Here is a 57,671-nt window from a genome sequence, read left to right on the forward strand (position 1 = left end):
AACCGACCGCCGCAGGCCGGGCAGAACCGACGTCGCCGGATCGCGACGTGATCTTCCGCCGGGCGGCTATCCTTCACCTGAGTATCGACATTTCCGCAAAATGGGCAGCGCATTCGCTTTCCCCCGTTCGTTGTCCCGCCTCACGATAGGGTCTGCATGCCCCCCTTATCCACAAGACCTTAGCCTAGCGTCGATCGTTTGGGTAGGAAAAATCTGCCGCCCCCAGATGTCGCGGCAGGCTGTGGCGAATGAGACTCAGCGCAGGAGCGCCATGACCTCGCGACGGTGCGCACGGCTTCGATGTTCGAAAAGGTAAATTCCCTGCCACGTACCGAGCGTCATACGCCCGGAAATGACAGGAATCTGCAAGCTTACGGGTAGAAGCACCGACTTGATATGCGCCGGCATATCGTCCGGGCCCTCATAGGTATGGGTGAGGTAGGACATGCTCGGGTCGGTCGAGGGCGGCACCAGCCGATGAAAGAATTCGGTCAGATCGGTGCGGACCTCCGGATCGGCATTCTCCTGGATCGCGAGGCTCGCCGAGGTGTGGCGGATGAAGAGGGTGAGCAACGCCTCCTCCGCATCGGCCCGCGCGACCCAAGCCGCGACGTCGCGCGTGAACTCGTAAAGACCCGGGCCCGTCGTCGCGATCTCGAACCGATGATGCATCAGCTTTTCGGCGCCGGACGCGCCTCGGACCGATCGGTCGCGACGATCGCGAGGCATTCGGGATTGATGTTCATGATCTTGCGCTCCTTTGCCCAGACGGCGTCTGCCTCGGATGCACTGAGGCCGCGCTTGACCATGGCCTGGGGCTGCGGCGTTCCATCCCCCACCCCAGACACCACCGAATAAGTGCCGCCACCCTCTTCCTGCACGTAGAGGAAACAGGTGCCCGCTTGATCCATGCGCGGCGCGCCCGGTTGCATCGTGCCGACCTGACACGCGGCGAGAACGAGAGGGGTAAGCAGAAGAAGGCGGCTCATGGGGGGCTCCGTCGAAGTTTCATCAAGCCTAGCAACTGCTTGCGTGACGCGAAAGTGGCGATCACCCGACCCTGTCAGCTCAAGGCATGTGCATCAAACCGTTCATGGTGCAGCCCAGCGGCGCGAGGTCGGCTTCGACTGCCGCCTTGTGCGTGTTGTATTCGACGTTATGAGCGTCGATCGCCGCTTGGCTCGGGGCGTGACCGGACTCGCGCTGCGCCTTGGTCTCGGTCTCGAGGCGCGCGGCCTCGGCCTGATGGTCGCTGGCGAAGATCGCCTTGGCCTTTTCCCAATTCTGCGAGATCTCGTCTTGGCTCTCCCCTTCGCAGGTGAAAAGATAGACCAGCTTCGCGGGCTTGTCCGGAATGTAGAATTGCGCGCGCTCGGCCGCATGAGCGGAACCGGCAGCCAGCAGCGCGGTCACGATAAACGTCATGAAGGTTTTCATACGCCCCTCCCCCGGATGACATGAAAACGCCCCCAAAATCGGGGGCGCTTCAAATTGGTTAGGCTTACTGGTCGAGGAACGAGCGCAGCTTGCGCGAGCGGCTCGGATGCTTGAGCTTGCGCAGTGCCTTTGCCTCGATCTGTCGGATACGTTCGCGAGTGACCGAGAACTGCTGGCCCACCTCTTCGAGCGTGTGGTCGGTGTTCATGCCGATGCCGAAGCGCATCCGCAGAACCCGCTCCTCGCGTGGGGTGAGCGAGGCCAGAACCCGCGTCGTCGTTTCCTTCAGGTTCTCCTGAATGGCACTGTCGAGCGGCAGAACGGCGTTCTTGTCCTCGATGAAATCGCCAAGCTGGCTGTCTTCCTCGTCGCCGATCGGCGTCTCGAGGGAGATCGGCTCCTTGGCGATCTTCATCACCTTGCGGACCTTCTCGAGCGGCATCTGCAGCTTGTCGGCCAGTTCCTCCGGCGTCGGCTCGCGGCCGATCTCGTGGAGCATCTGGCGACCGGTGCGGACCAGTTTGTTGATCGTCTCGATCATGTGGACCGGGATACGGATGGTGCGCGCCTGATCCGCGATCGAGCGGGTGATCGCCTGACGGATCCACCACGTCGCATAGGTCGAGAACTTGTAGCCGCGGCGGTATTCGAACTTGTCCACCGCCTTCATCAGGCCGATGTTACCTTCCTGGATCAGGTCGAGGAATTGCAGGCCGCGGTTGGTGTATTTCTTCGCGATCGAGATCACGAGACGAAGGTTCGCCTCGACCATCTCTTTCTTGGCCTGACGGGCTTCTTTCTCGCCCTTCTGGACCTGCTGCACGATACGGCGGAATTCGGAGATATCGACACCGACATACTGACCGACCTGAGCCATCTCGGCGCGCAGCTCTTCGACCTTGTCGGCGGAGCGCTCGAACAGGGCCTGCCATGCGCGGCCCGACTTTGCCTGCATCCGCTCGGACCAGCTCGGGTCGAGCTCGTAGCCGCGATACTCTTCGATGAATTCGCGACGGTTGATGCGAGCCTGATCGGCGAGCTTCACCATTCCGCTGTCGATCGACATGATCTTGCGGTTGATACCGTAGAGCTGGTCGATCAGCGCTTCGATCCGGTTGTTGTGCAGGTGAAGCGAGTTCACCAGTTCGACGATCTCGGAGCGCAGTTTCTGATATGCGGCTTCCTCGGTGACCGAGAAAGAGCCATCCTCGTTCAGCGTCGCCGACATCCGCAGGTCCTGCATCTCGGCAAGCAGCGCGTAATCACCAGCGATCAGCTCGAGCGTCTCGAGAACGCGCGGCTTCAGCGCGGCTTCCATCGCGGCGAGCGACAGGTTCGCGCCTTCATCCTCGTCGTCATCGTCGGACTGGATCGGGTTGCCGTCGGCGTCGAGTTCGGGCTCCGACTTGCCGCTGTCGTCGTCCGATTTCGGCTCGCCCTCGACGGCGGGCCCTTCGATCTCTTCCTCTTCGCCTTCGACTCCTTCGAGCGAATTGCCGAAAGTGGTCTCGAGGTCGATCACGTCGCGCAGGAGAATTTCTTCGTTGAGAAGTTCATCGCGCCAGATCGTGATTGCCTGGAAGGTCAGCGGGCTTTCGCAAAGCCCCGCAATCATCGTGTTGCGGCCAGCCTCGATGCGCTTGGCGATGGCGATTTCGCCCTCGCGGGAGAGCAGCTCGACCGAGCCCATCTCGCGCAGGTACATCCGTACCGGGTCATCGGTGCGATCGAGCGTTTCCGAGGTGGTGGTCGACACCGCGACTTCGCGCGATCCGGACCCGGTCGTCGCGACCTGGCCGCCCTGGCTGCTGCCCTCTTCCTCGTCGGCTTCTTCCGCCTCGATGACGTTGATGCCCATCTCCGAGAGCATCGACATCACATCCTCGATCTGGTCACCGGAGACCTGATCTTGCGGCATCACCTTGTTGAGTTGGTCATAGGTGATGAACCCACGTTCCTTCGCCTCGGCGATCATCCGCTTCACGGCGGCCTGACTCATGTCGAAGGACGTCGCGTCGTCGCTCGGGGTGTCGGATTTATTGTCGTCGATGTCTTTGGCGGCCATGTGGGCTCCTCGGTCAGGGCTTGGTTGTGCTCAAGCTATGACGAAAGCGAATCATATCTCGTCTGTGTATCGAATCGCAGCGGCGAATCACAGGGGCGCGAGGGGCTGTGGACATAAAGTTGATACTGAATGTGTCCGCAACAATTCGCTTTCCCATAATCCGAAGGCCCGCTGCCATCCGGCTCATTGTTTCTTACGCCAGATTTCCCCGTCGATCATGGCCTGAAGCGTCGCGGACAGCGCCGCCTGATCTTCGCCCATATCGGAGGAGTCCTCCAGTTTCGATCTCTCGGCGCGATGGCGCAGCGATGCTGCTTGCGCCAGACGCCATGTCACGCCTTCGTCGGCAAGCCCCGCCAAATCCTCCATAGCGTCGGCGACCTCTTCGCGCACGGCGCGAGCGGCGTTCAGCTTGGCCAATTCCTCGGTCAGGCACATGCGTGCCAGATCGAGGTTCTCGGCGTTGCGAACCGGGGGGGCAGAGCGCAAATGGGGCAGGTTCAACAGCTTTTCAAGGTCAGCCGCCATTTCCGCGTACAGGTTTTTCGCGATTTCCGGGGCGGGTGCGGCCACATGCATAAGCATCCGGTGTCGTAGCCGGTCATGTGTCTCATCGCGCAGTGGAATGGCTTCGAGTTCCGCTTCGAATTCCGCGATCAGGGCCGGATGCGTGACGCAGATGCCGAGGATCATCGCTTCGCGCAGATGCTCTGCCACGTCGTTCGGCGCTGTCGCGAGCAATGAGGAGCGCGTCTCGGGCAAGGCAGGCGGCGGCGCACCGAAACGGCCTTTGCCGCGCTTGCCGCCAGAGCCGAAACCGCCTGGGATAAAACCGCCACGCGAAGGCTGCGCCCCGCCCGGAGAATGTCCCTGTGGACCGCCTTGGGGACCGGTGCCAAACAGCTCCCAACGCAGGCGCTTTATTTCGTCGCCGTAATGGCCCCGGATCGAGGGATCCTGAATGCGCGAAATCGCGGCGCGCAGGCTCTTGTCCAAGGCAGCGCGGCGTTCGGGACTGTCGAAGACCTTGCCCTCGGTCTCGCGCTGCCACAGCAGCGAGACCATCGGCTTTGCCTCGGACAGGATCGTCTCCATCGCCTCGCGCCCCTGCTTGCGGATCACGTCATCCGGGTCGAGCCCCGGCGGCATGATCGCGAAACGCACGCCCTTCCCGGCCTCCAGCAACGGCAGGGCGAGATCGATCACCCGCAGCGCCGCGCGCAGACCGGCCGTATCGCCGTCGAGCGCGATGATCGGCTCGTCATGGATGCGCCACATCAGGCGCAGCTGATCTTCGGTGATCGCGGTGCCCAGCGGCGCGACAGCCCCGCCGAAGCCACCCTCGACCATGGCGATCACATCCATATAGCCTTCGCAGACAACAAGCGGCGCGCCCTTGCCGCAGGCTTCACGCGCAGGGCCGTGGTTATAGAGCGAGCGCCCCTTGTCGAAGAGCGCGGTCTCGGGCGAATTGAGATATTTCGCCGGATCGTTCGGATCCATCGCGCGCCCGCCGAAGGCGATGCAGCGACCGCGCGGATCGCGGATCGGAAAGATGATACGGTTGCGGAAGACGTCGAAGGGCTCGCGCCCCTTCTGGCTCTCCTTCGCGAGGCCGGCGCCCTTGATCAGGTCGTCGGAAATTCCCTTCGCCTTGAGCGCATCGCGCAGCCCCTGCCAACCGGGCGGGGCGAAGCCGATCTCGAAACGGTCGATGGCGGGTTTGTTCAGGCTGCGACCGGCCAGATAGTCGCGCGCGGCGTTTCCGGCCTGCGTGTTCAGGTGAAGGCGGAAATACTTCACCGCCTCTTCCATCACGTTGACCAGCTCAGTACGCAGATCGGCCTTCTCCTGCGCCATCGGATCGCGGGCGGGCATCTGCATCCCGGCCTCGCGGGCGAGAATTTCCACCGCCTCCATGAAGCTGACATTCTCGGTCTCGCGCACGAAGCTCAGCGCGTCGCCCTTCGCGTGGCAGCCGAAGCAGTAGTAATAGCCCTTGCGATCATCGACATGGAACGAGGCCGATTTTTCCTGGTGGAACGGGCATGGCGCCCACATGTCGCCCTTCGCCTGGTTCGACTTGCGCATATCCCAAATGACCTTGCGCCCCACGACCTGAGCGATCGAGGAACGGCTGCGCAATTCGTCGAGAAATCCGGGCGGCAAACTCATGGCCTCTATATTGGCCCCAAGCCCGGCAGAGTCGAGAGGAGGCGCAGAGCTACCCACAGCTTTCGCGCCACTCGCGGCCATGAACTTTGCGTCAGCGAAAGCCGCAGACCGCATAATTCCAGACAGGTTAACCTAGTTTAAACGACTCGGTTCCAAAGACAGGGCTTGCCCTCTCAGGGCCGCGCGATTGACCCACTTTTGGGAAACGGTGGCGCCCCGGAAGTCGCATTTCACAGTTAAAGCACAACAATTCCATGAAGTTAGACAAGGTTTTGCCTTAATTTCGCCGTAGGAATTACGGAGCTTAGTTCGGTGTTTTTTTGCGAGTTTTCTCCGCTGGCGGCGAGGCCAACTGACATGGAGAAGGAGGTCTGGATGAGGGACAAATACGGACAGAACGGCTTGGCACGCCGTATCGAGAACGCGCGCGCTCGAATGGGGCGGTTCGCGCAGGATGAAGATGGAGCGGTCTTCATCTTCAGTCTGCAGGTCCTGATCGTGCTGATGGTCATTGGCGGCATCGCGATCGACTTCGTGCGCCAGGACGAACGCCGTACGCTCATCCAAAGTTCGCTCGACCGAGCCGCTCTCGCGGCAGCCAATCTGGATCAGACGCTCGACCCTGCGCTCGTGGCAAAGGATTACCTTTCCACGAGCGGCCTCGACTATCTCAACATCCAACCCGAAGTCGAAGAGGGCGCGCAGAAGGAATATCGCCGCGTGTCGATGACCGCGCAGGATGACATGCCGACGATCTTCGGCGACCTGATCGGCTTCGGCGTCAAATCCTTCCGCTCGAACACCCACGCGCAAGCCGAGGAATCGATCGGCAATGTCGAGATTTCGATGGTGCTCGACGTGTCAGGTTCGATGGGCCAGACCGATTCCGGCTCCTATTACGGCGTGACGAAAATCGCATCGCTGCGCGATGCCGCGACGAATTTCACGAAGAAGATGTTTGACAACGTGCAACCGCCCGGGGCGCCCGCCGGACGCCTTTCCATCTCGATCGTGCCCTACAACCAGCAGGTCTCTCTCGGCCCCGATCTGGCCTCGGCCTATAATCTTTCGACCGATCACAGCTACAACACCTGCGCCGACGTGCAACTTCAGGGCTTCAACAGCGTGAGCCTGCCGACCTCCGGGTTGCAGCGCACCATGTATGGCTGGAGCTACGATTTCGTCGGCCAGAACATGTATGTCCAGAAGCGCATCAGCGATTCAGGCGAGAACTGCTACGAGCACAGCTACGGCGACATCATGGCATTCGAGGACAACCAGAGCGATATTCTCAACAAGATCTCTTCGCTGCGCGCAGGCGGCGACACCGCGATCGACATCGGGGCCCGCTGGGGCTTTGCGCTGCTCGACCCGTCGGCGAAACCGGCCGCCACGGCGCTGGTCGAGGCTGGAACGATTTCGTCTGACGTGGCCGACCGCCCCCTGCCCTATCCCGCCACCGGGCTGAGCGTCGACGAACGCTCGATGAAGGTGATGATTCTGATGACCGATGGTCAGAACACGCGCTCCTTCTCGACACGGATGCAGTATCGGACCGGCAATTCCGGCCTTTATTCGACGGTGAGTTCGACGTCGTTCAACGATGACTACACGACCATGTCGAAAATGTACTGGTTCTCTCAGGAACGTCAGGATCTGGGCGAAAAGCCTTATTACTCTTTCGCCGATCGCAACTGGTATGCGCCCGAGGAGATCGGCGATACGACCACGAAGTGGGTCTATGGAAGCTATTGCACCACCGACTACTGGGGGCGCGAATCCTGCTCGTATGGCTGGTACCAGGAAAAACAGTTCGTTCACCGCGACCTGAACGCGATCGACTGGCGTACGATCTGGAGCAAGGGGTGGTCGCTCCAATACGTGATTCAGACCTTCCTCCTGCCGCCGCGCCAGCGCCTCGATCCGGAGGAATCCGTGGCGTCGATTTACGATGAGATGGCTATCTCTTCGATGTTCTCGGAGAAGGACAAGAACCTGCACGACGTCTGCAAGGCCGCGAAAGACAAGGAAATCATCGTCTTTACCGTCGCCGTTGATGCTCCCCAGAGCGGCAAGACCGCACTGGCCGACTGCAGCTCCGGCCCGAGCTACCAATACGACGTCGACTCCGCCAATCTCGCGGATGCGTTTTCCTCGATCGCGACGCAGATCTCGACTCTGCGCCTGACCAACTGACCGGGGAACGCAGAGCATGGCATCGAGGCAGAGACATAAGCGAGCTTTCCTGAGGGCGGAGGACGGGGCGGTGACGATCCCCGCCCTGTTATGGATCGTGTTCCTGATCTTCTTCATGTTCGCCGGGATCGAGCTGGGCGTGATCTTCATCAAGCAGACCCTGCTGACCCGCGCGACCGAAGCCACGAGCCGCATCGTCCGTATCGGCAACTACTCCAGCATCGACGAAAAGACGCTGCGCCATGAAATCTGCAAACAGGCAGGCTTCTTCGGCAGCACCTGCATGAATCGGGTTTCCGTCGAGATGTTTCAGGTGGACAAGACCGACTGGACGTCCTCCATCGCCAACCATCCGGTGCGCTGCGAGGATTTCTCGGACGTGACCAAGCCGCCACCTGCCGGCACGCTGGAGGCCGCCATTCCCGATCAACTGATCCTCGTGCGGGTCTGTTTGCGCGAGAAACCGATGATGCTGGAAGACTTCATCGCCCAGGCTTTCCTGAAGGCATCGCCGGTCGGCGCGGATGGCGATTACGCTCTGGTTGCAACGACCGCGATCGTGATCGAACCGGCGGTCGCTTCAACCGCTGGCAGTGGAGGAACCTGAGCGATGCTGATGCCAAAGTTGCGCAATCTGCTCCACCGTTTCCGCAAGGACGAAACCGGCTCCATCCCGATCGAGGGGCTTCTGGCCTTCATCATGCTGTCGGGCTGGCTGATCCTGTCGATCGAAATCTATGACGTATTCAAGATCCGCGGCGCCGCGACCCGGGCCAATGTGACGGTCTCGGACCTGATCTCGCGCGAGCGCGATCCGATCGGCCCCAAATACGTCGCGGGCATCAAGAAAGTGTTCGACTTCACGACCGGCAATAATGACCCGTCGCGCAGCTGGATTCGCGTGACGTTGGTGAGATGCTGGGACGATCCGCTGGATTTGGGCCACACCTGCAACGATCCTGCCGAAGGCAGCGACGCGAAAAAGGTACAGCTGGAAGATTCCTACGCGACCGGGTTGGCGCAAAGCTACACGCAGGAGGCGCTCGACCTGGAAGCGGATCGCATTCCGATCCTCGCCGCGGGCGATCAGGCGTTGATCGTGGAGACCTCCTACGCCTACGACCTGCCGTTCAAGCTGTCCGAGGCCTACAAGGCCTATCTCGCATCGATCGGCAAAGACCCGAGCAAGCATTTCGTGGGCTTCCACGACGCGATCTCGTTCGACAATTTCATCGTAACCCGGCCGCGCGTCGCCCGCCTGACGTGGCTTGACGATCACTGAGGCGCTGCGCGACCGTGGCCCTCAGTGGTGGTCGCGCCAGCGATTGACGATCGGGTAGCGGCGATCCAGCCAGAAGGCCTTGCTCGAGAGACGCGTGCCAGGCGCGGACTGGTGACGCTTCCATTCCGAGATATAGAGCAGATGCTCGACCTTCTTGACGGTGTCGCGATCGTAGCCTTCGGCAACGAGATCGGCGACCGATGCGTCGCCCTCCACCAGTCCTTCGAGAATACCATCCAGTACCGGATAGGGCGGCAGGCTGTCCTCGTCCTTCTGGTCGGGGCGCAGTTCCGCGGAGGGCGGCTTGTCGATGATCGCGCGCGGGATCACCTCGCCCTCGGGGCCCTTCATCCATTCGCGGTGATTGGCGTTGCGCCAGCGGCAGGTCTCGAAGACGCGGGTCTTGTAGAGATCCTTGATCGGATTGTAGCCGCCCGCCATGTCGCCGTAGATCGTCGCATAGCCCACGGCCATCTCGGACTTGTTGCCGGTGGTCAGAAGCATCTCGCCGAACTTGTTCGACAGCGCCATCAGCATCACACCGCGCAGGCGCGACTGGATGTTTTCCTCGGTCACGTCGGGCTGAGTGCCCTCCATCAGATGGGCAAGCGCATCCGAGACCGCATCGCGCGCCCCGTCGATCCGCACCGTGTCGAGGCGCATCCCCTGCCGCGTCGCCAGATCGGCCGCGTGATCGAGCGATCCCTGCGAGGTGTATTCCGAGGGCAGCATCACGCAATGCACGGCCTCCGGCCCCAGCGCGTCCGCTGCGATTGTCGCGACCAGCGCGGAGTCGATCCCGCCCGACAGGCCGAGAACGACCTTGGAGAAGCCCGACTTGCGCAGGTAATCACCGAGGCTTTCGACCATGGCGCGGTAGTCCTGCTCCCATTCCGAGGGCTGCGGATCGTCCCGGCCCGCAACGCAGGCCCAGCCCTCACCGTCACGCTCGAAATCGACATGGTCGATGATCTCGTCGAAAGGCGCGAATTGCGCGGCCAACTGGCCGTGACAGTTCAGCACGAAGCTCGCCCCGTCGAAGACCTGATCGTCCTGTCCGCCGACCGAGTTGAGATAGGCGAGCGGCAGCCCGGTCTCGACCACGCGCGCGACCATGTGGGTCATCCGTACGTCGAGCTTGTTGCGGTGATAGGGCGAACCGTTCGGCACGATCAGGATCTCGGCCCCGGTCTCGGCCAACGTCTCGGCCACATCCGGATGCCACGCATCCTCGCAGATCGGCGTCCCGATGCGCACGCCGTTGATCGCGTAGGGCCCGGAGATCTGGCCGGTATCGTAGATGCGATACTCGTCGAAAATCCCGTGATGCGGCAGATCGTGCTTGAGCATCCGCGCGACCAGCGCGCCGTCTTTCCAGACCCAATAGGCGTTATACTGCCCCTGCTCCGTCCAGTAGGGCCCGCCGATGCCCAGCGCTGGGCCATCGGAAATCCGCGCGCCCAGCGCCTCCATCGCGGCGACCGCGTCGCGCACGAAGGCGGGCTTCGCGATCAGGTCCTGCGTCTGGTAGCCGGTCAGGAACATCTCGGGTAGCACGACCATGTCGGCGCCTGCGCGCTTGCCCTCCTGCCATGCGGCGAAGGCCTTATCGGCATTGGCCTCCAGCGCGCCCACGGTGGGGTTGAGCTGGGCCATGGTGAGGCGGAAACGATCGGCCATAAGCGTCCTCGGGGCTGTTATCGCCCCCTCATTTAGCAGAAAACGATGGGGTGAAAAGGGGATGGCTGCCCTGCATTCGCCGCCCCTTCCCTTACGCGGACCCGACACGACCGCCCTGCCCGCTTGTCAGGCTACCCCCGCGCAATTAACCTTTCCCCAAGCCCGGCAGAGCGCGAATCCACGCGCTCGCGAGACCGGGGCACAGGCAGCACCATCAGGGGGCACCATGGCAGGCGCGCAGCTTCGCATCGCGACATTGGCAGTTCTGATCGGATGCGCCGCGCAGATCGCGCCGGCGCAAGAGGTCATCACCAAGCAATACGACGACGGCGGCCTCTACAAGGGCACCTTCACCGATGGCAAGCAGGACGGCTACGGCAGCTACAAGCTTCCCTCGGGCTACGAATACGAAGGCCAATGGGTGATGGGCGAGATCAAGGGCGAGGGCCGCGCGCGCTTCCCCAACGGCTCGGTCTACGAGGGCCAGTTCGACCACGGCAAACCCAACGGCAAGGGCAAGATCACCTTCGCCGATGGCGGCACCTACGAGGGCGACTGGCTCAACGGTCAGATCACCGGCACCGGCACCGCGCATTACGCCAACGGCTCGGTCTATAAGGGCCAGTTCCGCAACGCGATGCATGACGGCAAGGGCACGCTCGAGAGCGCGAACGGCTATCGCTACGAGGGCGACTGGCTAGGCGGCGTCAAGCAAGGCATGGGCAAGATCACCTATCCCGACGGCTCTACCTACGAGGGCCAGATGGCGCATGGCCAGCGCGACGGCATCGGCACGCTCACAATGGCGGACGGGCTGACCTATGTCGGCGAGTGGAAGGCCGGCCAGATGAACGGCCGCGGCACGCTCACCCAACCCAATGGCGACGTCTATGAAGGCCAGATGGTCAACGGCAAGCGTCACGGGACCGGCAAGGTCACCTATGCCAATGGCGACACTTACGAAGGCGAGTTCCTCCTCGACAAGCGCCACGGCACCGGCACCTTCCACGGCAAGGACGGCTACGTATACACGGGCCAGTGGAAGGAAGGCCGAATCGAAGGTCAGGGCAAGGTGAAATACCCCGACGGCTCGGTCTACGAGGGCAGCTTCAAGAACGACCTGCCCGACGGTCAGGGCAAGATCACCTATCCCGACGGCTCCAGCTACGAGGGCGGCTGGGCGCATGGCGTCATACAGGGCACCGGCACGGCGCGCTACGCGAACGGGCTCGTCTACGAGGGCGAGTTCAAGAACGCGCGCAATGACGGGAAGGGCAAGATGACCTACCCGGACGGCTACAGCTACGAGGGCGATTGGGTGAACGGGCAGCGCGAGGGTCAGGGCGTCGCGCGCTATGCCGACGGCACGACCTACGAGGGCGGTTTCAAGAACGGCCAGCGCGACGGAACCGGCAAGCTGACCATGCCCGACGGGTTCACTTATGAGGGCCAGTGGCGCAACGGTGCGATCGACGGGCAAGGCCGCGCAACCTATGCCAATGGCGACACCTACGAGGGCAGCTTCGCGAATGGCAAGCGCGAGGGGCAAGGCACGATGACCTACGCCTCCGGGAACGTCGCGAGCGGCGAGTGGTCGAATGACAAGCTCCAGGATACCAGCGCGCCTGCGACGCAGCCGACGCCCGATGCCAGTGCCGAGACACCACCAGCCCCGGCGAACGAACCGGACGCGCAATCCGCTCCGTCTGCAAACTGATCCGGACGCGAGACCGGGCCGAGCGCCCTACAAGGCCTCGCCCCTGTCGAGCTTCTCCAGCAGCGCCTCCGCCGTCTTCAGTTTGGCCTCACGGGTCTCTGTCTTCTGCTTGTCCCAGTTGCGATAGACCAGCCCCATGCGCGGATTGCCCTCGAACCGGTCGCGATGCCGGTCGAGGAAATGCCAGTAAAGGCTGTTGAACGGGCAAGCTTTTTCCCCGTCCTTCGCCTTCACGTCATAGGCGCAGCCGCCGCAGTAATCGGACATCTTGTCGATATAGGCGCCCGAGGAAATGTAAGGTTTCGAGGCCACCACTCCGCCATCGGCGAACTGGCTCATCCCCGCCGTGTTCGGCGCCTCCACCCATTCATAGGCGTCGATATAGACGGCGAGATACCAGTCCTGCACTTGGCGCGGGTCGATGCCTGCCAGCAGCGCGAAACTGCCCGTGACCATCAGCCGCTGGATATGATGCGCATAAGCCAGATCGCGGGTCTGCCCGATCGCGGCCTTCATGCAGGCCATCTCCGTCTCGCCCGACCAGTAGAACCACGGCAGATCGCGCTTGTGGTTGAGCGCGTTACGTGAGGTGTAATCCGGCCCTTCGAGGAAATAAATGCCGCGCATGTATTCCCGCCAACCGAGAATCTGCCGGATGAACCCTTCCACCGAATTGATCGGCGCGTCCCCCGCCTTGTACGCCTCTTCCGCGGCCTTGCAGACCTCCAGCGGCGAAAGCAGCCCGAGATTGATGCTCGACGACAGGATCGAGTGATGCAGCAGCCGGTCCTCGGCCAACATCGCATCCTGATAGGTCCCGAAATCGTGCAGATTATGGGCGATGAAATGCTCCAGCGAGCGTTCGGCCTGCGCGCGACTGACCGGCCAGTTGAATTCGTCGAGCGATCCGAAATTATCGGGAAATTCCGCCTCGACCATCTCGAGCACCTCCTGCACGAGCGCATCATTGCGGAAGGTCGGCGCGGGCTCGCGGAACAGGTCGGGCTGGGCGGGCTTGCGGTTCTCCTTGTCAAAATTCCATTCGCCGCCCGCCGGGTCGTCACCTTCCATCAAGAGCCCCGTTTCGCGACGCATCTCGCGGTAGAACCACTCCATCCGGAGCTCCTTGCGCCCCTCGGCCCAGTCCGCGAAGCGCTTTTCAGAGCAGATAAAGCGATCGTCGGGCAGTTGCCGGATCTTGATCGGCGCGCTCTCGAAGGCCTGACGCAAGCGCCATTCGCCGGGGGCGAGTGTGATGACCTCGTCGGCCCCCTCTTCTTCGGCGCGGCGCGCGAATTCGCCAACCAACGAGCCCGCGTTGTCGTCATCGGTCAGCTTGGTGTAGCGGACCTGCCAGCCATCGCGCTCCAACTCGTCGGCGAAGCGGCGCATCGCGGCGAAGGTCAGCGCCAGCTTCTGCTTGTGATGGCCGGTATAGGTCGCTTCCTCGCGCACCTCGGCCATCACGACCACGTCCGCGCTCTTGTCGCCGCAGCGCAAAGCCGCGCCGTCATGGCTCAGCTGATCGCCCAGCACCGCGATCAGCTTAGTCATAGATCATCTTCCGGGTCATGCCGCCATCGACGACCAGCACCTGCCCCGTCACGAAGCCCGCATCAGCGAGGTAGAGCACGGCCTCGGCAATGTCACTCGGCTCACCCACACGGCCCACGGGATGCTGCGCGTGATCCGCTTCGCCCAAGGCCTCGCCGCTCGAATTGATCCAGCCGGGCGCGATCGCGTTGACCCGCACCTCCGGCCCAAGGCTCACCGCCATCGCATGGGTCAGTGATGTAACGCCGCCCTTCGCCGCCGCATAGGCGAAGGTATCGGGCTCGGATTGCAGCGCGCGCGTCGAGGCCATGTTGACCACTGCCCCCTGCCCTTTGCGCAAGGCGGGCAGCGCCTCGCGCGCCATCAGGAACGTCCCGGTCAGATGCGGGTCGATCCACTTGTGCCACGCCTCCAGCGTCAGCTCCTCCAACGGTCCGCATTCGGGATCGGCCGGCCCACCATTGTTCACCAGCAGATCGAGCGTCTCGAACCCGGCCTCGGCGACCGCAGACCGAACATCGTCTTCGCTCCCCAAATCACAGCGGATCGCCTGCAAGCCTTCGCGCGCCTCCAGCGGGCCGATATCCAGATCGAGCGCCGCGACCTGCCAGCCGCGATCCAGCAGCGCCTCGGTGATGGCGCGACCGATGCCGCGCGCGGCGCCGGTGACGATGGCGTTTCGGGTTACCATGGAATCTCCTTGCCTGCGTAGTCGTAAAAGCCGCCCGATTGCGCGGGCGTCAGCGCGCCCAACACATCCAGCAACCGGCGCGCGGCGTCTTCGGGGGCGAGCTTGTCGCGCGGGTAATCGGCGGTAAAGGGGGTGTCTACCGTGCCCGGATGCAGCGCCGCGATCACGAGCTGCTTGTGAGAGCGCCCCAGCTCGATCGCCGCGCCATGCAGCAGCTGGTTCAGGGCCGCTTTCGAGGTCCGATAGCTATACCAACCGCCCAAACCGTTATCGCCGATCGAGCCGACCCGCGCCGAAAGCGCCGCGAACCGTGCGGGCTTGTCCCGGGGCAGAAGGCGGGCTGCATGTTTCAAGACCAGCGCCGGACCCATCGCGTTCACGGCGAACTGGCTCTGCAATTCCTCGGGGGTCAGACGCGACAAGGCCTTTTCCGGCGTACCGAGCGCGCCCGAGGCCACGAAGATCAGATCGACCGGCTCGTCGATCCCGCGCAGCCCCGCCTCGACCGCGCGTTCATCCGTGACATCGAACGCGTCGCGCGACCGCGACAGCCCCGTCACCGCGAAGCCGCGCGCCTCCAGCTCCGCCCGGATCGCCGCGCCGATCCCGCCCGTATCTCCGATCACGATTGCCTGACCTGCCACTGTCGCCTCCGTTATATGCGCCCAAAGGCTACGCGGCCCCGCCTCCAGCGGTTCCTTTTTTGCTTTTCATTTATTACTTGGCGCCTATAGTGCCCCTCATGACACGGGTTAAGCATATTCAACTCACCGCAGCCGGGGCGCTCGCCCAAGGCGCGATGCCCCGTGGTCTCCTTCTTCTTAGCAGCCTCTGAGCGTGCCTTCGGGCGCGAACGCTCAGGGGTAGCCAGCGCCCGGACAACTCCCGAAAGCCACCGCGCAATGCTGGCCTTCGGGCCCAAGTAACGCTAAGAGCCAAGACGAAAGAGACTAGCAGATGGCCCAGACCATGATCGACAAAAACCGCGTTCTGATTTTCGACACGACCCTGCGTGACGGCGAGCAATCGCCGGGTGCGACGATGACCCATGACGAGAAGCTCGAAATCGCCGATCTGCTCGACGAAATGGGCGTGGATATCATCGAGGCCGGCTTCCCGATCGCCTCCGAGGGCGATTTCGAAGCCGTCAGCGATATAGCGAAACGCGCCAAGTTCTCGACCATTTGCGGGCTCGCCCGCGCGAGGCTGCCTGATATCGACCGCTGCTGGGAAGCCGTGCAGTACGCGAAATCGCCGCGCATCCACACTTTCATCGGCACCTCGCCGCTGCACCGCGCGATCCCGAACCTGACGATGGACGAGATGGCCGACGTGATCCACGAGACCGTCAGCCACGCGCGCAACCTGTGCGACAACGTGCAGTGGTCGCCGATGGACGCGACCCGGACCGAGCATGACTATCTCTGCCGCGTCGTCGAAATCGCGATCAAGGCGGGCGCCACCACGATCAACATCCCCGACACGGTGGGCTATACCGCGCCGGTCGAATCCGCCGACCTGATCCGGATGCTGCTCGAGCGCGTGCCGGGCGCCGACGAGATCATCTTCGCGACGCACTGCCACAACGATCTGGGCATGGCGACGGCGAACGCGCTGGCCGCGGTCGATGCAGGCGCGCGCCAGATCGAATGCACGATAAACGGTCTGGGTGAGCGCGCGGGCAACACCGCGCTCGAAGAGGTGGTGATGGCGATGAAGGTTCGTCAGGACATCATGCCCTACCAGACCCATATAGACACGACGAAGATCATGAACATCTCGCGCCGCGTGGCGCAGGTGTCAGGCTTCCCGGTGCAGTTCAACAAGGCGATCGTCGGCAAGAACGCCTTCCTGCACGAAAGCGGCATCCACCAGGATGGCGTGCTGAAGAATGTCGAAACCTTCGAGATCATGAAGCCCGCCGATATCGGCCTCAACGAGGCGAATATCGCGATGGGCAAGCATTCGGGCCGCGCCGCGCTGCGCGCCAAGCTCAAGGATCTCGGCTACGAGCTGGGCGATAACCAGCTCAAGGACGTCTTCGTCCGCTTCAAGGCGCTGGCCGACCGCAAGAAGGAAATCTACGACGAGGACCTGATCGCGCTGATGACCGACAGCGCCGCGAACACCGCCGACGACTACCTGCAGGTCAAATGGCTGCGCGTGGTCTGTGGCTCGGACGGTCAGGAAGCCGAGCTGAAGATGCTCGTCGATGGTGAGGAGAAATCCAGCAAGTGCCAGGGCGACGGCCCGGTCGACGCGGTCTTCAACTGCGTCAAGGAAATCTACCCGACGCAAGCCAAGCTAAAGCTATATCAGGTGCACGCGGTCACCGAAGGCACCGACGCGCAGGCGACCGTTTCGGTGCGCCTCGAGGAAGATGGGCGGATCGGCACCGGGGCCGCGTCGGACACCGACACGATCCTCGCGAGCGTGAAGGCCTATGTCGGCGCACTCAACCGCCTGCGCTTCCGCAGCCAGAAAACCGCGCCCGACGCGGACGTGAAAACGGTGAGCTACAAGCTCTGAGCCCACCGCCAGTTGCACAGCTTTCGGGCAGCCCGAGAACGGCTGCCCGTTTTCATGTCGACCCGGCGCGATTTTCCCGTTTTCAGCACGATTTCGTGACGCATCGTATATCTGCAATTTCAAGCGCATTTCCGCGGGGAAATCCGCCCGAAATGTTGAAAAAGGTCAATCGCTTGGCCTTGCCTCAGCGGATAACCGCAAGGGGGCTTCGCCTACGGCGCAAATCCGCTTCCCCGTAAGGGCCGCTTTGACTATACGAGGCGCGGGCCGTGGCTTGGCGCGAGTCGCGGTATTTCTAAGAAATTTGGGATGGGACAGGCGTAATATGGTTGGTGGGATCTTCTCCTCGGACATGGCGATCGACCTCGGGACGGCGAACACGCTGGTCTATGTCAAAGGCAAAGGGATCGTGCTGAACGAGCCCTCGGTGGTCGCCTATCACGTCAAGGACGGCAAGAAGCAGGTGCTGGCGGTCGGTGAAGACGCCAAGCTGATGCTCGGCCGGACCCCCGGCTCTATCGAGGCGATCCGCCCGATGCGCGACGGCGTCATCGCGGATTTCGACAGCGCCGAGGAAATGATCAAGCATTTCATCCGCAAGGTGCACAAGCGCTCGACCTTCTCGAAGCCGAAGATCATCGTCTGCGTTCCGCATGGCGCCACCCCGGTGGAGAAGCGCGCGATCCGTCAGTCGGTTCTCTCGGCAGGTGCGCGCCGCGCCGGCCTGATTGCAGAGCCGATCGCGGCCGCCATCGGTGCGGGCATGCCGATCACCGACCCCACGGGTTCGATGGTGGTCGATATCGGCGGCGGCACGACCGAGGTCGCGGTCCTTTCGCTGGGCGACATCGTCTATGCGCGCTCGGTGCGCGTGGGCGGCGACCGTATGGACGAGGCGATCATCTCCTACCTGCGCCGCAACCAGAACCTTCTTGTGGGCGAATCCACCGCCGAGCGGATCAAGACCACGATCGGTACCGCGCGGATGCCCGATGACGGGCGCGGGATGAGCCTTCACGTGCGCGGCCGCGACTTGTTGAACGGCGTGCCGAAGGAAACCGAGATCACGCAGGCCCAGGTCGCCGAGGCGCTGTCCGAGCCGGTCCAGTCGATTTGCGACGCGGTGATGCAGGCGCTCGAAACCACCCCGCCGGACCTCGCCGCCGACATCGTCGACCGTGGCGTGATGCTGACGGGGGGCGGTGCGCTTCTGGGCGAACTCGATCTGGCGCTGCGCGAGCAGACCGGCCTTTCGATTTCGATCGCCGACCAGTCGCTCAACTGTGTTGCGCTCGGCACCGGCAAGGCGCTTGAATATGAAAAGCAGCTTCGCCACGTCATTGACTACGACAGCTGAGCCGGGCCCGGGATTGCACCACGCCCGGCCAGTGATCTGACCGGAGACGGATTTGGCCAGAAATCGCGACGATCAGGACTATATCGGACCGCTGCGCCGACTGGGCGTTGCGGTTCTTGTCGTCGTGCTACTGGCTCTCTTCCTGGTCTGGCGCATCGACAGCCCGCGGATGGAGCGGTTCCGCTCTGCCCTCGTGGATCGCTTCGTGCCCAGCTTCGATTGGGTGATGGCCCCGGTCACCAAGCTCACCGACATGGTCGAGGGCTTCCAGTCCTATTCCCGCATCTACGAGCAGAACCAGGAGTTGCGCCGCGAGCTGCAACAGATGAAGGCGTGGAAGGAAGCCGCCGTTCAGCTGGAGCAGCAGAACGCCAAGCTGCTTGCCCAGAACAAGGTGCGGCTCGACCCGAAACTCACCTCTGTGTCGGGGCGTGTGCTGGCCGATAGCGGCTCGCCGTTCCGGAAATCGGTGCTGCTGAATGTCGGCAAGCGCGACGGCATTGTTGATGGCTGGGCCACGATGGATGGGCTGGGCCTCGTGGGGCGAATCTCGGGCGTGGGCTCCTCGACCTCGCGGGTGCTGCTGCTGACCGACGCCTCGAGCCGCATCCCGGTTACGATCCCGGCCTCGGGGCAGAACGCGATCCTTGCGGGCGACAACTCCCCCTACCCGTTCGTGGATTTCCTCGAACATCCCGACCGCGTGCGCCCGGGCGACCGCGTGATCTCCTCGGGCGATGGCGGGGTCTTCCCGGCGGGGCTGCTGGTCGGTCAGGTTTTCCAGGGCCGCGACAAGCGGCTGCGCGTGCGCCTCGCCGCCGATTACGAACGGCTCGATTTCCTGCGCGTGTTGCGCTCGCACCCGGCCGAGCGGATCGAGAACGCGGGCGGGCTGATCGCGCCCGACCCGAAAGTCATCGAACAGGAAGCGGCCGAGAAGGCGCGCGCCGAGGCCGCCGCGGGCGCACTCGAACCCGATGGTGGGTCGGAGGGCGGAAACGGGGGCAGCCAATGATCGACCCCATCACCCGCCGCCGCGTCAGCTACCGCACGCTTTTCGTCGTGATCGGCCTCGTACTGATCTTCGTGCGCCTGATGCCGGTCGACCATTCGCCGGGCGGCCTGCCGGGCCCCGACCTGACCTTGGCGCTGACGCTGGCCTGGGTGCTGCGGCGTCCCGAATACGCCCCGGCCCTGCTGATCGTTCTGGTTTTTCTGCTTGAAGACATCATGTTCTGGCGGCCCATCGGACTTTGGACGCTGATCGTCCTCGGCGCGACCGAATTCCTGCGCCGCCGCGAACAAAGCCTGCGCGATCTGCCCTTCGCGCTGGAATGGGCGTTGGTCGCGGGCGTGCTGCTCGCTATGGTGTCGGTGAAGCGCATCGTCCTGCTTGTCACGATGGTCGATCAGCCAAGCCTCGGGCTGGAGCTGTTCCAGATGCTGGTGACGCTGGCCGCCTATCCGGTGGTTGTGCTGGTGTCGCGCGTGGCCTTCGGCCTGCGCCGCGCGGCGCCGGGCGAGGTCGACGCCTACGGACATCGAATGTGAGGGGGCCCAGAATGAGACGATCCCCGAAAGAGACCGAAGTCAGCACCCGCCGCATCACGCGACGCGGCTTGCTCTTGGGCGGCGCGCAGGCGGCGGTCGTGGCCGTGCTGGCGGCGCGGATGCGCAAGATGCAGCTCGAAGACGCCAAGCAATACCGGCTGCTGGCCGAGGGCAACTCGGTGAAAATCCGGCTGATCCCGCCCGCGCGCGGGCTGATCTTCGACCGCAACGGTGTGCTTCTGGCGGGCAACGAGCAGAATTACCGCGTCACGATCACGCGCGAGGATACAGACGACGTCGATGCGACGCTCGCTGCGCTGCGCCGTCTGATCCCGATTACCGATGGCGATACGAAAGACATCCTGCACGATATCCGCCGCCGCCCGCCGACGACGCCGGTCACGGTGGCCGACCGCCTGACATGGGACGAGTTCTCGCGCGTCGCGGTGAACGGCCCCTCGCTGCCCGGTGTCAGCCCCGATGTCGGCCTGTCGCGCCTCTATCCGCGCCGCGAGGATTTTGGCCATGTGATCGGCTATGTCGGCCCGGTCTCGGATTACGATCTGAGCAAGATGGAAGACCCCGATCCGCTGCTGCTGATCCCGAAATTCCAGCTCGGCAAGACCGGCATCGAGTCGAAAGAGGAAAGCGTTCTACGCGGTCAGGCCGGCCAGCGCCGCGTCGAGGTGAACTCCGCCGGGCGCGAGATGCGCGAACTCTCGCGCGAGCCCGGCAAGCCGGGCGAGAATCTGCAACTGACGCTCGACTATCGACTGCAGAACTACGCGCTGCAGCGGTTGGAGAACGAATCCGCCGCGACCGTGGTGATGGATGTGACCAATGGCGACGTGCTGGCCTGCGCCTCCGCGCCCAGCTTCGATCCCAACCTCTTCGTGCGCGGCATCTCCGTCGCAGATTACCAGCGCCTCACGCAGGACGACCATCGGCCGCTCGCCGACAAGACCGTCCAAGGTCTCTACCCTCCGGGCTCGACCTACAAGATGGTCACCGCACTTGCCGCGCTCGAGGCAGGGCTGGTGACGCCGGAGGAAACCATCTGGTGCCCCGGCTATGTCGAGATCGCGGGCCGCCGCTTCCACTGCTGGAAGGGCGCCGGCCACGGCCATGTGAACATGACCAAGAGCATGGAGCAGTCCTGCGACGTCTATTACTACGAGCTTTCGCAGCGCGTCGGCATCGACAAGATGAGCGACATGGCCAAGCGCCTGGGCGTGGGCGTCCGGCCCGACCTGCCGATGTCCGCGGTGAAAGAGGGCGTGGCCCCGACCAAGGAATGGAAGCAGGAGCGCTACGGCAAGGACTGGCTGATCGGCGACACCGCGAACGCGGCGATCGGTCAGGGCTATGTTCTGGCCTCGCCGATGCATCTCGCGATAATGGCGGCGCGCATCGCCTCGGGTCGGAAGGTAGAGCCGCGCCTGATCCGCGCCCGTGACGGGGTGGAGCAACCGATCCGCGTCACCGACGATCTCGGCGTTGAGAAAGCCTATCTCGACAGCGTGCGCAAAGGCATGACCGCAGTGGTGAACTCCTCGCGCGGCACCGCGCGCGGGTCGCGCATCGCGATGAAGGAATGGAAGATGGCGGGCAAGACCGGCACCTCCCAGGTCCGCAACATCACCAAGGCCGAGCGCGCCCGTGGCGTGATCCGCAACGACCAACTGCCGTGGAACCGCCGCGACCACGCGCTCTTCGTGGCCTTCGCCCCCGTCGACAATCCGCGCTACGCCGTCTCGGTCGTGGTGGAACACGGCTCGGGCGGTTCGACGGCAGCAGCCCCGATCGCGCGCGACGTGTTGCTGTTCGCGCTGGCGGGCGGCCTGCCCCCGGACGATGCCTATCCGTCCTTCGCCCGCGCGAAGGCCAAGGAGCTGAACGAAACGCTCGATCTCGTCGATCCCGACACCGTGCAGAAGCCGCAGGAGCGATCGCGCGCATGAGTTATCTCGAGAGCAACCTCAAGACCGTCCCGGTCGGCTGGCGCAAGATCTTCTACCTGAACTGGCCGCTCGTGATCCTGCTGACGGCGGTCGCCTGCGCCGGCTTCCTGATGCTCTACTCAGTTGCGGGTGGCAATATCCACACCTGGGCCGAACCGCAGATGAAGCGTTTCGCGCTCGGCATGATCGCGATGTTCACCGTGGCCTTCGTTCCAGTATGGTTCTGGCGCAACGTCTCGGCCTTGGCCTATTTCGTGGCGCTTCTGTTGCTGGTTGCGGTGGAATTCTTCGGCGCAATCGGTATGGGCGCGCAGCGCTGGCTGGAGATCGGCCCGCTGCGCATCCAGCCTTCCGAGTTGATGAAGATCACCCTCGTGATGCTCCTCGCCGCCTATTACGATTGGCTGCCTGTCGAGAAGGTCTCGCGGCCGCTCTGGGTCTTCATCCCGGCGGTGATCATTCTCGCGCCCACCTTCCTCGTGCTGGCCCAGCCCGACCTCGGCACCGCTGTCATGCTGGTGCTTGGCGGCGCTTTCGTGATGTTCGCGGCCGGGGTGTCGTTTTGGTATTTCGGCACCGTAATCGCGCTGGTCGTGGGGTTGGTCTTCGGCGTGATGGAAAGCCGGGGCACGGAATACCAGCTACTGCACGACTACCAATACAAGCGCATCGACACCTTCCTCGATCCTGGCTCGGACCCGCTTGGCGCGGGCTACAACATCATGCAGGCGCAGATCGCGCTCGGCTCGGGTGGCTGGTCGGGGCGCGGCTTCATGCAGGGCACGCAATCGCGGCTGAACTTCCTGCCGGAGAAGCACACCGACTTCATCTTCACCACACTCGCCGAGGAGTTCGGCTTCGTCGGCGCCTTCGGCTTGCTGATGCTTTACACCGGGATCATCGGCTTCGCCCTCTATACCGCGATGGCCACGAAGGACCGCTTCGCCTCACTCCTCAGTTTCGGGGTCGCGGGGACGTTCTTCTTCTTCTTCGCGATCAACATGGCGATGGTGATGGGGCTGATGCCCGTCGTGGGCGTGCCCCTGCCACTGGTGAGTTACGGCGGCACCGCGATGATGATCCTGCTTGCCGCCTTCGGGTTGGTGCAAAGCGCCCATATCCATAGACCGAGGCAAAGATGATCCGCGTCCTTTTCGCCGACAAGCCCGAGAACTGGGGCCGTTACGAAACCCCGCTGACCGAGGCGATCGCCGCGACCGGCGTCGAGGCGCAGATCGTGCAGCCCGGCGAGAGCGACCCGGCTCAGATCGACTATGTCGTCTATTCACCGCAAGGCCCGGTGCAGGATTTCACCGCCTATACCGGCGCGAAAGCCGTACTGAATCTCTGGGCCGGGGTGGAGCGTGTCGTGGGCAACGACACCCTGACCCAGCCGCTGTGTCGGATGGTGGATGCGGGGCTGGAGCGCGGCATGGTCGAGTACGTGACCGGCCATGTGCTGCGCTATCACCTCGGAATTGACGCGACACTGGCCCAGCAGGACGGCGTCTGGCGTCATGACGACGGCGTGCCGCCCTTGGCGCGCGACCGCTCGGTGGTGATGCTGGGTTTGGGAGCGTTGGGCAAAGCCTGCGCCGAAGCGCTGGCGGGGCTGGGCTTTGCCGTCACGGGCTGGAGCCGGACGCAGAAGGACATCCCCGGGATAACCTGCCTGAGCGGCGACGATGGGCTAGCGGAGGCGCTGTCGCGCGCCGAGATTCTCGTCTCGATCCTGCCCGACACGCCCGAAACCACCAACCTTCTGAACGCGGACACGCTGGCGCAGATGCCGAAAGGCGCACGGCTCGTCAATCCGGGCCGCGGGACGCTGATCGACGATGACGCGCTGCTAGCGGCGCTGGACCGCGGCCAGATCGGCCACGCGACGCTCGATGTGTTCCGTGTCGAGCCCCTGCCCCCCGAGCACCCCTATTGGGCGCATCCGCAGGTGACGGTGACGCCCCATATCGCCGCCGAGAGCCGGGCCGAGACCGCCTCCGAGGTGATTGCCGAAAATATCCGGAGGGGCGAGGCGGGCGAGCCGTTCCTCTATCTCGTGGATCGCTCGCGCGGCTATTGAGCGCAGGGGGCGCTGCACCGCTCTCGTGCCCTTCGCGTGCGCTTCGGACGTTCGACAGGGCGTCCTTGCTGATCCCGCCTCATCCCCCGGTATATTTACGCCAAGAAGAAGATCAGAGCGCGGGCGCGTCGAGACCGATCTGCTTCGCGAGATTCGCGAGGCGGGTTTCCTTGCCAGACCAGTCGGCGGCGCGCGATGCGAACAGCGTCGCCTGAGACTGGTGGATCAACCCGTCTGAGAGGATCTTCAGGTGGTTCGCGCGCAGCGTCTCACCGCTGGAGGTGATGTCGGCCACGGCCTCGGCAGTGAGGTTCGCGATGGTCCCCTCGGTCGCGCCTTGGCTGTCGACAAGCTGCCAGTCGGCTACGCCTTCGCGGGTCAGGAATTCACGCACCAGCCGGTGATATTTGGTGGCGATCCGCAGGCGGAAGCCGTGGGTGGCGCGGAAGCGGTGGGCGGCGGCGTCGAGGTCTTCGAGGCTGTCCACGTCCGACCAGCAGTCCGGCACCGCAATGATCAGATCAGCATGGCCGAAGCCCATCGGCGCGAGATCGGCGACCTGGCTTTCCCAATCGGCGAGCTTCTCGCGCACGAGATCGGAGCCGGTGACGCCCAGATGGATACGCCCCGCCGCCAGTTCGCGCGGAATCTCTCCGGCCGACAGGAGCACGAGTTGCACGCCGTCCGCCCCTTCGACCGCGCCGGCATATTCACGCTCGGACCCGGTGCGCTTTAGCGTGATGCCGCGCTCCGCGAACCAGTCGAAGGTCTTCTCCATCAGACGCCCTTTGGAGGGCACGCCGAGTTTGATCATGCTTGCGCCTCCAGATCGGCCATCAACCCTGCACGGATCACGCCGCCCACGGCGGGGATTTCGCGCCCCTGCCCCAATTGCCTGGTCAGCGCGTCGTAGCGTCCTCCGGAGGCGACCGGCGGAAGTGCCGGATCGGCGGCGGTGAAGGTAAAGACGAAGCCGTCGTAGTATTCCATGGTCGAGCGACCGTGGCTCGCGTCGAAATTGATCGCAGCGAGGTCGATGCCGCGGGTGGCAAGCGCGTCGAGCCGTTTTTCGAGCCGCGCGATGGCGGGTTCGATCGCTTGGATGCCGAGAGCGCGCAGCGCGGCAGGCGCCTGATCCGCAGCACAGCGCAGCTCGGCGAGCTTGCCCATCGCGGCGACCGCGTCGGTCGGGATCGGCGCAGCAGCGGCATCGGCGGCGAGCGTGGCGATCCGCGCCTCCATCTCTTCGCGCGAGCGCAGCCCGATCCACGGCGCGCCGGAGCGTTGGCCGCTCAGCAGATCGGCGCGGGCTTTGGGCACCTCGACCTGACCCGAATAACGCGCGAGCAGATGCTGGAACCGCTTGGGCCGCCAGATATGGCGGGCGAGCGCGGCCTTGCGCTCGGGCATCGTGTCCAGCCCGTCGACGGCGGCGCGCAGCAGCCCCATATCCCCGATCGTGGCGGACAGGTTCAGCTTCGCGAGCATATCCGAGAACAGCGCGAAGACTTCTGCATCTGCGGCATCGGGGTCGGCGCGGTCGAAGATTTCGAACCCGGCCTGAAAATACTCATTGGCGCGCGCGGCGCCGCGATGATCCTGACGGCGGAACACCTCGCCCGCATAGGCGTAGCGCGCAGGCTCGGCGCCATTGGCCATATGCTCCTGCACGACCGGTACGGTGAAATCCGGGCGCAACATCATCTCGCCGCGCAGCGGGTCGGCGGTGACATAGGCGCGGGCGCGGATATCCTCGCCGTAAAGGTCGAGAAGCGCCTCGGCGGGCTGCAGGATATCGGGCGTGACCTCGACCGCACCCGCTTTGAGGAATTGCTCCAGCAGACGGCCTGCCTGTGCCCGCGCTTGCGCCTTGTCCGCCATCACTCGGCCTCGTAGCGCGCAAGGATTTCTTGCACTTTTGCGACCATTTCCCCGGTCGGAACCTCGAATTGCGCCGGTTGGGATTTCCATTCTTCAACCGTCGCGTCCTGCGCGATCTTCGCGCCGAGGATCAGATCCTTGATTTGGACGACGCCGCGTTCGGCCTCGTCCGAGCCTTGGATGATCGCCACCGGGCTTTCGCGTTTATCGGCATATTTCAACTGGTTGCCGAAGTTCTTCGGGTTGCCCAGATAGACCTCGGCGCGCAGCCCTGCCCCGCGCAGCGTCGACGCCAGCGCCATGTATTCTGCCATCCGGTCGCGATCCATCACGGTCACGACGACCGGGCCCTGAGCAGAGCCGCCGATGCGACCCTTGGCGCGGAGCGCGGCCAGAAGGCGGTCGACGCCGATCGAGACGCCGGTGGCAGGAACGACCTGACCGGTGAAGCGCTTGACCAGATCGTCATAGCGCCCGCCACCTGCGACCGAGCCGAATTGCCGCGGTCGGCCCTTTTCGTCGGTGATCTCGAAGGTCAGTTCGGCTTCGAAAACCGGGCCGGTATAATAGCCCAGCCCCCGCACAACCGACGGATCGATCACGATGCGGTCGGGACCGTAGCCCTGCGCGTCGAGAAGCGACGCGATCTGCTCCAGCTCATCCACGCCTTCCGCACCCAGCGCAGAGCCTTCGACCAGCTCGCGCAGCCGCGCGACGGTGGTGGCGTTGTCTTCGCGCTTGGCCTCCATGAAGCCCATGACCGTATCGGCCTGTGCTTCGGACAGCCCCGCACCCTTGGTGAAGTCGCCGGAGTCGTCCAGACGCCCCTCGCCCATCAGAAGGCGCACGCCCTCCTCGCCGAACTTGTCGAACTTGTCGATGGCCCGCAGAACGATGCCGCGCTCTTCCTCGAACTTGGCCGGATCGGCGGGGTCGAGAACGCCCGCCACTTCCATCACGCCGTTCAGAACCTTGCGGTTGTTCACCCGCACGACGTAATCGCCGCGCGGAATGCCGACGGCTTCCAGCGCATCCGAAAGCATCCCGCAAATCTCTGCATCGGCGGCCACGGACGGCGCACCCACGGTATCGGCATCGCATTGATAGAACTGGCGGAACCGGCCCGGGCCGGGCTTCTCGTTGCGCCAGACGGGCCCCATCGTGAAGCGACGATAGGGCGTCGGCAGATCGTTGCGGTATTGCGCCGCGACGCGGGCCAGCGGCGCCGTCATGTCGTAGCGCAGCGCCAGCCACTTGCCGTCGTCTTCCTCCTGCCAGGCGAAGACCCCCGCATTCGGGCGGTCCACATCGGGGAGATATTTGCCCAGTGCCTCGACCGTCTCGATGGCCGAGGTTTCCAGCGCCTCGAAGCCATGCGTGCGATAGACCTCTGCGATCTTCGCCAGCATATCGGCGCGCTCGGTCACCTCCGTGCCGAAATAGTCGCGGAAGCCCTTCGGGGTCTCGGCCTTGGGACGGGGCTGCTTTTTCTGTTTCGCCATCGGCTTGCACCTGATCTTATCTCGCGCGAGGGTGTAGCCCAAGGGGCAGGCCCCGGCAAGCAATAGGAACGGCAGATGCAGGAACGGCTCGAACGGGCGGAAGAACAGATCGCCTATCTGACGCAAACGGTGGACGAGTTGTCCGATGTCATCGTCGCGCAGGCCCGTCAGATCGAACGGCTGGAGCGGCATCTGGGCCTGCTGATGGAGCGCGAGGCCGAGCGCGAATATGACAGCGGCGGCTCTATCCCTCTGGCCGATCAGAAACCACCGCACTGGTAATGGACGCGGCGCTCTGGGGGCTAAACGGTGTTTTCGTGAGTGCGCAGGCGCTCATCTACACCGCTTTGCTGGTCTGGCCCCCGGGCATCGACCTCCGTTCGGCGATCGATCGGTTCGAGCTGTGGCAGGGAAGCGGCATCCTCGCGATGCAGGTCTTCTTCGCCGTGCCGCTGATGAGCGCGCTGATCTGGCAGACGCGCGCCCATCGGCAGACGATGTTTCTGGTTTCGTTGAGTTTCCTCGCAACAGGGCTGCTGGGTGCGGCCGCGTGGCTGGAGATGGGCATGATCTCCGGTGCGGTGCGCGACGGGATCAACGAGCCCGATCTGCTGCGCGGCGTGGCACTGTTGCGCTGGGGCGAGTTCGCCACCGCCCTGGCCGCCGCGATCACGCTGCGGCTGGCATGGGTGGCGCGCAGCCTGTGAGGCTCAGACCTCTTCGACCTCGCTGACCCCGCGCAGGCTGCGCAGCGCTCCTTTCACCTGCGCATTGACCGGCGCCTCAGGCATCGCGGTGATCTGGTAGCGGCAGCCGCGCTCGTTGTCATAGACCATGAAGCTGATCGGCCCGCGCGAATGGACCTTCCCTTCGCGGGCGACCCGCTCGACGAGGCTCGCCACCGAGGCGACCGCATCATTGTCGTCGACATGCACCAGCAGCCCGGAGGAGCCCGCGTCCGCCGTCGCCTTGTCCACGGTCTGCGCCGCGTTGGCGACCATGCGCACCGACTCGCCATCCACCTCGACCTTCACGGTCAGCACCAGAAGGTTACCGGTTTCCAGCACGTCGCGGCAAGCTTCCAGCGCCTCCGACCAGAAAGCCACCTCGTAGGGGCCCGAGGCATCCGACAGCGCGACGAAGGCGAAACGGTTGCCCTTGGCGGATTTCTTCTCGCGCACCGAGGCGACCTCGCCCGCGATCTTGGTGACGAAGGGACCGCCCACGGCCTTTTGTTGCACCTCTTCCCAGCTCAGCACCTTCTTGCGCTTGAGCGCAGGCAGGTAATCCTCGATCGGGTGGCCCGAGAGGTAGAAGCCGATGGCTTTGTGTTCCTCGGCCAGACGCTCGCCCGGCAGCCAGTCGTCGGTATCGGCCAGACGCGGCGGCGGCAGATCGTCGCCCGCCTCGCCGAACAGCGACACCTGCGCCGACTCGCGCGCCTCGATCACCGCGCCCGACCACGCCATCAGCGATTCCAGCGACTCGAAGACGCGCTTGCGGTTCGGATCGAGCAGATCGAAAGCCCCGGCCCGCGCCAGCATCTCGAGAGGGCGTTTACCGACGCGCTTCATGTCGACACGCCGCGCGAAATCGAACAGATCCTTGAACGGCTCGTCGCCGCGCGCGGCGACGATCATCTGCATCGCGTCCACGCCCACATTCTTCAGCGCGCCCAGCGCGTAGACCAGCTTCTGATCGACCACGTCGAAGGTCGAGAGCGAACGGTTCACGCAAGGCGGAATGATCTCGATCCCTAGCTTCTTCTGCACCTCGTCGGCATAGATCGCGAGCTTGTCGGTCAGATGAATATCGCAGTTCATCACGCCGCCCATGAACTCGACCGCGTGGTTCGCCTTCAGCCAGCCGGTGTAATAGGACACCACCGCATAAGCCGCTGCGTGGGATTTGTTGAAGCCGTAGTTGGCGAATTTCTCCAGTAGGTCGAACACCTCGGAGGCCTTTTTCTTGTCGACCCCGTTCTTGGCCGCGCCCGCCTCGAATTTCGGACGCTCGGCGTCCATCGCCTCCTTGATCTTCTTACCCATCGCGCGACGGAGAAGGTCCGCGCCGCCAAGCGAGTAACCCGCCATGACCTGCGCGATCTGCATCACCTGCTCCTGATAGACGATGATGCCCTGCGTCTCTTCGAGGATATGGTCGATGGTCGGATGCACCGAAGTGATCTCGCGCAGACCGTTCTTCACCTCGCAATAGACCGGGATGTTCTCCATCGGACCAGGGCGATAGAGCGCCACCAGCGCCACGATGTCCTCGATACAGGTAGGCTTCATCTGGCGCAGCGCCGATTTCATGCCCTCCGATTCCACCTGGAACACCGCGACAGTCTTCGCGTCCGCGTAAAGCTTGTAGGTCTTCGGATCATCCAGCGGGATCGCGTTGATGTGATTTTCCGCGCCCTCGGCGGGTTCGTAAAGCTGGTTGCCGGCGGCATCGACATGCAGCGGCCGGCCGGATTTGAAAATCAGTTCCATCGCCGAGCGGATCACCGTCAGTGTCTTCAGGCCGAGGAAGTCGAACTTCACCAGACCCGCCTGCTCGACCCATTTCATGTTGAACTGGGTCGCGGGCATGTCCGAGCGCGGATCCTGATAGAGCGGCACCAGCTCGTCGATCGGACGGTCGCCGATCACGACGCCCGCCGCGTGGGTCGAGGCATTGCGCAGCAGGCCTTCGATCGCCTTCGCGTAATCGAGAAGCCGCGCCACGACCTCTTCGTTGCGGGCCGCCTCGCGCAGACGCGGCTCGTCGGCCAGCGCCTTTTCGATGCTGACGGGCTTAACGCCTTCGACCGGGATCAGCTTCGACAGCTTGTCGACCTGGCCGTAGGACATCTGCAACACGCGCCCCACGTCGCGCACGGCGGCCTTCGACAGAAGCGCACCGAAGGTGATGATCTGGCCCACCTTCTCGCGCCCGTATTTCTTCTGCACGTATTGGATCACCTCCTCGCGGCGATCCATGCAGAAGTCGATGTCGAAGTCCGGCATCGAAACACGTTCCGGGTTGAGGAAGCGTTCGAACAGCAGCGAATAGCGCAGCGGATCAAGGTCGGTGATGGTAAGAGCGTAGGCGACCAGCGAACCTGCACCCGAGCCGCGCCCCGGCCCGACCGGAATGTCGTGATCCTTGGCCCATTTGATGAAGTCGGCAACGATCAGGAAGTAGCCCGGGAAGCCCATCTGCTCGATGATGTCGAGTTCGAATTTCAGCCGCGCCTCGTAATCCTCGACCGGCGCTGCATGCGGGATCACGTCGAGGCGGTTGCGCAACCCGTCCCACGCCTGACGCCGCAGTTCCTCGACCTCGTCATCGGCGAATTTCGGCAGGATCGGTGCCCGCTTGTAGGTCGAGAAGGCGCAGCGTTTCGCGATCTCGACTGTGTTCTCCACCGCCTCGGGCAGATCGGCGAAGAGCGCGACCATCTCGCCTTCAGACTTGAAATAATGCTGCGGGGTCAGACGGCGGCGCGGCTCGATCTGATCGACATAGGCGCCCTCCGCGATACAGATCATCGCGTCATGGGCCTCGTAAATCTCGGGCTTCGGGAAATAGACGTCGTTGGTCGCGACCAGCGGCAGACCCAGCTCGTAGGCCCATTCGACGAACGGCCGCTCGGTCGCGATCTCGGCCTCGGTCAGCGTGCCGCCCTCGCCCGGGTGGCGCTGTAATTCGACATAGAGCCGGTTCGGGTAGATGCCGGCGAGCTGTTGCAGAAGCGCCTTGGCGCGGTCCTTCGCGCCGTTCCGGATCAGCCGTCCAACCGGACCGTCGGGACCGCCAGAGAGACAGATCAGCCCCTCGGAATGGCGCTCCAGCTCCTCCAGAGTGACCTGAATCTGCGCCCCGTGCTTGTCGAGATAGAGGCACGAGTTCAGCTTCATCAGGTTCTCGTAGCCGCGCTCGGTCTGGGCCAGCAGAACGATCGGTGCAGGCAGGCGCGGACGCTCGCCCGGCTTGGCGGGATCGAATTCGAGCGATACCTGACAACCGACGATCGGCTGCAGCCCCGCCCCCGTCGCGGTCACGGAAAACTCGAGCGCCGCGAACATGTTGTTCGTGTCGGTCACGGCGACGGCGGGCATCCCCGCCGACTCGCACATCTTCACGAGTTTCTTCGCGGGCACGGCGCCTTCGAGCAGGGAATACTCGGTATGGACGCGCAGATGAATGAATCGGGGGCTGGTCATGCCACCAGATTTAGCCGGTCGTGTCGCCCCGCGCCAGCCTCTCGCCGCGTCCTCCAGACGCTTCGCGTTCGACCGTTCGGCGTCGCTCGACGCCCAAATCTTGATCGTCGGATCAAGATTCGAGCAGCGCATGATCGAGAATCCCTTGCCAAAGCCCGTCCGCATCGGCTTTGCTGGGCAGGTCCCGTTCTACGCCGCATCGAGGGGGACCGCAGGGACGACTGGTAAGGCGGCGGATTTTTCTTATGGAGATCACGTTTCTTCTCAATGGAGAAACCCGGACGGTGGCGATTACCGATCCGACGCAATCTGTGCTCGACTGGCTGCGCGCCGAAGGCCTGACCGGCACCAAGGAGGGCTGCAACGAAGGCGATTGCGGGGCCTGTTCGGTCATCGTGACCGACGCCGACGGGGCCAAACCGCTCAATGCATGCCTGATGATGATGCCCCATCTGCACGGGCACGCGCTGCGCACCGTCGAGGGCGTCGCGGGGCCGAAGGGCGAATTGCATCCAGTTCAGCAGGCAATGGTCGACCATCACGGCTCGCAATGCGGTTTCTGCACGCCAGGCTTCATCGCCTCGATGGCCGCGGGTCATCTCAATGGACGCCGCGATCACGACGATCTGCTGGCGGGCAACCTTTGCCGCTGCACCGGCTACGCACCGATCATCCGCGCCGCCGAGGCGGCTCAGGACGCGCCCGTGCCCGCGTGGATGCACGACACGCTGCCCGATCTGGCAGACGTCGCGCTTATGGCCGATCATGTCTTCCTTCCCGCAAGCGCGGATGCGCTGGCGGAGTGGTATCTCGCTCATCCGGACGCCACGCTGATCGCGGGCGCGACTGATGTGGGTCTCTGGGTCACCAAACAGCTGCGAGACCTGAAAGAAGTCGCTTTCCTGAACAACTGCAAAGACCTCCGGAACATCGAGGAAACCCACGACCGCTATATCGTCGGCGCGGGCATCACGCTCTCGACGTTGCGCGAGACGATCCGCGACACGCTCCCGAGCTTTGCCGAATTGCTCCGCCGTTTCGCCTCCGAACAGGTGCGTCAGGCGGCGACGATCGGTGGCAATATCGCGAACGGCTCGCCCATCGGTGACAGCCCGCCTGTCCTGATCGCGATGGGCGCGGAGCTGACGCTGCGCAAGGGTGACACGCGCCGCACGATCCCGCTGGAGAGTTTCTTCCTCGACTACGGCAAACAGGACCGCGCGCCAGGCGAATTCGTCGAAAGCGTCAGCTTCCCGAAATCCGTGCCCGATCTCGCCTGCTACAAACTCTCGAAGCGGTTCGATCAGGACATCTCCGCCGTCTGCGGCGGGCTGAATATCCCTCGCGAGGGCGACACGATCCGGTCCCCGCGCATCGCCTTTGGCGGCATGGCGGGTATCCCGAAACGCGCAACGGAATTGGAAGCGGCGCTTGAGGGCCAGCCCTTCACCGAGGAGGCGATCACGGCCGCCCTGCCCGCGTTGGAGCAGGACTTCACGCCGCTCACCGACATGCGCGCCTCGGATGCCTACCGGATGGAGGCCGCCAAGGCGATGCTCATCCGATACGTCCGCAACGCCCAAGGCGCCCTCTCCATTCTGGAGGTGCAACCATGAGCGTCGGCACCAAAAAACCCCACGATTCCGCCCAGTTGCACGTCACCGGAGCGGCGCGCTACGTCGATGACATCCCCTGCCCCGGCAACACGCTGCACCTCGCCTTCGGCCTCTCGACCGAAGCCCATGCCGAGATCGCCTCGCTCGATCTGAGCGCGGTGCGCAGCGCTCCGGGCGTCGTCGCAGTGCTCACCGCCGAAGACATGCCGTTCGCCAATAACGCCTCGCCCGCGCCCGAACCCGAACCGGTTCTGGCCGAAGGTGTCGTGCATTATGTCGGTCAGCCGATCTTCGTGGTCGCCGCGACCAGCCACCATGCCGCGCGCAAAGCGGCGCGGCTCGCGAATGTCGACTACAAGCCGCGCCCGGCGATCCTGACCGTCGAACAGGCGCTCGAGGCCAACAGCCATTTCGAAGGCGGCCCGGTCACCTGGGCGCGCGGCGATACCGGCGCGGGCTTCGCGCAGGCAGAACATATCGTCGAAGGCAGCTTCGACATGGGCGGGCAGGAGCATTTCTACCTCGAAGGTCAGGCCGCCCTCGCGCTGCCCGACGATCAGGGGATGGTGATCCGCTGTTCCTCGCAGCACCCGTCGGAAATCCAGCACAAGGTAGCCGACGCGCTTGGCTGCGCGATGCATGACGTCCGCGTGGAGATGCGCCGGATGGGCGGCGGTTTCGGCGGCAAGGAGAGCCAGGGCAACGCGCTCGCCATCGCCTGCGCCGTCGTCGCGCGGGCCACCGGGCGGCCCTGCAAGATGCGCTACGACCGCGATGACGACATGGTCATCACCGGCAAGCGCCATGATTTCCGGATCAAGTATCGGCTCGGCGCGGATGCCGAGGGCAAGATCGTCGCGGCCGAGTTCACCCATCTCGCCCGCTGCGGCTGGTCGCCCGACCTGAGCCTGCCGGTCTGCGATCGCGCGATGCTGCACACCGACAGTTCCTATTACCTGCCAAATGTGAAGATCGAGAGCCACCGGCTGCGCACCAACACCCAAAGCGCGACGGCCTTCCGGGGCTTCGGCGGCCCGCAGGGCATGATCGGAACGGAAGCCGCGCTCGATCACCTCGCGCATGTGATGGGGATCGACCCGCTCGATCTGCGCAAGCGCAACTACTACGACCCAGCGGGCGGGCAGAGCACGCATTACGGCCAGCCGGTCGAGGATTTCATCCTGCCCGAAATCACCGAGCGCTTGGAGCAATCCGCCGAGTTCGCGGCCCGCAAAGCCCGCGTGGCCGAATGGAACGCCGCCAACACGACGCTGAAGCGCGGCATCTCGCTGACGCCGGTGAAGTTCGGCATCTCCTTCACGCTGACCCAGCTGAACCAGGCGGGCGCGCTGGTGCATGTCTATGCCGACGGCTCGATACAGTTGAACCACGGCGGCACCGAGATGGGTCAGGGCCTGCACCGCAAGGTCTGTCAGGTCGCGGCCTCGGTCTTTGGCGTGACGGACGAGGACGTGCGCATCACCGCGACCGCCACCGACAAGGTGCCCAATACCTCCGCTACGGCGGCCTCTTCGGGGGCCGACCTGAACGGCATGGCGGTGAAGGCCGCCTGCGAGACGATCAAGGCGCGGCTCGCCGCGTTCATGGCCGAAAGCTCCGGCGCAGCCATCGAAGACGTGAACTTCGCCAATGGCGAGGTGCGCGCGGGCGAGCATGCCCTGCCCTTCGCGAAGCTGGTGAAGCTGGCCTATGAGGCGCGGGTGTCGCTCTCCTCGACCGGCTTCTATGCCACGCCGAAGATCAGCTGGGACCGGATCAAGGGGCAGGGCCGACCGTTCTTCTACTTCGCCTATGGCGCGGCGGTGACCGAGGTCGTGATCGACACGCTGACCGGCGAGAACCGCATCTTGCGCACCGACATCCTGCATGATGCGGGCGCCTCGCTGAACCCGGCTATCGACATCGGCCAGATCGAAGGCGGCTACGTTCAGGGCGCGGGCTGGCTGACGACCGAGGAACTGGTCTGGGACGATAAAGGCCGACTGCGCACCCATGCGCCTTCGACCTACAAGATCCCCGCCTGCTCGGACCGCCCGCGTGTGTTCAACGTGGCGCTCTGGGACGCACCGAACCGCGAGGACACGATCTATCGCTCCAAGGCGGTCGGCGAGCCGCCCTTCATGCTGGCGATCTCGGCCTTCCTCGCGCTGCAGGACGCGTGCAAATCCTGCGGCCCGCACTGGCCCGATCTGCAGGCGCCCGCGACGCCCGAGGCGGTTCTCGCTGCCGTGCACCGGGCAAGGGGCGACGCATGAGCCTGGATCCCGCAGCCCTCGCCCGCGCGGCGGAACGCGGACCGTTCACCCGCGTGGTGGTCGCGCGCGCCCAAGGCTCCACCCCGCGCGAAGACGGGGCGGAGATGCTGGTCTGGGCGGATCACGTCGAGGGCACGATCGGCGGCGGCGCGCTGGAATTCTCCGCCATCGCAAAGGCGCGGGGCGGGCTGACTGGGGTCGAGAAAATCCCGCTCGGCCCGGCCATGAACCAGTGTTGCGGCGGGGCCGTGGTGCTGGGCTACGAGCGGATGGACCGGAACACCGTCGCGCAGATTACAGGCGATTGGCACGCGCGGCCGCTGACGCCGGGCGCGCCCGAGCCGCTGGCCGTCACCCGCGCGCTGGCGCGCGCCCGGGATCGCGGCGAGGCACCGCCGCTGCTGGTGGAGACCTGGCTGATCGAGCGGGTCGCACCACCCGCCACCCCGGTCTGGATCTGGGGCGCGGGCCATGTCGGGCGCGCGCTGATCGGTGCGCTCGCCCCCCTGCCCGGCCTCGCACTTTTCTGGGCCGATAGCGGGTCCGAGAGGTTTCCCGAGACACTCCCCGAGGGCGTCACGCCACTGATCGCAGAGAACCCGGCTGATCTTGTCTCTCTAGCCCCGACCGAAGCGCGCCATTTCGTGCTGACCTATTCACATGCGCTCGACCTCGAACTCTGCCACCGGCTGCTCGCTCACGGGGTCGGCGGGCTCGGCCTGATCGGATCGGACAGCAAATGGATCCGCTTCCGCAAACGTCTTGCCGCCCTGGGTCATTCGGATGCACAAATTTCACGCATTGCCTGCCCGATAGGCGATCCGACCTTGGGGAAGCATCCTCAAGCCATTGCTCTTGGGGTCGCGACCGGGCTAGTGAAGGAGCTGAACGCCGCGAAGGTGGCGACGGGGAAAGGGAAACGCGCCGGGTGACGGAGCTGCTCAAGATCGACGGGCTGACAAAAGCCTATCCTGGGGTCGTGGCCAACGATGGCGTCGGCTTCTCGGTGCGTCCGGGCGAAGTGCACGCCCTGCTGGGCGAGAACGGCGCCGGCAAATCGACGCTGGTGAAAATGATCTACGGGCTCGTGAAGCCCGATTCCGGCACGATGCATTTCGCCGGCCAACCCTTCGCGCCAGCCGATCCACGCGCGGCGCGGGCCGCAGGCGTCGCGATGGTGTTTCAGCATTTCTCGCTCTTCGAGGCGCTGAACGTCGCCGAGAACGTGGCGCTCGGCATGGAAAACCCGCCGCCGATGCGCCAACTCGCCAAGCGTATCCGCGAGATTTCCACCGCCTATGGCCTGCCGCTTGACCCTGCCCGTCTGGTCGGAGACCTCTCCGCGGGCGAGCGTCAGCGCGTCGAGATCGTGCGCTGCCTGCTGCAGGACCCGAAGCTTCTGATCATGGACGAGCCGACCTCGGTTCTGACGCCGCAGGAGGTGGAAATCCTGTTCCACACGCTGCGCAAGCTCTCCGCCGAGGGCACCGCGATCCTCTATATCAGCCACAAGCTCGAGGAAATCCGCACGCTTTGCGAAGGCGCGACCATCCTGCGCGGCGGCAAGGTGGTGGCAAGCTGCAACCCGAGTGAAAAGACCGCGCGCGAACTGGCCGAGCTGATGGTCGGTGCCGAGTTGAAAGTGACCGACCGAGCCGAGCGCAAACTGGGCGATGTGGTGCTGAAGGTCGAAGGTCTGTCGCTGGCGCCGATGTCGCAATTCGGTCCGTCGCTGAAGGATCTCAGCTTCGAGCTGCGCGCGGGCGAGGTGCTTGGCATCGGCGGCGTCGCAGGCAACGGTCAGGAAGAATTGCTGGCGACCCTGTCGGGAGAGCGGCCCTCCGCCCCCGGCACCGTCAGCCTGATGGGCGAAGACATCTCCGGCCTCGGGCCGAATCCACGCCGCGCGAAGGGGATGCTGGCGGCCCCCGAGGAAAGGCTCGGCCATGCCGCCGTTCCCGCGATGAGCCTGACGGAGAATGCGATTCTCACCGGGACAATGCGCAAGCCGCTGACCCGCAACGGCTTCGTAGATCAGGGTGCGGCGAAAACCTTCGCCGACGAGATCATTCAAGCCTTCGACGTGCGCACCCCCGGCGCGCATGTGGCCGCCCGGGCGCTGTCGGGCGGAAACCTGCAGAAATACGTGATCGGCCGCGAAGTGCTGCAAAACCCCGCCGTGTTGGTCGTGAACCAGCCGACATGGGGTGTCGATGCCGCCGCCGCAGCGTCGATTCGGCAAGCGCTGCTCGATCTGGCCGCGAAAGGGGCTGCGGTGATCGCGATCAGCCAAGACCTCGATGAGCTTATGGAAATCTCCGACCGCTTCTCGGCACTGAACGAAGGCCGCCTGAGCGCCTCGCGCCCGACGCAGGGGCTGACGATCGAAGAGATCGGCATGATGCTCGGTGGCGCGCACGGGATGCAGGAGGCTGCGGTATGATCACTCTCGTCCGGCGCCCCACCCCGTCTCGCTTCTGGTCCTACGCCACACCGATCCTCGCCGTGATCGCCACCATGATCGCGGGCGGCATCCTGTTCGCGATGCTCGGAAAGCACCCGGTCGAGGCGATCCGCGTAATCTTCTGGGACCCGCTTTTCGGCGGCAACGCGGCCTATTTCCGCGGCCAGTTGCTGGTCAAGGCCGGGCCGCTGATCCTGATCGCCTGCGGGCTCGCCGTGGGCTTTCGCGCGGGCATCTGGAACATTGGCGCGGAGGGGCAATACATCATGGGCGCGCTGTTCTCGGCGTGGCTGGCGCTGAAGATGTACCCGGCCGAAAGCCACTGGCTGTTTCCGGTGATGATCGTGCTCGGCGCGCTTGGCGGCTTCCTCTGGGCAATGATCCCCGCGGTGCTGAAAGTGATGTTCGGCACCTCTGAAATTCTCGTCTCGCTGATGCTGGTCTACGTGGCCGAGAACCTGCTGGCCTACATGGCCTTCGGGCCGCTCAAGAACCCCGAAGGCTTCGGCTTTCCCGGATCGCGCAACCTGCTGGACTACCCCTCTGCCTTCAACCACGAGCTGATCGCGGGCACAGGCATGCATTGGGGCGTCGTCGCGGCGCTGATCGCGGTGATCTTTACCTATGGGCTGATGCATCGCCACATCACCGGTTTCCGTATCCGCGTCGCAGGCGAGGCCCCGCGCGCCGCTCGCTTCGCAGGCGTGATGCCGGCGCGGCTGGTGATCCTCGGGCTTGGCATGGGCGGCGCCTTTGCGGGCCTCGCGGGCATGTTCGAAGTCTCCGGTCCCTCGGGCCAGATCACCGACAGCTTCAACGTGGGCTATGGCTTCACCGCAATCATCGTGGCCTTCTTGGGTCGCCTGCACCCGATCGGCATCCTGCTGGCGGGTCTGCTGATGGCGCTGACCTATATCGGCGGCGACATGGCGCAGTTGATGCTCGGCCTGCCCTCGGCGGCGATCCAGGTGTTTCAGGGGATGCTGCTGTTCTTCCTGCTGGCCTTCGATGTGCTGACCAACTTCCGCATCCGTTTCGGGAGGGTCGCGGCATGACGGGCAAACTCCCCTCGTTGCGCCTGGCGGTCATCTTTCTCGGCGGCGTCGTGATGGGGCTAGGCCTGTACTATCTGCTCGCCGTGGCGCAGGCATTCTGGGCCTTCGTCGTGATCGGCGTGGTTATGATGGTAGTTTTCGAACTGGCGGTTGGCGCGTCGCGGGCGGTGATCTACCGCATCGGCGCGCGCCCTGACAGCGAAGAGCCCCGTCGCCCCACCCTGCGCGGACGCGAGCGTTACGCCTCGATGGCCGGGCTCGTCATCGGCCTCGTCGGGGGCTATCTGGCCTGGGGGCCGGTTCTGTTCTGGGGACATGGAGGCACGCTATGATCGTGGGCGGCATCGACATCATCACCCTGACGGCGACTCTGATGGGCGCGTCGACCCCGGTTTTGCTAGCGGCCACCGGAGAATTGGTGGCCGAGAAATCGGGCGTGCTGAACCTCGGCGTCGAGGGGATGATGATCATGGGCGCGGTCGCGGGCTTTGCTGCCGCCGTCGCCACCGGAAGCCCGGTTCTGGGCTTCCTGATGGGGGCGATTGCCGGCGCTTTGCTGGCGACGCTCTTCGCCTTTCTGACGCAGAAGCTGCTGTCGAACCAGGTCGCGACCGGCCTTGCACTGACGCTGTTCGGACTTGGCCTGAGCGCGCTGATCGGAAAGGGCTATGAGGGCGTGCGGCCGCCCGCGACGCCGAAGATCGATTTCGGGCCGCTCTCGGAAATTCCGGTGCTGGGCCGCATCCTGTTCTCGCATGACTGGATCGTTTATCTCTCGCTGATCCTCGTCGCCGTGGTCTGGTACGTGTTGCGCTCAACCCGCATGGGGCTGATCCTGCGCGCGGTGGGCGAAAGTCATGACGCAGCACACGCGTTGGGATACCGCGTCGTCGCCGTCCGCTTTGCCGCGTTGGCCTTCGGCGGGGCGCTGGCCGGTCTGGGCGGTGCCTATCTCAGCCTCGTGCGCGTGCCGCAATGGACCGAAGGCATGACCGCTGGCGCGGGCTGGATCGCGCTCGCCATCGTGGTCTTCGCAAGCTGGCGGCCGTGGCGCGTGCTGCTCGGCGCCTATCTCTTCGGCGGCATCACCGCGCTGCAATTGCAGCTGCAGGCCGCGGGCTACGCGATCCCGGTGCATATCCTGTCGATGGCCCCCTACGTCATCACCATCGTGGTGCTGGTCATCCTCTCCGCCATCCACCGCCACGGCGTGCAGGCCGCCCCTGCCAGCCTCGGCAAGTCTTTCCACGCCTCGAGCTGAGGCATATCTCGAAGGGCCCCATCAAGAGGCCCGCCACCCAACTTGGAGTAACGCGATGAACCGCAGATCCTTTTTGAAAACCACCGCCGCCACGGCCGTTGTCGCGGGCGCAGGCGTCCCGGCTTTCGCCGCTGACGAGCCGCTGAAAGTCGGCTTCATCTATGTCGGCCCCGTCGGCGACATGGGGTGGTCCTACCAGCACGACCAGGGTCGTCAGGCGATCGAAGAGAAATACGGCGACAAGGTGAAAACCTCGTTCATCGAGAACGTGCCGGAAGGTCCCGATGCCGAGCGCGCGCTGACCCAGCTTGCGCTGGACGGCAACAAGCTGATCTTCGCGACCTCCTTCGGCTTCATGGACGCGGTCGTGAACGTCGCCAAGAAATTCCCCGACGTGAAATTCGAGCACGCCACCGGCTACAAGCTCGCCGACAACCTCGCGACCTATGACGCGAAGTTCTACCAAGGTCGCGCCATTCAGGGCACGATCGGCGGTCGCATGACCAAGACCAACAAGATCGGCTATATCGGCTCCTTCCCGATCCCGGAGGTCTATCAGGGCATCAACGCCGCCTACCTCGCGGCGAAGAAGGTGAACCCGGACGTCGAGATGAAAGTCGTCTGGGCCTATTCGTGGTTCGACCCGGCGAAAGAGGCCGACGCGGCCGCAGCCCTGATCGCCGATGGGGTGGACGTGCTGCTGCAGCACACCGACTCGACCGCGCCGCAGGCGAAAGCTCAGGAAGCGGGCAACGTCATCACCTTCGGTCAGGCCTCGGACATGTCGTCCTTCGCGCCGATGCCGCGCGTCTCCTCGACCATCGACAACTGGGCGCCCTATTACATCGAACGCGTCGGCGCCGTCATGGACGGCACCTGGAAATCGGAAGCCACCTGGGGCGGCATCGACAGCGGCATGGTGAAGATCGGCGAGATCTCCTCGGCGGTGCCGGACGACGTCAAGAAAGAGGCGCTGCAGCTCAAGGACGACATCGCCTCGGGCAAGGTCCATCCCTTCGCGGGTCCGCTCAACAAGCAGGACGGCAGCGAATTCCTCAAGGCAGGCGATGTCGCGACCGACGACCAGCTTCATTCGATGACCTTCTATGTCGAGGGCATTACCGCGGAACCGCCGAAGTAAGCGATTGCACGAACGAAAAGACGAAAGGGTCGGCCAGGCGCCGGCCCTTTTTTCATGCTCGCGCCGCCTCTACCCCCCTTCTCATTGACCGTCATCGTTGCCGCCCCCAGGATTCAGGCGCAAAATTTGAAGTGTCGAGCAACTTGACACATTCAATAATTTGCATCTATCGGTAGATAGAGCGGTTGACGTTAGGGAGTGGGAGGAAGGCAATGGCACATATCGTGGTACTTGGCGCGGGTCTTGGCGGCGCCATCATGGCTTATGAATTGCGTGACCAGGTCCGCAAGGAAGACGAGATCACCGTCATCACCAAGGACCCGAAGTATCACTTCGTGCCCTCGAACCCCTGGGTCGCCGTCGGTTGGCGCGACCGCAAGGACATCACCGTCGATCTCGAACCGACGATGAAGAAAAAGAACATCAAGTTCATCCCGGTCGCGGCCAAGCGCCTGCATCCCGATGACAACAAGGTCGAACTGGAGGATGGCCGCGAGGTTTCCTACGATTACATCGTCCTCGCCACCGGCCCGGAACTGGCCTTCGACGAGATCGAGGGGCTCGGCCCTGACGGCTTCACGCATTCGGTCTGTCACATCGATCACGCCGAGGAGGCCAGCACCGCCTTCAAACGCTTCTGCGAAAATCCCGGCCCGATCATCGTGGGCGCGGTGCAGGGTGCCTCGTGCTTCGGCCCGGCCTATGAATTCGCCTTCATCCTCGACACTGCGCTGCGGCGCGCGAAGATCCGCGATCAGGTGCCGATCACCTTCGTCACCTCCGAGCCCTATGTCGGCCATCTCGGTCTTGATGGCGTGGGCGACACCAAGGGCCTTCTCGAATCCGAAATGCGCAACAAGCACATGAAGTGGATGGTCTCGAGCCGTGTGAAGAAGGTCGAGGACGGCGTGATGCATGTCGAGGAAATCGCCGATGACGGCTCGATCAAGGCCGCCCACGAATTGCCGTTCAAATACGCGATGATGCTGCCACCCTTCCGTGGCATCCCGGCGGTCATGGGGCTGGACGGTCTCGTCAACCCGCGCGGCTTCGTCATCGTCGACAAGCACCAGCGCAACCCGAAATATCCGAACGTCTTCGGCATCGGCGTCGGCATCGCGATCCCGCCCATGGGGCCGACCCCGGTGCCCTGCGGCGTGCCGAAAACCGGCTTCATGATCGAGTCGATGGTCACCGCCACCGCGCATAACCTAGGCAATATCGTGCGCGGCAAAGAACCCGACGAGACCGGCACCTGGAACGCGATCTGTCTGGCCGATTTCGGCGACAGTGGCATCGCCTTCGTGGCCCAGCCTCAGCTTCCGCCGCGAAACGTCAACTGGTCGAGCCAGGGCAAATGGGTCCATCTCGCCAAGATCGGGTTCGAGAAATATTTCCTGCGCAAGCTGCGCAAAGGCACCTCGGAGCCGTTCTACGAGAAGACCGCGATGAAGATGCTCGGCATCGACAAGTTGAAGGCGGTGAAGAAGACTCACTGAGCCGGGTCGGCAACCATATCTGTTTTCAATTCACGGGGCGGGCCTGCGGGCTCGCCCCGTGCTGATTCACGCCGATGGTGGTGACGCGCCGGAACACACGCCTCCGTGAAACGTTTGGTCCCCCGATACACGGCCAGATGCCGTATGAAAGGGAGACGACATGAAGACGTTGAAGACGACCACTGCGCTCGTTGCCGGCCTTGCCGCGCTGAGCCCGGCGATCCTGCCGTTCAGTGCGCTTGCCCAGGACAGTAACACCGCCGCTGCGGAATGCGTTGCGAAAGCAGTCGCAGACGGCACCCCGATGGAGCAGGCGAAAGCCGATTGCGAGGCCAATGCGGCGAATGCCGACGGCTCCGCCGAAGCCGCCGCAGGCACCGATCCGGCGAATGCAGATGCGCCGATGTCCGACAGCGAAGCCGATCAGGCTGCGAAAGCGGCGATCGAAGGCGCCGCCCCGCCCTCCGAACAGGACCCGGCCGCGAGCAGTGACACCCCCGACGCCAGCGCGAAAGCCGCAGTCGAAGGCGGCGCGGATGTGACCACTCAATCCGGGACCACGGGCACCGATGCCAACGCCGACGCGGCCGCTGCCGCGACGACCGATACCGATACGGCCACGAATGCAGATACGTCTGCCGAGCCCGACGCCGCCGCATCGACCGATGCGCAGCCCGAGGCCGCGGCGCCCGCCGAGTCCGACAGGGCCGCGACCGCGAACGGCGAGGGCACGACTTCAGCCGATACGACCGCGACGACCGACGGGTCCGCGACCGCCGCGACCGATGGCTCGACCGGCGCGACGGCTGACGGTTCGACCGACGCCACCGCTGACGGTTCGACTGCTGCAGAAGGCCAGACGAATGCCGAGGCGACGGACACCATGAGCCCCGACACCACCTCGCAGGACGCCCCTGCCCCGGTGACCGACACCACCGAAAACGCCATGCAGAACTCGGCGGCTCAGTCGGAGAGCACCGCGACGGCTGAACCCGAGGCGAAACCCGCTGGCGAGACCTCGACCGATACCACCTCCGACACTCAGGTCGTGCAGGAGGGCAATGGCGGATCGGGTTCCGACGTCGAGCCGAAGGTGGTCCAGCCGAAAGAGGCGACGACCGCAGATTCGACGAACGCCGACGCGAACACCACCGATGCGGCGAGTGCTGACGCGAGTGCCGAGGCGCAAACGGATCAACAGGCGAACACGCAGGACAGCTCGACCGCCGAGGCGACGAAGCTGCTCGAGAACGCGCTGACAGACACCAAGGCCGCGATCCAGGGCGAGGCTGTGCAGAACGAGGCGCTCAACGCACCGGCCGACAGCACCGACACCACCAATGCGACCGAAGAAACGGTGACCGAGGACACTGCACGCAGCGCCTCGGAAGACTTCTCGACCACGGTCGACGCCAAGCCCGACGCACAGGCGCAGGCCACGGCCCAGACCGATTCGAAGAAGAAGAAGGACGGCCTGAGCACGCTCGAAACCGCGGCGCTCTCCGGTCTCGGTGCGCTCGCCGTGGGAGCGATCCTGAACAACGGTTCGAAAGTAGCCGTGAATTCGGGCGACCGCGTCGTGGTGCAGCAGCCCGACGGATCCTATCAGTTGGTGAAGGACGATAACGCGCTTCTGCGTCAGCCCGGGTCGAAGATTCGCACGCAGGACTACGCGGACGGCTCGTCGCGCACGATCGTGACCAAGCCGGACGGCAGCCAGATCGTCACCGTCTATGACGCGCAGCGCCGAATCCTCAAGCGGACGCTGGTCCAGCCCGACGGGACGCAATACCTGCTGGTCAATGACGCGCAGGGCGCAGACCCTGTAGATGTCTCGGCGCTCCCCAAGCCCAAGCCCGTCGCGACGGTGTCTTCCAGCAACGAACAGGCACTGCGCGAAGCGCTGACCCGCCAGAGTGGCGTCGACCGTACTTTCACGCTTTCGCAGGTGCGCAACATCACCCCGGTCCGCGAACTCGCGCCCGCAATTACGGTCGAGAACATCAACTTCGAGACTGGTTCGGCAGCGATCCAGCCGGATCAAGCGCAGGCCCTCTCGGCTCTGGGACAGGCGATCCAACAGCGCATCGACGAGAACCCGCGTGAGTTGTTCCTCGTGGAAGGCCATACCGACGCCGTCGGCAGCGCCGCCTACAACCTTGCGCTCTCGGACCGTCGCGCGGAATCGGTCGCGCTGGCACTGAGCGAGTATTTCGACGTGCCCGCCGAGAACCTCGTGGTGCAGGGCTATGGCGAACAGGACCTGAAAGTGCAGACCGAAGGCCCCTCGGAAGCCAACCGCCGTGCCGTCGTGCGCCGGATCACCGATCTTCTGCGCACCGCCTCGAACTGAGGTTGAGCCAGAGACAAAAGCAAAGGGCGCCCCGCGGGGCGCCCTTTTCGCATCTCTCCCGAAAGAGGGGAGTAGTGGTGGCGAGGGGGGGACTTGAACCCCCGACCCCACGATTATGAGTCGTGTGCTCTAACCAGCTGAGCTACCTAGCCACTGGGGGGCTAACTAGGCAAAGCGGATCGTCCAGTCAAGGACGTTTTGCGGGAAAATTGCCCCCATTTCGCTGCGGCATATTGGGAATTGGCGAAGCCGTGCGCAAAGGCTAGGCAGGAGGAGAAAAGGAGAGACCATGCACGCCGCCCCTGCCCTGCCCCTCACACGCGATATCGTTCTGATCGGGGGCGGTCATACCCACGCGCTGGTGCTGCGGATGTGGGGGATGAAGCCGCTTCCGGGCGTGCGGCTGACAGTGATCAACCCCGCGCCTTCCGCCGCCTATTCGGGGATGCTGCCGGGCCATGTGGCGGGGCATTATACCCGCGACGAGTTGCAGCTCGATCTGGTGAAGCTCGCAAGACATGCTGGCGCGCGGCTGGTTCTGGGGCGCGCGACGGGAATCGATCGGGCCCGGCGGCTGATCGAAGTGCCGGGGCGTGCGCCGATCGCCTACGACGTGGCCTCGATCGATATCGGGATCACGGCAGAGATGCCGCAGCTGCCGGGATTTCGCGAGCATGTCGTGCCCGCGAAACCGCTCGACGCTTTCGCCGATGCCTGGGACGCCTTCGCCGCCAATCCGCCCGAGTCGCCAAAGATCGCCGTGGTCGGCGGCGGCGTGGCGGGGGTGGAGCTTGCAATGGCGTGTGCACACCGTCTGCCACAGGCCCAGGTAACGGTCTATGAGGCCGCCCCCGAGGCGTTGCGCGCGCTCGGCACCGGCGCCCGGAATGCGATGCTGAAACACTGCGCACGGCTCGGCGTGAAGATCGAGACCGACGCGGCGCTGATCGGGGCGGGAAAAGGGCGGCTCCTTCTGGAAGGCGACCGCACAGCCGAGGCCGATTTCATCATCGGTACGGGGTCGACGAAACCCGCCGACTGGCTACCCGAAACCGGACTCGATCTGACCGACGGTTTCGTCACGGTCGGCCCGACGCTGCAAAGCTCGGACCCCGCGATCTTCGCCGCAGGCGACATCGCCCATCTCAGCCACGCGCCGCGTCCCAAGGCAGGGGTCTATGCGGTGCGCGAGGCCAAGCCGCTGTTCGCAAACCTGCGCGCTGCCGCTTCGGGCGGAGAGATGAAGACCTATCAGCCGCAGCGCGATTATCTGAAACTGATCTCCGCAGGCGGCAAGCTGGCGGTGGCCGATAAATGGGGGCTGCCGTTGAACGGCGCGTGGCTCTGGCACTGGAAGAACCGGATTGACCGCAAGTTCATGGCGAAGGTCCACGATCTGCCCGCGATGCCGACACCACCCCTACCACGCGCGCACGCGCAGGGAATCGCGGAGGTGCTGGGCAGCAAACCGATGTGCGGCGGCTGCGGCGCGAAGCTGGGCGGTCAGGCGCTGCGCGAGGCGCTATCTGACTTGCCCGCACCTGCGCGCGCGGATGTGCTGAGCGGTCCGGGCGACGATGCCGCCGTTCTGTCCTGCGGCTCGCAAGCACAGGTCTTCACCACCGATCACGTCCGCGCCTTCACCGAAGATCCGTGGCTTCTGGGCCGGATCGTCGCGCAGCATGCGATGAGCGACGCCTGGGCGATGGGCGCGGCACCGCAGGCGGCCTTGGCGCAGGTCACACTGCCTCGCCAGTCCGAGGAACTGGGCGCGCGGGCCCTGCGCGAGATGCTGGGTGCCGCGTCGGAGGCGTTCCGCCAAGCGGGCTGCGATCTCGTCGGCGGGCATACCTCGATGGGCGCGGAGCTGACCCTCGGCTTCACCGTGACCGGGCTGGCAGAGCGACCGCTGGGCCAAGACCGAGCGCGTCCGGGTGAGGCGCTGATCCTGACCAAGGCGCTTGGAACGGGCGTGATCCTCGCCGCCGAGATGGCGAAGCACGCTCCCGGCGACGTGGTGGCAGGCGCGCTGGAAAGCATGGCCCGCAGTTCCGCCGGCGCCTCCGCGATCCTCGCGCCCGTGGCCTCTGCGATGACGGATGTAACGGGGTTTGGTCTCGCAGGGCATCTCCTGGGACTATGCGAGGCGTCGGCTGTCTCGGCAGAGCTGAACCTTGACGCGATCCCGCTGCTGGAGGGCGCCGAAGCTTTGGCGGAAGCGGGCGAACACTCGACGCTCCTGCCGCAAAACATCGCCAATTGCGCGGGCCGGATGACCGCGCCGCCTGGGCCGCGTACGGAGTTGTTGCACGATCCGCAGACCTCGGGTGGCTTGCTGGCGAGCGTGCCGGAGGCGCAGACGGCGGAGGTGTTGGCAAAGCTGGAAGCGGCAGGCTACCGCGCCGCGCGGATCGGGTCGATTGCGGACGGCCCGGCGTTCCTGCGGGTGCGGTGAGAGATGGGACGCGCCCGACCCTTGGGTGGGCGCTTTGACCGGCAGATGGCTTGGCGCTTTATCTCGCAAGCCCGGAAGACATTCCTACTCGCGATGACATTGCCAATGTGCGCTCCCGGGGGGAGGGTCGGGCGCGGCCCAGGCTGGTCGCCCGTGCCAAGGGCTCACGCCCCTTAGCGCTCCGCCATCTCCTGCGCCTCTCTTACCACCTGCGCAGCTATCCCCTCGATCGCCTCCGGAGCGAGACTCTCAGCCTCGATCACCCGCTCCTGCTCCACATGACGCGCGCGGTGTTTCTCGTAGCGTGGATCATAATGGTCGCGCATCAATTCGCCCGCCAGCGCCGCATATTCACCGGCCTGCGCCTGTGCCTGCCATGCCGCGACCCGCTCGGCGGGCTGGAAGGGCCGCAACTGATCGAGCACCCCAAGCAGACGATCCGGGTCCGCCGTGATATCCGCATAGGCCCGCGCCAGATACTCCGCGCGCTCCGCCAGCGGCGCCCTGACCCGCACACGCGGCGCGTCCTTGATCGCAGCCCAGATCCCGCTCGGCAGTTGGAGATCGCCAATCTTTGAGCTTTCCGCCTCCAGCAGCACCGGTCGCGCCGGGTCGAGCGCCGCGATCTCCATGATCAGCCGGGTCTCGAAATCCTTCTGGCTCGACTGCCCGCCCTCCATCGCCCCGAAGAGAGAACCGCGATGATTGGCCAGCCCCTCCAGATCGATCACCTGCGCGCCCTGTGCCCGTGCCGCTTTCAGAATGTCGGTCTTCGCGGTTCCGGTATTGCCGTCGAGCACCACCACCGGACAGGGCATCGCCGCCTGTCCAGCCTCCACCACCAGCGACCGGAACGCCTTGTAGCCGCCCTCGACCAGCTCCACGCGCCAGCCGACCTGCTTCAGGATCGTCGCGAAAGAGCCCGAGCGCTGTCCGCCGCGCCAGCAATAGACCAGCGGACGCCAGCCGCCTTCCTTGTCGGCCAGCGGACCCTGCAAATGTTTGGCTGCATTCTGTGCCACCAGCGCCGCACCGATCTTGCGCGCGTCGAAGGGCGCGACCTGTTTGTAGATCGTGCCGACGCGGGCGCGCTCCTCATCGTCGAGCACGGGCAGGTTGATGGCGCCGGGGATATGATCCTCGGCGAATTCCGAAGGCGAGCGCACATCGATGATCGTGTCGAAATCGAGCGCGGCGACCTCGGCAATCGAGGTAAGTTTCATCAGTAGACAGTAACCTGCGTGCCGACGGGAACGCTGTTGAACAGCTCGATGACGTGATCGTTCACCATCCGGATGCAGCCGTTCGAGACCGCATGGCCGATCGACCGCGGCTCGGTCGTGCCGTGGATGCGGATCGCCGTGTCATGCCCATTCTGATAGAGATACATCGCCCGCGCGCCGAGCGGGTTCTCCGGCCCACCTTTCATGCCGTCGGCGTATTTCTTGTAGGCCGGGTTACGCTCGATCATCTCTGGCGTCGGGGTCCAGCTCGGCCATTTGACCTTGCGCGCTACCGTCGCCTTGCCGCGGAATGTCAGTTCCGCCTTGCCGACCGCCACGCCGTATCGCATCGCAACGCCCGGCGCGATGATGTGATAGAGGAAGAACTTGTCGGAAACGATGATGATCGAGCCCACCGGCAGATCCGGCTTCACCGCCACTTTCGTCGGGTAATATTGCGAGCCGATCGGCCAGCGCTTGGCCGGTCCGGTCTCGACGCTTTGCGCGGGTTCGGTTGCGGCAAAGGCGGGCAGGCTTGCGAAGGGCAAGGCGGCCAACGAAAGAAGAAAGGCGCGGCGATCCATCTCAAACTCCTGCAAATCCCGTGGCTTCATTCAAGAAAAGCCAAGGGCGAGGCTAGCAAAGCCGCCCCACCCTCTCAAGATTTGGTCTCGGGTCCGGAAAAGACCAGCGCCAATCGTTGCCGCTTTGTCGATTACTTACCGAAAGCGCAGCCCGATTTGACACCGAACTTGCCGAAGATCATTGCAGCCGGGCAGAAACCGGTGAAGGCCGATTGCAGCAGGTTCGCGCCGATGAAGGCAGTAAACCAGAGCCAATACATCGAGACATAAACGGCCAGCAGCAGCGAGATCAGGATCATCACGCCAGCAAAGGCAAAAATCGCACGGTCGAGGTTCATTCGAGGGTACTCCACGAAAAGGTTACGTTGAGACAGAATATAGCATCTCCTCAAGACAAATTCAATTGCTTGCATATGTCTAGCGACGCTTGACCGCAGCCCCGCGCGGGATCAGATAACGTCCCATGAGCGAAGCCACTTTCATAATCGACGCCATGCATTGCGGGGCCTGCACCGGTCGGGTCGAACGCGCGCTGATGGCACAACCCGGCGTTCAAAACGCCTCGGCCAACCTGATGGCGCGCAGCGCCCATGTCGAATTCGACGGGCCCGCCGACCTCGAGAGCCTCAAAACTGCGCTCGATCAGGCCGGCTATCCGGGCCGTCTGAAAGAGGAGATGGCCAGTGGCCCCAGCGCCGCCGAACGCCAGTTACAAGAGGCGCGCCAGCTCCGGCGGCAGTTCCTGACCGCGCTCGCGCTGACCGCCCCGGTCTTCGTGCTCGCGATGGGCGCGCATATGATCCCCGGCATGCATCACCTGATCGCCAGCACGATCGGGATCGAAGCAAGCTGGTGGGTGCAGATGATCCTTACCGCGCTGGTGCTGGCCTTCCCAGGCCGCGTCTTCCTGCGCATCGGCGTCCCCGCCCTGCTGCGCGGCGCGCCCGAGATGAATTCGCTCGTCGCGATGGGCTCGCTCGCCGCGTTTGTCTATTCCGTCGTGGTCACGCTTGCCCCCGGCCTTCTGCCGGAGGCCGCGCGCGGCGTCTATTTCGAGGCGGCGGCGACCATCGTCACGCTGATCCTGCTGGGTCGCTGGCTTGAGGCGCGCGCCAAGGGCCGGGCCGGCGAGGCGATCTCGCAGCTGATCGGTCTGCAACCCAAGACCGCGCGTGTGCAGACCGAAAACGGGGTGGAGGAACGGCCGATCGAGGAACTCGTGCCCGGCGACATTCTGCTGCTCGCCCCCGGCGAACGAGTCGCGCTCGACGGGGTAATCGCCGAAGGCGCGGGGCATATCGACGAGAGCATGCTGACGGGCGAGCCCGTGCCCGTCGCGAAATCCGAAGGCGATCCGATCACCGGCGGAACGGTGAATGGCGAATCCGCGCTGAGCTACCGCGTCACCGCAACCGGCGGCGACACCGTCCTGTCGCGGATCATCGCGATGGTCGAAGCTGCGCAGGGCGCGAAACTGCCGGTGCAGGCACTGGTCGACAAAGTCACCCGCGTCTTCGTGCCCGTGGTGATGGCGCTGTCGCTCCTGACCTTCGCGATCTGGATGATCGCCGGGATGGGTTTCTCGCACGCCTTCGTCGCCGCAATCTCGGTGATGATCATCGCCTGCCCCTGCGCGATGGGACTGGCGACACCGGTCTCGATCCTCGTGGGCACCGGACGCGGCGCCGAGCTGGGCCTGCTGTTCCGCCGTGGCGACGCGCTGCAACGCCTCTCGGAAGTCACGGTCGTGGGCTTCGACAAGACCGGGACGCTGACCGAAGGCCACCCGGCCCTGACCGATCTCGAGCCGCTCGCCGACCTGCCCGAGGCGGAAATCCTCGCGCTCGCGGCAGGCGCCGAGGCGCGCTCGGAACATCCGCTGGCCCGGGCGATCCTCGCCGAGGCCGAAGCGCGCGGTATTACCCATGCACCGGTCAAACGCGTCAAGGCGCTGGCCGGCAAGGGGCTGCGCGCGCAGGCCGAAGGCGCGAAGCTCTGGATCGGCAATGCCGGCGCGATGGCAGAGGCCGGAGCCGATATCACGCCCTATGCCGAACGTGCGAAGGCGCTGGCCGCGAAAGGCCGCACCCCGGTGTGGATGTCGCTCGACGACCGGCCAGTCGCGCTGATGGCGCTGTCGGACCCGATCAAGACAGAGGCGCGCGAAGCGATCGACGCTCTGCACAAGGCGGGCAAACAGGTGGCGATGGTCACCGGCGACACGCGCGTCACCGCGGAAGCCGTGGGCCACGATCTTGGCATAGACCGGATCGAGGCCGAGGTGCTGCCCGACGGCAAGCGCGATGCGGTCGAGAGCCTGCGCCAGATCGGACCGGTCGCCTTCGTGGGCGACGGCATCAATGACGCCCCTGCGCTGGCGGCCGCCGATGTGGGCCTCGCGATCGGCACCGGCACCGATGTCGCCATCGAGGCCGCCGAGGTCGTGCTGATGCGCGGCGATCCGAACGGCGTCGCGATGGCGCTGGAACTGTCGCGCACGGTGATGCGCAATATCCGGCAGAACCTGTTCTGGGCATTCGCCTATAACGTCGCGCTGATCCCGGTCGCGATGGGCATTCTCGTGCCCTTCGGCGGGCCCGGCCTGTCACCGATGCTGGCGGCGGGCGCGATGGCCTTCTCCTCGGTCTTCGTGGTCACCAACGCGCTGCGCCTGCGCCGCGCCCTGCGGTGATCCGGGCGTGGATCGGCAAGAGCGCACCGAGGCCGGAACTCCACCCTTCCCAAGCGGCAAGGAGGGCGCTTAGCTGCGGAAGACTTCGATTGGAGCGCCCGCATGCTGACTCGTCGCCTCTTCCTGCTCTCGCTCAGCGCCCTCGCGGCCTGCGGCGGCTCACCACGCCCGATGGCGAAACCCGCTTATGCGCTACCGCTCCATCGCAACGAGACACCGGAAATCCGCGCCCTGATCAACCGCTACTCGGACCACTACGGCGTTCCGCGCACCCTGACCCACCGAGTCATCCAGCGCGAGAGCCGTTACCGCGCCGATGCCCGCAACGGCCCCTATTACGGGCTGATGCAGATCCTGCCGCAAACCGCGCGCGGCATGGGCTTTCGCGGCAAGCCGCATGACCTGCTCGACCCTTCGACGAACCTGAAATACGCCGTGAAATACCTGCGCGGCGCATGGCTGGTCTCGGACGGCTCTGAAGATCGCGCGGTCAAATGGTATTCGCGCGGCTATTATTACGAGGCCAAGCGGCGCGGCCTGCTCCGGGAAACCGGACTGCGCTGACCCGCGACCTGCGCGGCCTCAAACTGAGGGACGCTCCGCGGGGGGATATTTGCGCCAAGGCGAAGCAAAACGCTCTCTCTTCGGCTTGGCCGAAATATCCCCGCCGGAGGCATCCGGCCTTTCCACGCAAAGCTGCCCTCACTCAGGCGCGCGCAACACCCCGGCAGGCCGGGCCGCAAGCGGGCGCAAAGCGAAGACCAGACCCGCGAGCAGCGTCGCGATCACACCGCCCGCCACGATCAGAAGCGCAGGCATCGGGGCGAGATGGAACTCCGCGCCCATCACCAGATCGACCACGGCCCAGCCCGCGAGCCCACCGAACAGGATCGCGACCAATCCCGCCGCCGCGCCCATCAGCGCAGAGCGCAGCGCGAAGCTCGCTAGGATCGCGCCGCGCGTGGCGCCGAGCGTCTTGAGCATCGCCGCCTCCCAGGCGCGCTCGCGCTCGCCTGCCGCCGCCGCGCCGATCAGCACGACGAAGCCGGTAAGCAGCGTCACGCCCGCCGCCAGCGAGGTCGCCCGCGCGATGGCCGAGAGCGCATCAGTCACGCGCTGCAAGGCATCGCGCACGCGGATCGCGGTGATATTGGGGAAGCGTTCCGCCAGATCGCGCATCACCTGCGCCTCAGCGCTTGGCGGCGCGTAGATCGTGGCGAGCCATGTATGGGGCGCACCGCGCAGCGCCGCGGGATCGAGCGTGAGGACGAAACCGATCCCGCCGGTCGAGAAATCCACATCGCGGAACGAGGTCACCTTCGCGGTGATGTCGCGCCCGAGGATGTTCACCGTGATCGTATCGCCGAGCTTCAGGCCGATCTCCTGCGCCTCCTTGGCCGAGAAGCTGGCTAGCGGCGGGCCGTTATAGTCCTTCGGCCACCACTCGCCCGCGGTGATCTTCTCGCGCGGGGTCTCGGCATAGGTCACGCCGCGATCACCGCGCAGCACCCAATGCTCGCCATGCGTCTTGCGCGCATCCTCGCCGTTGATCTTGGTGATCACGCCGCGCAACATCGGCACGCTTTCGACCTTGGTCACCTCTGGCATGTCAGCCAGCAGATCGGTGAAGGGCTGGATCTGATCGGGCTGGATATCGATCACGAAATAGGCCGGCGCGACCTTCGGCAGATCGCGGTCGATCGCTCCGCGCAAGCCGCTGTCGACTTGTCCCACGGCGGCCAGAACCGAGAGGCCGAGGCCGAGCGACAGGATGACCGAGCGCGCTTCGGAGCGCGGCCCGCCGATAGCGGCAAGGGCTGCGCGCAGCACGGGGCGGCCCCGGGCACGGTGCTGGGCGCGACGCGCGAGCCAGCGGATCAGACTGGCGGAGAGCGTGAGGATCAGAAGCGCCGCGGCGATGCCGCCGACGCTCGCCAGCGTCAGCGTCCAGAGACCCGAGAACCACGCCGAGACGGTGACGATGATCGTCAGAAGCGCTGCCGTCAGCAGAAGCGTGGGCCAGCCCGGCAGGCGGCGGCCTGCGCCGGTGTCGCGGTAAAGCGTCGCCGCGCGCATCTTCGACATGCGCGAGAGCGGCCAGAGCGCAAACAGCATCGCGACCAATGCGCCGTAGAGCGCGGCCTCGCCCAGCGGGCCGGGATCGAGGCCGATCTCGACCGGCAGCGGCAGCGAGCGTTCGATCAGCCCGGATGCGCCGAGTACGAGACCGGCGCCAAGGACGAGCCCGGCGAGAATGCCCGCGAGGCCGAGGGCTGCGAGCTGCAGCAGAAACGCCGCGCGGATCGTGCCTCCGGTCGCGCCGAGCGCGCGCAGGGTCGCGATGGTGGGCGCCTTGCGTTCGATCCACGCAGCGACCGTGGCGGAGATGCCGACCCCGCCTACGGCCAGCCCGGCAAGCCCGACCAGCACGAGGAAAGAGCCCAGCCGCTGCACGAAACGCTCCGCCCCCGGCGCGGCCCGGCGGCGGTCGGACCAGCGCATACCTGCACCGTCGAACCGGGTCTCGGCCTGCTGTTTCAGCGTGGCGAGGTCGGTGTCTGGCGGCAGCGTCGCGCGGTATTCCGTCTCGAAGAGCGAGCCGGGCGACAGCAGCGGCGTGTTCTCGATGGCCGACAGGGAGACGATGGAATGCGGACCGAGGCCCATCCCCGTCCCGGTCGAATCCGGCTCGCGCACGATCCGCGCCATCATCACGAAATCCTGCCCGCCCAGCTGCACCTTATCACCAGAGCTCAGGCCCAGACGGTCAGCGAGGATCGGATCGAGGAAAATCCCCGGCAAGCCGCCCTGCCCCGTCAACGCGTCAGGCGCGACGGGCGGATCAAGCTGCAGCTTGCCGGTCAGCGGATAGGCCCCGTCCACCGCTTTCACCTGCGTCAGCGCGCGGTCGGCGGGATCGGTGCCGGTCGACAGCATCGAGCGGAAGTCGATCACCTCCGAGACCGCCGTGGCGCGGTCGGTGATCCATTGCAGCTCCTCGGGCTTGGCGCGGCGATAGGTGAATTCGTATTGCGCGTCGCCCCCCAAGAGCACCGCGCCCTGATCCGACAGCGCACGCTCGATCGCGGAGCGCACCAGCCCCACGGAGGCGATCGCCGCCACGCCCAGCATCAGGCAGAGCAGCATCACCCAGAAGCCGCGAATGCCGCCGCGCAGCTCGCGCCGGGCGATGGAGAGCGCGAGGCTCATGCGGGGGTGCCCGTAGCAATGTGATCGCCCACGACTTCTCCATCACGCAGCTCCACGATCCGGTCGCAGCGCGAGGCCAGTTCAGGCGCGTGGGTCACCAGCACCAACGTCGCGCCGTGTTTCTCCTGCAGGCCGAAAAGCAGCTCGATGATCGTCTCGCCCGTGGCGCTGTCGAGATTGCCGGTGGGTTCATCCGCCAGCAGGATCGCAGGTCGCGGCGCGACCGCGCGGGCCAGCGCCACGCGCTGCTGCTCGCCGCCCGACATCTGGCTGGGATAATGGTCGAGCCTATGCGCCAGCCCGACGGCCTCCAGCTCTGCCGCGGCGCGCTCGAACGGGCGCTCCACGCCTGCGATTTCCAGCGGCATCGCGACGTTTTCCAGCGCCGTCATCGTCGGGATGAGGTGGAAGCTTTGGAAAACCACCCCCATATTACCCCGACGAAACCGCGCCAGCGCATCCTCGGACAGCTTCGAGAGATCGTGACCCAAAGCGGTGACAGACCCCGAGGTGGCGCGTTCCAGCCCACCCATCAGCATGAGGAGCGACGATTTGCCCGATCCAGACGGCCCCGTAAGCCCGACGCTTTCCCCTTTCGCGATGCTGAGGTCGATCCCGTTGAGGATCTCGACCGGGCCGGTATTGCCGTCGAGCGCGAGCCGCGCGTCTTTCAACTCAAGGATCGTTTCACTCATGCGCCGTCTTTCTTTTGCTTCAAAGGGATATGGGCCGCGCATGGGGATACGCAAGCGGATCGCGGCCGGTTTTATCGCCGCAGGGCTGGCTCTGAGCGCTGTGCCCGCGATGGCGGAGGTGTCGATCCTCGCGCTCGGGGACTCGCTGACCCAAGGCTACGGGCTCGATCATCCGACCGACGGGCTGGTCCCGCAGCTGCAGGGCTGGCTGCGCGATCACGGGCAGGATGTCAGCGTCATCAATGGCGGCGTCTCCGGCGATACGACGGCGGGCGGGCTGTCGCGGATCGACTGGCTCCTGACGCCGCAGCCCGATGCGGTGATCGTGGCTCTGGGCGGCAACGACCTGCTGCGGGGGTTGCCCCCGGAACAGGCGCGCGCGAACCTCGACGGCATCCTCGCGAAACTGCAGGCGAAGGACATTCCGGCACTGCTGGCAGGCCTTCCCGCACCGGGGAATTTCGGCCCGAAATACCAGAAGGATTTCGACGCGATCTATCCCGACCTGGCGAAGAAATACGATGCGGTTCTGGTGCCCAACCTGCTCGCCCCGATCACGGAGACTTCGATCGAGGAGCGCGCGAAGACCAACCTGATGCAGCCCGACAATATCCACCCCTCGCCTGCCGGCGTGAAAAAGGTGGTGGCGGCGCTGGGGCCGAAGGTGCTGGAGCTTCTGGCGAAGGTGAAGCCAGGGAGCTGAGCGCTCAGCTCTCCTCTTCGGGATAAGCCGCCTTGCAGGCTGCGATCTGCGCCTCGGCGGCCTTCGACAGTTCCGCCTGCCGCTTCAACAGAGCCTCAAGTTTGCGCTTTTCGATTACCGGATCTATCGGGATCGGTCGCTGGCGCGTCACAGTGTAATCCTCGAGGCACATGCGCGGCTTCTGGATCACCTTGTCGCCCTTGGTGATTGTGTCGTAGCCACAGATTTCCCACCGGCTCGACGTGGTCTCGTAGCTCTGCCACGCATAGCCGCGCGCGAGATTGCCCTGCACCTCGCTGACCAGATCGGTGACGCGGCGCAGTTCGGTCGTGGATTGCCGGATACAGCGCTCCTGCGGAGTGCCGCAGGCGGCGAGCAGGACGAACGGAATCAGCATCAGGGCGTGGCGCATGGGCGGTCTCCTTCGCGTTCAGCCTACGCCCGCTTCCGCCCGCGATCAATCGCGCCCTTCCCGCACCCGCCCACGCCTGCTAAGGATCACGCCAGAGATTTGGGAGGCCCGACGCATGACAGACACGGTTGAGGATTTCGACGCCCGCAAGGCCCGCGCGAGC

Annotated in this window: 48 protein-coding genes and 1 tRNA gene (2 of these 49 running past the window's edge); 28 read left to right on the forward strand and 21 right to left on the reverse strand. The window is 64.8% G+C overall.

Going from position 1 to position 57,671, the window contains the following annotated elements; all coding sequences use genetic code 11:
* From nrdR to dnaG, 6 genes are all read right to left on the reverse strand, one after another.
* Positions 1–113, reverse strand: the beginning of a protein-coding gene (nrdR, locus tag B6V76_RS09080) for a transcriptional regulator NrdR (protein WP_075774214.1). 358 nt of this gene lie to the left of the window's left edge; only the first 113 of its 471 coding nucleotides appear in the window; its start codon is at positions 111–113; its stop codon lies beyond the left edge, outside the window.
* Positions 114–255: 142 nt separating this feature from the next.
* Entirely contained in the window at positions 256–672 is a 417-nt protein-coding gene (locus tag B6V76_RS09085) for a secondary thiamine-phosphate synthase enzyme YjbQ (RefSeq protein WP_088719699.1), read from the reverse strand.
* Complete coding sequence (locus B6V76_RS09090) at positions 672–989, reverse strand: hypothetical protein (RefSeq protein ID WP_088727259.1); 318 nt, start codon at positions 987–989, stop codon at positions 672–674. The genes B6V76_RS09085 and B6V76_RS09090 overlap by 1 nt, the downstream gene beginning before the upstream one ends.
* 79 nt (positions 990–1,068) lie before the next feature.
* Positions 1,069–1,437: a hypothetical protein gene (locus B6V76_RS09095; RefSeq protein ID WP_088727260.1), complete on the reverse strand. Its 369-nt coding sequence runs from the start codon at positions 1,435–1,437 to the stop codon at positions 1,069–1,071.
* Positions 1,438–1,501: 64 nt separating this feature from the next.
* A complete protein-coding gene (rpoD, locus tag B6V76_RS09100; protein ID WP_088719696.1) occupies positions 1,502–3,502 on the reverse strand; it encodes an RNA polymerase sigma factor RpoD in 2,001 nt (666 codons plus the stop codon).
* A gap of 183 nt (positions 3,503–3,685) precedes the next feature.
* Positions 3,686–5,677, reverse strand: coding sequence for a DNA primase (gene dnaG / locus B6V76_RS09105; RefSeq protein WP_088727261.1), 1,992 nt, complete (start codon positions 5,675–5,677; stop codon positions 3,686–3,688).
* A gap of 375 nt (positions 5,678–6,052) precedes the next feature.
* Between dnaG and B6V76_RS09110 the strand changes: the two genes are divergently transcribed.
* The 3 genes from B6V76_RS09110 (at position 6,053) to B6V76_RS09120 (ending at position 9,155) form a co-directional block, all read left to right on the forward strand.
* Positions 6,053–7,873 carry a TadE/TadG family type IV pilus assembly protein gene (locus B6V76_RS09110; protein WP_088727262.1) on the forward strand — a complete coding sequence of 607 codons (1,821 nt, stop codon included), beginning with the start codon at positions 6,053–6,055 and terminating at the stop codon, positions 7,871–7,873.
* A 70-nt stretch (positions 7,874–7,943) separates the two neighbouring features.
* Positions 7,944–8,480: a hypothetical protein gene (locus B6V76_RS09115; protein WP_088727263.1), complete on the forward strand. Its 537-nt coding sequence runs from the start codon at positions 7,944–7,946 to the stop codon at positions 8,478–8,480.
* 3 nt (positions 8,481–8,483) lie between these two features.
* Positions 8,484–9,155: a hypothetical protein gene (locus tag B6V76_RS09120; RefSeq protein WP_088727264.1), complete on the forward strand. Its 672-nt coding sequence runs from the start codon at positions 8,484–8,486 to the stop codon at positions 9,153–9,155.
* Positions 9,156–9,176: 21 nt separating this feature from the next.
* On the opposite strand, the gene B6V76_RS09125 is transcribed toward B6V76_RS09120, so the two are convergent.
* Positions 9,177–10,835, reverse strand: a complete 1,659-nt coding sequence (locus B6V76_RS09125) for an NAD+ synthase (protein ID WP_088727265.1) — start codon at positions 10,833–10,835, stop codon at positions 9,177–9,179.
* 226 nt (positions 10,836–11,061) lie between these two features.
* Here B6V76_RS09125 and B6V76_RS09130 point away from each other — a divergent pair, with 226 nt between their 5' ends.
* Positions 11,062–12,552, forward strand: coding sequence for a 2-isopropylmalate synthase (locus B6V76_RS09130; RefSeq protein ID WP_088727266.1), 1,491 nt, complete (start codon positions 11,062–11,064; stop codon positions 12,550–12,552).
* A gap of 27 nt (positions 12,553–12,579) precedes the next feature.
* On the opposite strand, the gene B6V76_RS09135 is transcribed toward B6V76_RS09130, so the two are convergent.
* From B6V76_RS09135 to B6V76_RS09145, 3 genes are read right to left on the reverse strand one after another with little or no spacing between them, the layout of a single operon-like run.
* Positions 12,580–14,106, reverse strand: a complete 1,527-nt coding sequence (locus B6V76_RS09135) for a cryptochrome/photolyase family protein (protein WP_088727267.1) — start codon at positions 14,104–14,106, stop codon at positions 12,580–12,582.
* Positions 14,099–14,797, reverse strand: coding sequence for an SDR family oxidoreductase (locus B6V76_RS09140; RefSeq protein WP_088725701.1), 699 nt, complete (start codon positions 14,795–14,797; stop codon positions 14,099–14,101). Before B6V76_RS09140 ends, B6V76_RS09135 begins: the two co-directional genes overlap by 8 nt.
* Positions 14,791–15,441 carry an SDR family NAD(P)-dependent oxidoreductase gene (locus tag B6V76_RS09145; RefSeq protein WP_088727268.1) on the reverse strand — a complete coding sequence of 217 codons (651 nt, stop codon included), beginning with the start codon at positions 15,439–15,441 and terminating at the stop codon, positions 14,791–14,793. The genes B6V76_RS09140 and B6V76_RS09145 overlap by 7 nt, the downstream gene beginning before the upstream one ends.
* Before the next feature lie 325 nt (positions 15,442–15,766).
* Between B6V76_RS09145 and B6V76_RS09150 the strand changes: the two genes are divergently transcribed.
* The 7 genes from B6V76_RS09150 (at position 15,767) to B6V76_RS09180 (ending at position 24,275) form a co-directional block, all read left to right on the forward strand.
* Positions 15,767–17,326, forward strand: coding sequence for a 2-isopropylmalate synthase (locus B6V76_RS09150; protein ID WP_088727457.1), 1,560 nt, complete (start codon positions 15,767–15,769; stop codon positions 17,324–17,326).
* A 325-nt stretch (positions 17,327–17,651) separates the two neighbouring features.
* Complete coding sequence (locus B6V76_RS09155; protein ID WP_038064670.1) at positions 17,652–18,683, forward strand: rod shape-determining protein; 1,032 nt, start codon at positions 17,652–17,654, stop codon at positions 18,681–18,683.
* Between the two features lie 52 nt (positions 18,684–18,735).
* Positions 18,736–19,698 (forward strand): rod shape-determining protein MreC, encoded by a 963-nt coding sequence (mreC, locus tag B6V76_RS09160; RefSeq protein WP_075774201.1) that lies wholly within the window; start codon positions 18,736–18,738, stop codon positions 19,696–19,698.
* A complete protein-coding gene (locus tag B6V76_RS09165) occupies positions 19,695–20,234 on the forward strand; it encodes a hypothetical protein (protein ID WP_075774200.1) in 540 nt (179 codons plus the stop codon). The genes mreC and B6V76_RS09165 overlap by 4 nt, the downstream gene beginning before the upstream one ends.
* A gap of 11 nt (positions 20,235–20,245) precedes the next feature.
* Entirely contained in the window at positions 20,246–22,195 is a 1,950-nt protein-coding gene (mrdA, locus tag B6V76_RS09170) for a penicillin-binding protein 2 (RefSeq protein ID WP_075774199.1), read from the forward strand.
* Positions 22,192–23,337, forward strand: coding sequence for a rod shape-determining protein RodA (rodA, locus tag B6V76_RS09175; RefSeq protein ID WP_088719687.1), 1,146 nt, complete (start codon positions 22,192–22,194; stop codon positions 23,335–23,337). The genes mrdA and rodA overlap by 4 nt, the downstream gene beginning before the upstream one ends.
* On the forward strand, positions 23,334–24,275 hold the full coding sequence (locus B6V76_RS09180) for a glyoxylate/hydroxypyruvate reductase A (RefSeq protein WP_088727269.1): 942 nt from the start codon (positions 23,334–23,336) through the stop codon (positions 24,273–24,275). The genes rodA and B6V76_RS09180 overlap by 4 nt, the downstream gene beginning before the upstream one ends.
* Positions 24,276–24,387: 112 nt before the next feature.
* Here B6V76_RS09180 and hisG read toward each other — a convergent pair whose 3' ends face one another.
* The 3 genes from hisG to hisS are packed head-to-tail and all read right to left on the reverse strand — an operon-like array spanning position 24,388 to position 27,658.
* Positions 24,388–25,089, reverse strand: coding sequence for an ATP phosphoribosyltransferase (gene hisG, locus B6V76_RS09185; protein ID WP_088727270.1), 702 nt, complete (start codon positions 25,087–25,089; stop codon positions 24,388–24,390).
* A complete protein-coding gene (locus B6V76_RS09190; protein WP_075774195.1) occupies positions 25,086–26,156 on the reverse strand; it encodes an ATP phosphoribosyltransferase regulatory subunit in 1,071 nt (356 codons plus the stop codon). Before B6V76_RS09190 ends, hisG begins: the two co-directional genes overlap by 4 nt.
* Entirely contained in the window at positions 26,156–27,658 is a 1,503-nt protein-coding gene (hisS, locus tag B6V76_RS09195) for a histidine--tRNA ligase (protein WP_088727271.1), read from the reverse strand. The genes B6V76_RS09190 and hisS overlap by 1 nt, the downstream gene beginning before the upstream one ends.
* A 75-nt stretch (positions 27,659–27,733) precedes the next feature.
* On the opposite strand from hisS, the gene B6V76_RS09200 reads away from it, so the two are divergent.
* Both B6V76_RS09200 and B6V76_RS09205 read left to right on the forward strand, forming a co-directional pair.
* Positions 27,734–27,940: a SlyX family protein gene (locus B6V76_RS09200; RefSeq protein WP_075774193.1), complete on the forward strand. Its 207-nt coding sequence runs from the start codon at positions 27,734–27,736 to the stop codon at positions 27,938–27,940.
* Positions 27,940–28,365: a hypothetical protein gene (locus tag B6V76_RS09205; RefSeq protein ID WP_088727272.1), complete on the forward strand. Its 426-nt coding sequence runs from the start codon at positions 27,940–27,942 to the stop codon at positions 28,363–28,365. The genes B6V76_RS09200 and B6V76_RS09205 overlap by 1 nt, the downstream gene beginning before the upstream one ends.
* 3 nt (positions 28,366–28,368) lie before the next feature.
* On the opposite strand, the gene dnaE is transcribed toward B6V76_RS09205, so the two are convergent.
* A complete protein-coding gene (dnaE, locus tag B6V76_RS09210; protein ID WP_088727458.1) occupies positions 28,369–31,869 on the reverse strand; it encodes a DNA polymerase III subunit alpha in 3,501 nt (1,166 codons plus the stop codon).
* Positions 31,870–32,114: 245 nt separating this feature from the next.
* Between dnaE and xdhA the strand changes: the two genes are divergently transcribed.
* From xdhA to B6V76_RS09260, 10 genes are all read left to right on the forward strand, one after another.
* The gene (xdhA, locus tag B6V76_RS09215; protein WP_088727273.1) at positions 32,115–33,485 is read left to right on the forward strand and encodes a xanthine dehydrogenase small subunit; all 1,371 of its coding nucleotides are present in this window, start codon (positions 32,115–32,117) and stop codon (positions 33,483–33,485) included.
* Positions 33,482–35,761 (forward strand): xanthine dehydrogenase molybdopterin binding subunit, encoded by a 2,280-nt coding sequence (xdhB, locus tag B6V76_RS09220; protein WP_088727274.1) that lies wholly within the window; start codon positions 33,482–33,484, stop codon positions 35,759–35,761. Before xdhA ends, xdhB begins: the two co-directional genes overlap by 4 nt.
* Complete coding sequence (gene xdhC / locus B6V76_RS09225; RefSeq protein WP_088727275.1) at positions 35,758–36,693, forward strand: xanthine dehydrogenase accessory protein XdhC; 936 nt, start codon at positions 35,758–35,760, stop codon at positions 36,691–36,693. Before xdhB ends, xdhC begins: the two co-directional genes overlap by 4 nt.
* Positions 36,690–38,204, forward strand: a complete 1,515-nt coding sequence (locus B6V76_RS09230) for an ABC transporter ATP-binding protein (RefSeq protein ID WP_088727276.1) — start codon at positions 36,690–36,692, stop codon at positions 38,202–38,204. The genes xdhC and B6V76_RS09230 overlap by 4 nt, the downstream gene beginning before the upstream one ends.
* A complete protein-coding gene (locus B6V76_RS09235; RefSeq protein ID WP_088727277.1) occupies positions 38,201–39,280 on the forward strand; it encodes an ABC transporter permease in 1,080 nt (359 codons plus the stop codon). The genes B6V76_RS09230 and B6V76_RS09235 overlap by 4 nt, the downstream gene beginning before the upstream one ends.
* Positions 39,277–39,612: a hypothetical protein gene (locus tag B6V76_RS09240; protein WP_088719680.1), complete on the forward strand. Its 336-nt coding sequence runs from the start codon at positions 39,277–39,279 to the stop codon at positions 39,610–39,612. Before B6V76_RS09235 ends, B6V76_RS09240 begins: the two co-directional genes overlap by 4 nt.
* Complete coding sequence (locus B6V76_RS09245) at positions 39,609–40,541, forward strand: ABC transporter permease (protein ID WP_088727278.1); 933 nt, start codon at positions 39,609–39,611, stop codon at positions 40,539–40,541. The genes B6V76_RS09240 and B6V76_RS09245 overlap by 4 nt, the downstream gene beginning before the upstream one ends.
* A 55-nt stretch (positions 40,542–40,596) precedes the next feature.
* Positions 40,597–41,682 (forward strand): BMP family ABC transporter substrate-binding protein, encoded by a 1,086-nt coding sequence (locus tag B6V76_RS09250; RefSeq protein WP_075774184.1) that lies wholly within the window; start codon positions 40,597–40,599, stop codon positions 41,680–41,682.
* Between the two features lie 212 nt (positions 41,683–41,894).
* On the forward strand, positions 41,895–43,181 hold the full coding sequence (locus B6V76_RS09255) for an FAD/NAD(P)-binding oxidoreductase (protein ID WP_088722413.1): 1,287 nt from the start codon (positions 41,895–41,897) through the stop codon (positions 43,179–43,181).
* Between the two features lie 160 nt (positions 43,182–43,341).
* Positions 43,342–45,534: an OmpA family protein gene (locus B6V76_RS09260; protein ID WP_088727279.1), complete on the forward strand. Its 2,193-nt coding sequence runs from the start codon at positions 43,342–43,344 to the stop codon at positions 45,532–45,534.
* Between the two features lie 75 nt (positions 45,535–45,609).
* Here the strand turns inward: B6V76_RS09260 and B6V76_RS09265 are convergent.
* A tRNA-Met gene (locus tag B6V76_RS09265) sits at positions 45,610–45,686 on the reverse strand.
* A gap of 137 nt (positions 45,687–45,823) precedes the next feature.
* Here B6V76_RS09265 and selD point away from each other — a divergent pair.
* The gene (gene selD, locus B6V76_RS09270; protein WP_088727280.1) at positions 45,824–47,989 is read left to right on the forward strand and encodes a selenide, water dikinase SelD; all 2,166 of its coding nucleotides are present in this window, start codon (positions 45,824–45,826) and stop codon (positions 47,987–47,989) included.
* 173 nt (positions 47,990–48,162) lie between these two features.
* Here selD and mnmH read toward each other — a convergent pair whose 3' ends face one another.
* From mnmH to B6V76_RS09285, 3 genes are all read right to left on the reverse strand, one after another.
* Positions 48,163–49,212 carry a tRNA 2-selenouridine(34) synthase MnmH gene (gene mnmH / locus B6V76_RS09275; RefSeq protein WP_088722410.1) on the reverse strand — a complete coding sequence of 350 codons (1,050 nt, stop codon included), beginning with the start codon at positions 49,210–49,212 and terminating at the stop codon, positions 48,163–48,165.
* On the reverse strand, positions 49,212–49,796 hold the full coding sequence (locus B6V76_RS09280; protein ID WP_075774179.1) for a L,D-transpeptidase: 585 nt from the start codon (positions 49,794–49,796) through the stop codon (positions 49,212–49,214). The genes mnmH and B6V76_RS09280 overlap by 1 nt, the downstream gene beginning before the upstream one ends.
* Positions 49,797–49,927: 131 nt before the next feature.
* Positions 49,928–50,134: a DUF2892 domain-containing protein gene (locus B6V76_RS09285; RefSeq protein WP_075774178.1), complete on the reverse strand. Its 207-nt coding sequence runs from the start codon at positions 50,132–50,134 to the stop codon at positions 49,928–49,930.
* A 125-nt stretch (positions 50,135–50,259) separates the two neighbouring features.
* Between B6V76_RS09285 and B6V76_RS09290 the strand changes: the two genes are divergently transcribed.
* Positions 50,260–52,488, forward strand: a complete 2,229-nt coding sequence (locus tag B6V76_RS09290) for a heavy metal translocating P-type ATPase (RefSeq protein ID WP_088727281.1) — start codon at positions 50,260–50,262, stop codon at positions 52,486–52,488.
* Between the two features lie 102 nt (positions 52,489–52,590).
* On the forward strand, positions 52,591–53,052 hold the full coding sequence (locus tag B6V76_RS09295) for a lytic transglycosylase domain-containing protein (protein WP_088722407.1): 462 nt from the start codon (positions 52,591–52,593) through the stop codon (positions 53,050–53,052).
* 138 nt (positions 53,053–53,190) lie between these two features.
* Here the strand turns inward: B6V76_RS09295 and B6V76_RS09300 are convergent, their stop codons facing one another.
* The gene (locus B6V76_RS09300) at positions 53,191–55,698 is read right to left on the reverse strand and encodes an FtsX-like permease family protein (protein ID WP_088727282.1); all 2,508 of its coding nucleotides are present in this window, start codon (positions 55,696–55,698) and stop codon (positions 53,191–53,193) included.
* Positions 55,695–56,393, reverse strand: a complete 699-nt coding sequence (locus B6V76_RS09305) for an ABC transporter ATP-binding protein (RefSeq protein WP_075774174.1) — start codon at positions 56,391–56,393, stop codon at positions 55,695–55,697. Before B6V76_RS09305 ends, B6V76_RS09300 begins: the two co-directional genes overlap by 4 nt.
* A 40-nt stretch (positions 56,394–56,433) precedes the next feature.
* Between B6V76_RS09305 and B6V76_RS09310 the strand changes: the two genes are divergently transcribed.
* Positions 56,434–57,096 (forward strand): arylesterase, encoded by a 663-nt coding sequence (locus tag B6V76_RS09310; RefSeq protein ID WP_240497834.1) that lies wholly within the window; start codon positions 56,434–56,436, stop codon positions 57,094–57,096.
* Between the two features lie 4 nt (positions 57,097–57,100).
* Here the strand turns inward: B6V76_RS09310 and B6V76_RS09315 are convergent, their stop codons facing one another.
* Positions 57,101–57,508, reverse strand: a complete 408-nt coding sequence (locus B6V76_RS09315; RefSeq protein ID WP_088727284.1) for a hypothetical protein — start codon at positions 57,506–57,508, stop codon at positions 57,101–57,103.
* Positions 57,509–57,623: 115 nt separating this feature from the next.
* Here B6V76_RS09315 and hemF point away from each other — a divergent pair, with 115 nt between their 5' ends.
* On the forward strand, positions 57,624–57,671 hold the 5' portion of the coding sequence (hemF, locus tag B6V76_RS09320) for an oxygen-dependent coproporphyrinogen oxidase (RefSeq protein ID WP_075774171.1). 852 nt of this gene lie beyond the right edge of the window; only the first 48 of its 900 coding nucleotides appear in the window; it begins with the start codon at positions 57,624–57,626; its stop codon lies off the right edge, out of view.

The sequence above is a fragment of the Thioclava sp. IC9 genome (assembly GCF_002213225.1).
Taxonomy (GTDB): Bacteria; Pseudomonadota; Alphaproteobacteria; order Rhodobacterales; family Rhodobacteraceae; genus Thioclava; species Thioclava nitratireducens.

Coding starts and splice junctions, on each gene's coding strand:
- B6V76_RS09155 (WP_038064670.1), top strand. CDS start 17,652: ATGGTTGGTGGGATCTTCTCCTCGGACATGGCGATCGACCTCGGGACG.
- B6V76_RS09240 (WP_088719680.1), top strand. CDS start 39,277: ATGACGGGCAAACTCCCCTCGTTGCGCCTGGCGGTCATCTTTCTCGGC.
- B6V76_RS09085 (WP_088719699.1), bottom strand. CDS start 672: ATGCATCATCGGTTCGAGATCGCGACGACGGGCCCGGGTCTTTACGAG.
- xdhA (WP_088727273.1), top strand. CDS start 32,115: ATGGAGATCACGTTTCTTCTCAATGGAGAAACCCGGACGGTGGCGATT.
- B6V76_RS09295 (WP_088722407.1), top strand. CDS start 52,591: ATGCTGACTCGTCGCCTCTTCCTGCTCTCGCTCAGCGCCCTCGCGGCC.
- xdhB (WP_088727274.1), top strand. CDS start 33,482: ATGAGCGTCGGCACCAAAAAACCCCACGATTCCGCCCAGTTGCACGTC.
- B6V76_RS09235 (WP_088727277.1), top strand. CDS start 38,201: ATGATCACTCTCGTCCGGCGCCCCACCCCGTCTCGCTTCTGGTCCTAC.
- selD (WP_088727280.1), top strand. CDS start 45,824: ATGCACGCCGCCCCTGCCCTGCCCCTCACACGCGATATCGTTCTGATC.
- B6V76_RS09135 (WP_088727267.1), bottom strand. CDS start 14,106: ATGACTAAGCTGATCGCGGTGCTGGGCGATCAGCTGAGCCATGACGGC.
- B6V76_RS09310 (WP_240497834.1), top strand. CDS start 56,434: ATGGGGATACGCAAGCGGATCGCGGCCGGTTTTATCGCCGCAGGGCTG.
- B6V76_RS09165 (WP_075774200.1), top strand. CDS start 19,695: ATGATCGACCCCATCACCCGCCGCCGCGTCAGCTACCGCACGCTTTTC.
- B6V76_RS09250 (WP_075774184.1), top strand. CDS start 40,597: ATGAACCGCAGATCCTTTTTGAAAACCACCGCCGCCACGGCCGTTGTC.
- dnaG (WP_088727261.1), bottom strand. CDS start 5,677: ATGAGTTTGCCGCCCGGATTTCTCGACGAATTGCGCAGCCGTTCCTCG.
- B6V76_RS09130 (WP_088727266.1), top strand. CDS start 11,062: ATGGCAGGCGCGCAGCTTCGCATCGCGACATTGGCAGTTCTGATCGGA.
- B6V76_RS09150 (WP_088727457.1), top strand. CDS start 15,767: ATGATCGACAAAAACCGCGTTCTGATTTTCGACACGACCCTGCGTGAC.
- B6V76_RS09315 (WP_088727284.1), bottom strand. CDS start 57,508: ATGCGCCACGCCCTGATGCTGATTCCGTTCGTCCTGCTCGCCGCCTGC.
- dnaE (WP_088727458.1), bottom strand. CDS start 31,869: ATGACCAGCCCCCGATTCATTCATCTGCGCGTCCATACCGAGTATTCC.
- rpoD (WP_088719696.1), bottom strand. CDS start 3,502: ATGGCCGCCAAAGACATCGACGACAATAAATCCGACACCCCGAGCGAC.
- rodA (WP_088719687.1), top strand. CDS start 22,192: ATGAGTTATCTCGAGAGCAACCTCAAGACCGTCCCGGTCGGCTGGCGC.
- B6V76_RS09205 (WP_088727272.1), top strand. CDS start 27,940: ATGGACGCGGCGCTCTGGGGGCTAAACGGTGTTTTCGTGAGTGCGCAG.
- B6V76_RS09125 (WP_088727265.1), bottom strand. CDS start 10,835: ATGGCCGATCGTTTCCGCCTCACCATGGCCCAGCTCAACCCCACCGTG.
- B6V76_RS09120 (WP_088727264.1), top strand. CDS start 8,484: ATGCTGATGCCAAAGTTGCGCAATCTGCTCCACCGTTTCCGCAAGGAC.
- mnmH (WP_088722410.1), bottom strand. CDS start 49,212: ATGAAACTTACCTCGATTGCCGAGGTCGCCGCGCTCGATTTCGACACG.
- B6V76_RS09110 (WP_088727262.1), top strand. CDS start 6,053: ATGAGGGACAAATACGGACAGAACGGCTTGGCACGCCGTATCGAGAAC.
- B6V76_RS09090 (WP_088727259.1), bottom strand. CDS start 989: ATGAGCCGCCTTCTTCTGCTTACCCCTCTCGTTCTCGCCGCGTGTCAG.
- B6V76_RS09140 (WP_088725701.1), bottom strand. CDS start 14,797: ATGGTAACCCGAAACGCCATCGTCACCGGCGCCGCGCGCGGCATCGGT.
- B6V76_RS09255 (WP_088722413.1), top strand. CDS start 41,895: ATGGCACATATCGTGGTACTTGGCGCGGGTCTTGGCGGCGCCATCATG.
- B6V76_RS09190 (WP_075774195.1), bottom strand. CDS start 26,156: ATGGCGGACAAGGCGCAAGCGCGGGCACAGGCAGGCCGTCTGCTGGAG.
- B6V76_RS09285 (WP_075774178.1), bottom strand. CDS start 50,134: ATGAACCTCGACCGTGCGATTTTTGCCTTTGCTGGCGTGATGATCCTG.
- B6V76_RS09180 (WP_088727269.1), top strand. CDS start 23,334: ATGATCCGCGTCCTTTTCGCCGACAAGCCCGAGAACTGGGGCCGTTAC.
- B6V76_RS09280 (WP_075774179.1), bottom strand. CDS start 49,796: ATGGATCGCCGCGCCTTTCTTCTTTCGTTGGCCGCCTTGCCCTTCGCA.
- B6V76_RS09245 (WP_088727278.1), top strand. CDS start 39,609: ATGATCGTGGGCGGCATCGACATCATCACCCTGACGGCGACTCTGATG.
- hisG (WP_088727270.1), bottom strand. CDS start 25,089: ATGATCAAACTCGGCGTGCCCTCCAAAGGGCGTCTGATGGAGAAGACC.
- hisS (WP_088727271.1), bottom strand. CDS start 27,658: ATGGCGAAACAGAAAAAGCAGCCCCGTCCCAAGGCCGAGACCCCGAAG.
- mrdA (WP_075774199.1), top strand. CDS start 20,246: ATGAGACGATCCCCGAAAGAGACCGAAGTCAGCACCCGCCGCATCACG.
- B6V76_RS09260 (WP_088727279.1), top strand. CDS start 43,342: ATGAAGACGTTGAAGACGACCACTGCGCTCGTTGCCGGCCTTGCCGCG.
- B6V76_RS09200 (WP_075774193.1), top strand. CDS start 27,734: ATGCAGGAACGGCTCGAACGGGCGGAAGAACAGATCGCCTATCTGACG.
- B6V76_RS09300 (WP_088727282.1), bottom strand. CDS start 55,698: ATGAGCCTCGCGCTCTCCATCGCCCGGCGCGAGCTGCGCGGCGGCATT.
- B6V76_RS09095 (WP_088727260.1), bottom strand. CDS start 1,437: ATGAAAACCTTCATGACGTTTATCGTGACCGCGCTGCTGGCTGCCGGT.
- B6V76_RS09305 (WP_075774174.1), bottom strand. CDS start 56,393: ATGAGTGAAACGATCCTTGAGTTGAAAGACGCGCGGCTCGCGCTCGAC.
- xdhC (WP_088727275.1), top strand. CDS start 35,758: ATGAGCCTGGATCCCGCAGCCCTCGCCCGCGCGGCGGAACGCGGACCG.
- B6V76_RS09290 (WP_088727281.1), top strand. CDS start 50,260: ATGAGCGAAGCCACTTTCATAATCGACGCCATGCATTGCGGGGCCTGC.